Origin of the sequence: Sphingomonas sp. CBMAI 2297 (assembly GCF_029870595.1) — a bacterium.
GTDB lineage: Bacteria > Pseudomonadota > Alphaproteobacteria > Sphingomonadales > Sphingomonadaceae > Sphingomonas.
The window spans coordinates 283,303-339,447 of record NZ_JAPDIR010000002.1 but is presented as its reverse complement, the minus strand read 5'-3'; the positions used below and the strand labels follow the sequence as shown (position 1 = coordinate 339,447).

General features: G+C 68.0%; 52 protein-coding genes and 2 tRNA genes (2 of these 54 cut by a window edge). 23 read left to right on the top strand and 31 right to left on the bottom strand.

Annotated features, from left to right (window positions below; all coding sequences use genetic code 11):
* From OMP43_RS04355 to OMP43_RS04340, 4 genes are all read right to left on the bottom strand, one after another.
* Nucleotides 1-2,305 carry the 5' portion of a TonB-dependent receptor gene (locus OMP43_RS04355; RefSeq protein WP_280278506.1) on the bottom strand. 446 nt of this gene lie to the left of the window's left edge, so 2,305 of the gene's 2,751 nt are visible here — the first part of the coding sequence; its start codon is at nt 2,303-2,305; the stop codon falls past the left edge of the window.
* 86 nt (nt 2,306-2,391) lie between these two features.
* A complete protein-coding gene (locus tag OMP43_RS04350; RefSeq protein WP_280278505.1) occupies nt 2,392-3,990 on the bottom strand; it encodes a hypothetical protein in 1,599 nt (532 codons plus the stop codon).
* 267 nt (nt 3,991-4,257) lie between these two features.
* Entirely contained in the window at nt 4,258-5,523 is a 1,266-nt protein-coding gene (locus tag OMP43_RS04345; protein WP_280278504.1) for an amidohydrolase family protein, read from the bottom strand.
* A gap of 65 nt (nt 5,524-5,588) precedes the next feature.
* Complete coding sequence (locus OMP43_RS04340; RefSeq protein ID WP_280278503.1) at nt 5,589-6,473, bottom strand: DMT family transporter; 885 nt, start codon at nt 6,471-6,473, stop codon at nt 5,589-5,591.
* 221 nt (nt 6,474-6,694) lie between these two features.
* Between OMP43_RS04340 and OMP43_RS04335 the strand changes: the two genes are divergently transcribed.
* Entirely contained in the window at nt 6,695-6,922 is a 228-nt protein-coding gene (locus OMP43_RS04335) for a hypothetical protein (protein ID WP_280278502.1), read from the top strand.
* A gap of 89 nt (nt 6,923-7,011) precedes the next feature.
* Entirely contained in the window at nt 7,012-7,911 is a 900-nt protein-coding gene (gene bla, locus OMP43_RS04330) for a subclass B3 metallo-beta-lactamase (protein ID WP_280278501.1), read from the top strand.
* 73 nt (nt 7,912-7,984) lie between these two features.
* Here the strand turns inward: bla and OMP43_RS04325 are convergent, their stop codons facing one another.
* The 5 genes from OMP43_RS04325 to lon form a co-directional block, all read right to left on the bottom strand.
* Nucleotides 7,985-10,054: a M13-type metalloendopeptidase gene (locus OMP43_RS04325; protein WP_280278500.1), complete on the bottom strand. Its 2,070-nt coding sequence runs from the start codon at nt 10,052-10,054 to the stop codon at nt 7,985-7,987.
* Nucleotides 10,055-10,146: 92 nt separating this feature from the next.
* Nucleotides 10,147-10,539 carry a hypothetical protein gene (locus OMP43_RS04320; protein ID WP_280278499.1) on the bottom strand — a complete coding sequence of 131 codons (393 nt, stop codon included), beginning with the start codon at nt 10,537-10,539 and terminating at the stop codon, nt 10,147-10,149.
* Nucleotides 10,540-10,668: 129 nt separating this feature from the next.
* Nucleotides 10,669-10,743: transfer RNA gene (locus OMP43_RS04315), tRNA-Val, on the bottom strand.
* Between the two features lie 100 nt (nt 10,744-10,843).
* Nucleotides 10,844-11,116 (bottom strand): HU family DNA-binding protein, encoded by a 273-nt coding sequence (locus tag OMP43_RS04310; RefSeq protein WP_086129015.1) that lies wholly within the window; start codon nt 11,114-11,116, stop codon nt 10,844-10,846.
* 169 nt (nt 11,117-11,285) lie between these two features.
* Nucleotides 11,286-13,682 carry an endopeptidase La gene (gene lon / locus OMP43_RS04305; protein WP_280278498.1) on the bottom strand — a complete coding sequence of 799 codons (2,397 nt, stop codon included), beginning with the start codon at nt 13,680-13,682 and terminating at the stop codon, nt 11,286-11,288.
* Between the two features lie 267 nt (nt 13,683-13,949).
* Here lon and OMP43_RS04300 point away from each other — a divergent pair, with 267 nt between their 5' ends.
* From OMP43_RS04300 to OMP43_RS04290, 3 genes are read left to right on the top strand one after another with little or no spacing between them, the layout of a single operon-like run.
* Entirely contained in the window at nt 13,950-15,635 is a 1,686-nt protein-coding gene (locus OMP43_RS04300; protein WP_280278644.1) for a M1 family metallopeptidase, read from the top strand.
* A gap of 10 nt (nt 15,636-15,645) precedes the next feature.
* Nucleotides 15,646-17,361 (top strand): M1 family metallopeptidase, encoded by a 1,716-nt coding sequence (locus tag OMP43_RS04295; protein ID WP_280278497.1) that lies wholly within the window; start codon nt 15,646-15,648, stop codon nt 17,359-17,361.
* A gap of 2 nt (nt 17,362-17,363) precedes the next feature.
* A complete protein-coding gene (locus OMP43_RS04290) occupies nt 17,364-17,969 on the top strand; it encodes an isoprenylcysteine carboxylmethyltransferase family protein (RefSeq protein WP_280278496.1) in 606 nt (201 codons plus the stop codon).
* 198 nt (nt 17,970-18,167) lie between these two features.
* On the opposite strand, the gene OMP43_RS04285 is transcribed toward OMP43_RS04290, so the two are convergent.
* Nucleotides 18,168-18,788 carry a hypothetical protein gene (locus OMP43_RS04285; protein WP_280278495.1) on the bottom strand — a complete coding sequence of 207 codons (621 nt, stop codon included), beginning with the start codon at nt 18,786-18,788 and terminating at the stop codon, nt 18,168-18,170.
* A 145-nt stretch (nt 18,789-18,933) separates the two neighbouring features.
* On the opposite strand from OMP43_RS04285, the gene OMP43_RS04280 reads away from it, so the two are divergent.
* Nucleotides 18,934-20,391 carry an NCS1 family nucleobase:cation symporter-1 gene (locus tag OMP43_RS04280; RefSeq protein ID WP_280278494.1) on the top strand — a complete coding sequence of 486 codons (1,458 nt, stop codon included), beginning with the start codon at nt 18,934-18,936 and terminating at the stop codon, nt 20,389-20,391.
* On the opposite strand, the gene OMP43_RS04275 is transcribed toward OMP43_RS04280, so the two are convergent.
* The 3 genes from OMP43_RS04275 to OMP43_RS04265 form a co-directional block, all read right to left on the bottom strand.
* Nucleotides 20,360-21,016: a hypothetical protein gene (locus OMP43_RS04275; RefSeq protein WP_280278493.1), complete on the bottom strand. Its 657-nt coding sequence runs from the start codon at nt 21,014-21,016 to the stop codon at nt 20,360-20,362. The two genes, OMP43_RS04280 and OMP43_RS04275, sit on opposite strands and share 32 nt — an antisense overlap.
* Before the next feature lie 225 nt (nt 21,017-21,241).
* The gene (gene clpX, locus OMP43_RS04270; RefSeq protein ID WP_137864312.1) at nt 21,242-22,498 is read right to left on the bottom strand and encodes an ATP-dependent Clp protease ATP-binding subunit ClpX; all 1,257 of its coding nucleotides are present in this window, start codon (nt 22,496-22,498) and stop codon (nt 21,242-21,244) included.
* 120 nt (nt 22,499-22,618) lie between these two features.
* Nucleotides 22,619-23,254: an ATP-dependent Clp protease proteolytic subunit gene (locus OMP43_RS04265; protein ID WP_280278492.1), complete on the bottom strand. Its 636-nt coding sequence runs from the start codon at nt 23,252-23,254 to the stop codon at nt 22,619-22,621.
* A gap of 221 nt (nt 23,255-23,475) precedes the next feature.
* Here OMP43_RS04265 and OMP43_RS04260 point away from each other — a divergent pair, with 221 nt between their 5' ends.
* The 3 genes from OMP43_RS04260 to OMP43_RS04250 all read left to right on the top strand — a co-directional run bounded on the left by OMP43_RS04260 (nt 23,476) and on the right by OMP43_RS04250 (nt 26,740).
* On the top strand, nt 23,476-24,513 hold the full coding sequence (locus OMP43_RS04260; protein ID WP_280278491.1) for an aldehyde reductase: 1,038 nt from the start codon (nt 23,476-23,478) through the stop codon (nt 24,511-24,513).
* A gap of 181 nt (nt 24,514-24,694) precedes the next feature.
* Nucleotides 24,695-25,399, top strand: coding sequence for a response regulator transcription factor (locus OMP43_RS04255; RefSeq protein ID WP_348538589.1), 705 nt, complete (start codon nt 24,695-24,697; stop codon nt 25,397-25,399).
* A gap of 3 nt (nt 25,400-25,402) precedes the next feature.
* Nucleotides 25,403-26,740, top strand: a complete 1,338-nt coding sequence (locus tag OMP43_RS04250; RefSeq protein WP_280278490.1) for an ATP-binding protein — start codon at nt 25,403-25,405, stop codon at nt 26,738-26,740.
* 77 nt (nt 26,741-26,817) lie between these two features.
* Here OMP43_RS04250 and OMP43_RS04245 read toward each other — a convergent pair whose 3' ends face one another.
* A complete protein-coding gene (locus OMP43_RS04245) occupies nt 26,818-29,418 on the bottom strand; it encodes a TonB-dependent receptor (RefSeq protein WP_280278489.1) in 2,601 nt (866 codons plus the stop codon).
* Between the two features lie 321 nt (nt 29,419-29,739).
* Entirely contained in the window at nt 29,740-30,666 is a 927-nt protein-coding gene (locus OMP43_RS04240) for a glycosyltransferase family 2 protein (RefSeq protein ID WP_280278488.1), read from the bottom strand.
* Between the two features lie 95 nt (nt 30,667-30,761).
* Here OMP43_RS04240 and OMP43_RS04235 point away from each other — a divergent pair, with 95 nt between their 5' ends.
* Nucleotides 30,762-31,349 carry a DUF4328 domain-containing protein gene (locus tag OMP43_RS04235; protein ID WP_280278487.1) on the top strand — a complete coding sequence of 196 codons (588 nt, stop codon included), beginning with the start codon at nt 30,762-30,764 and terminating at the stop codon, nt 31,347-31,349.
* A 186-nt stretch (nt 31,350-31,535) separates the two neighbouring features.
* Here OMP43_RS04235 and tig read toward each other — a convergent pair whose 3' ends face one another.
* Complete coding sequence (gene tig, locus OMP43_RS04230; protein WP_280278486.1) at nt 31,536-33,128, bottom strand: trigger factor; 1,593 nt, start codon at nt 33,126-33,128, stop codon at nt 31,536-31,538.
* Between the two features lie 70 nt (nt 33,129-33,198).
* Nucleotides 33,199-33,283, bottom strand: a tRNA-Leu gene (locus OMP43_RS04225).
* Nucleotides 33,284-33,395: 112 nt separating this feature from the next.
* Here OMP43_RS04225 and OMP43_RS04220 point away from each other — a divergent pair.
* From OMP43_RS04220 to OMP43_RS04210, 3 genes are read left to right on the top strand one after another with little or no spacing between them, the layout of a single operon-like run.
* Nucleotides 33,396-33,593 carry a hypothetical protein gene (locus tag OMP43_RS04220; RefSeq protein ID WP_280278485.1) on the top strand — a complete coding sequence of 66 codons (198 nt, stop codon included), beginning with the start codon at nt 33,396-33,398 and terminating at the stop codon, nt 33,591-33,593.
* On the top strand, nt 33,590-33,757 hold the full coding sequence (locus tag OMP43_RS04215) for a hypothetical protein (protein WP_280278484.1): 168 nt from the start codon (nt 33,590-33,592) through the stop codon (nt 33,755-33,757). Before OMP43_RS04220 ends, OMP43_RS04215 begins: the two co-directional genes overlap by 4 nt.
* A 12-nt stretch (nt 33,758-33,769) precedes the next feature.
* On the top strand, nt 33,770-34,489 hold the full coding sequence (locus OMP43_RS04210; RefSeq protein WP_280278483.1) for a Crp/Fnr family transcriptional regulator: 720 nt from the start codon (nt 33,770-33,772) through the stop codon (nt 34,487-34,489).
* On the opposite strand, the gene OMP43_RS04205 is transcribed toward OMP43_RS04210, so the two are convergent.
* On the bottom strand, nt 34,486-34,812 hold the full coding sequence (locus OMP43_RS04205) for a metalloregulator ArsR/SmtB family transcription factor (protein WP_280278482.1): 327 nt from the start codon (nt 34,810-34,812) through the stop codon (nt 34,486-34,488). The genes OMP43_RS04210 and OMP43_RS04205 overlap by 4 nt on opposite strands.
* Before the next feature lie 89 nt (nt 34,813-34,901).
* Between OMP43_RS04205 and OMP43_RS04200 the strand changes: the two genes are divergently transcribed.
* On the top strand, nt 34,902-35,831 hold the full coding sequence (locus OMP43_RS04200; RefSeq protein ID WP_280278481.1) for an acyl-CoA desaturase: 930 nt from the start codon (nt 34,902-34,904) through the stop codon (nt 35,829-35,831).
* The gene (locus tag OMP43_RS04195) at nt 35,828-36,238 is read left to right on the top strand and encodes a hypothetical protein (RefSeq protein ID WP_280278480.1); all 411 of its coding nucleotides are present in this window, start codon (nt 35,828-35,830) and stop codon (nt 36,236-36,238) included. The genes OMP43_RS04200 and OMP43_RS04195 overlap by 4 nt, the downstream gene beginning before the upstream one ends.
* Here OMP43_RS04195 and OMP43_RS04190 read toward each other — a convergent pair.
* The 7 genes from OMP43_RS04190 to OMP43_RS04160 all read right to left on the bottom strand — a co-directional run bounded on the left by OMP43_RS04190 (nt 36,177) and on the right by OMP43_RS04160 (nt 43,614).
* Nucleotides 36,177-36,803, bottom strand: coding sequence for a peptidylprolyl isomerase (locus OMP43_RS04190; protein ID WP_280278479.1), 627 nt, complete (start codon nt 36,801-36,803; stop codon nt 36,177-36,179). The two genes, OMP43_RS04195 and OMP43_RS04190, sit on opposite strands and share 62 nt — an antisense overlap.
* Before the next feature lie 13 nt (nt 36,804-36,816).
* On the bottom strand, nt 36,817-37,722 hold the full coding sequence (locus OMP43_RS04185) for a hypothetical protein (RefSeq protein ID WP_280278478.1): 906 nt from the start codon (nt 37,720-37,722) through the stop codon (nt 36,817-36,819).
* The gene (locus OMP43_RS04180; protein WP_280278477.1) at nt 37,722-38,282 is read right to left on the bottom strand and encodes a hypothetical protein; all 561 of its coding nucleotides are present in this window, start codon (nt 38,280-38,282) and stop codon (nt 37,722-37,724) included. The genes OMP43_RS04185 and OMP43_RS04180 overlap by 1 nt, the downstream gene beginning before the upstream one ends.
* Nucleotides 38,283-38,338: 56 nt before the next feature.
* Nucleotides 38,339-39,844 (bottom strand): Asp-tRNA(Asn)/Glu-tRNA(Gln) amidotransferase subunit GatB, encoded by a 1,506-nt coding sequence (gene gatB / locus OMP43_RS04175; RefSeq protein ID WP_280278476.1) that lies wholly within the window; start codon nt 39,842-39,844, stop codon nt 38,339-38,341.
* A 174-nt stretch (nt 39,845-40,018) separates the two neighbouring features.
* The gene (gatA, locus tag OMP43_RS04170; RefSeq protein WP_280278475.1) at nt 40,019-41,503 is read right to left on the bottom strand and encodes an Asp-tRNA(Asn)/Glu-tRNA(Gln) amidotransferase subunit GatA; all 1,485 of its coding nucleotides are present in this window, start codon (nt 41,501-41,503) and stop codon (nt 40,019-40,021) included.
* Nucleotides 41,503-41,790, bottom strand: coding sequence for an Asp-tRNA(Asn)/Glu-tRNA(Gln) amidotransferase subunit GatC (gene gatC, locus OMP43_RS04165; protein ID WP_280278474.1), 288 nt, complete (start codon nt 41,788-41,790; stop codon nt 41,503-41,505). Before gatC ends, gatA begins: the two co-directional genes overlap by 1 nt.
* 42 nt (nt 41,791-41,832) lie before the next feature.
* Nucleotides 41,833-43,614: a DUF4153 domain-containing protein gene (locus OMP43_RS04160; RefSeq protein ID WP_280278473.1), complete on the bottom strand. Its 1,782-nt coding sequence runs from the start codon at nt 43,612-43,614 to the stop codon at nt 41,833-41,835.
* Between the two features lie 173 nt (nt 43,615-43,787).
* Here OMP43_RS04160 and OMP43_RS04155 point away from each other — a divergent pair, with 173 nt between their 5' ends.
* A complete protein-coding gene (locus OMP43_RS04155) occupies nt 43,788-44,897 on the top strand; it encodes a DUF3089 domain-containing protein (protein ID WP_280278472.1) in 1,110 nt (369 codons plus the stop codon).
* Nucleotides 44,898-45,018: 121 nt separating this feature from the next.
* Nucleotides 45,019-45,480 carry a Holliday junction resolvase RuvX gene (gene ruvX / locus OMP43_RS04150; protein ID WP_280278471.1) on the top strand — a complete coding sequence of 154 codons (462 nt, stop codon included), beginning with the start codon at nt 45,019-45,021 and terminating at the stop codon, nt 45,478-45,480.
* Nucleotides 45,481-45,510: 30 nt separating this feature from the next.
* Here ruvX and OMP43_RS04145 read toward each other — a convergent pair whose 3' ends face one another.
* A complete protein-coding gene (locus tag OMP43_RS04145; protein ID WP_280278470.1) occupies nt 45,511-46,299 on the bottom strand; it encodes a hypothetical protein in 789 nt (262 codons plus the stop codon).
* A gap of 152 nt (nt 46,300-46,451) precedes the next feature.
* On the opposite strand from OMP43_RS04145, the gene OMP43_RS04140 reads away from it, so the two are divergent.
* On the top strand, nt 46,452-47,441 hold the full coding sequence (locus tag OMP43_RS04140) for an aspartate carbamoyltransferase catalytic subunit (RefSeq protein WP_280278469.1): 990 nt from the start codon (nt 46,452-46,454) through the stop codon (nt 47,439-47,441).
* 169 nt (nt 47,442-47,610) lie between these two features.
* Nucleotides 47,611-48,777 carry a dihydroorotase gene (locus tag OMP43_RS04135; protein WP_280278642.1) on the top strand — a complete coding sequence of 389 codons (1,167 nt, stop codon included), beginning with the start codon at nt 47,611-47,613 and terminating at the stop codon, nt 48,775-48,777.
* A gap of 234 nt (nt 48,778-49,011) precedes the next feature.
* Here the strand turns inward: OMP43_RS04135 and OMP43_RS04130 are convergent, their stop codons facing one another.
* The 5 genes from OMP43_RS04130 to OMP43_RS04110 form a co-directional block, all read right to left on the bottom strand.
* Nucleotides 49,012-49,404: a DUF1801 domain-containing protein gene (locus tag OMP43_RS04130; RefSeq protein WP_280278468.1), complete on the bottom strand. Its 393-nt coding sequence runs from the start codon at nt 49,402-49,404 to the stop codon at nt 49,012-49,014.
* The gene (locus OMP43_RS04125; RefSeq protein WP_280278467.1) at nt 49,401-49,586 is read right to left on the bottom strand and encodes a hypothetical protein; all 186 of its coding nucleotides are present in this window, start codon (nt 49,584-49,586) and stop codon (nt 49,401-49,403) included. The genes OMP43_RS04130 and OMP43_RS04125 overlap by 4 nt, the downstream gene beginning before the upstream one ends.
* A gap of 139 nt (nt 49,587-49,725) precedes the next feature.
* Complete coding sequence (locus tag OMP43_RS04120) at nt 49,726-51,096, bottom strand: SPOR domain-containing protein (RefSeq protein ID WP_280278466.1); 1,371 nt, start codon at nt 51,094-51,096, stop codon at nt 49,726-49,728.
* An 11-nt stretch (nt 51,097-51,107) separates the two neighbouring features.
* Nucleotides 51,108-51,689: a hypothetical protein gene (locus OMP43_RS04115; RefSeq protein WP_280278465.1), complete on the bottom strand. Its 582-nt coding sequence runs from the start codon at nt 51,687-51,689 to the stop codon at nt 51,108-51,110.
* The gene (locus tag OMP43_RS04110) at nt 51,689-52,402 is read right to left on the bottom strand and encodes a ParA family protein (RefSeq protein ID WP_280278464.1); all 714 of its coding nucleotides are present in this window, start codon (nt 52,400-52,402) and stop codon (nt 51,689-51,691) included. The genes OMP43_RS04115 and OMP43_RS04110 overlap by 1 nt, the downstream gene beginning before the upstream one ends.
* Nucleotides 52,403-52,579: 177 nt before the next feature.
* Between OMP43_RS04110 and OMP43_RS04105 the strand changes: the two genes are divergently transcribed.
* From OMP43_RS04105 to OMP43_RS04090, 4 genes are all read left to right on the top strand, one after another.
* Nucleotides 52,580-53,530, top strand: coding sequence for an SPOR domain-containing protein (locus OMP43_RS04105; RefSeq protein WP_280278463.1), 951 nt, complete (start codon nt 52,580-52,582; stop codon nt 53,528-53,530).
* Nucleotides 53,531-53,574: 44 nt separating this feature from the next.
* Entirely contained in the window at nt 53,575-54,369 is a 795-nt protein-coding gene (locus OMP43_RS04100) for a MipA/OmpV family protein (protein ID WP_280278462.1), read from the top strand.
* Nucleotides 54,370-54,389: 20 nt separating this feature from the next.
* A complete protein-coding gene (locus tag OMP43_RS04095; protein ID WP_280278461.1) occupies nt 54,390-55,088 on the top strand; it encodes a hypothetical protein in 699 nt (232 codons plus the stop codon).
* Between the two features lie 87 nt (nt 55,089-55,175).
* Nucleotides 55,176-56,145, top strand: partial view of a glycosyl hydrolase family 28-related protein gene (locus OMP43_RS04090; protein WP_280278460.1) — the 5' portion only. The gene runs 461 nt beyond the window's last position; only the first 970 of its 1,431 coding nucleotides appear in the window; its start codon is at nt 55,176-55,178; the stop codon falls past the right edge of the window.

Sequence of the window (56,145 nt, the reverse complement as noted above, 5' to 3'; positions counted from 1 at the left end):
CGCAGCTGCTGTCGGCCGTGATCGACGAATGGGTATAGGTATAGTTCGCGATCACCAGCGCGCGGCGGGTGCTGAAGAAGCCGCCCAGCGTGTCGAGCGGGAAATATTTCTGCACTTCGACTTCGGCGCCGTAGAGCTTCGCCTTGGGCAGATTGGTGAAGCCGGTCTGCAGGCGATCGTCGGCGCCGGTATAGAAGCCCACCTGCTCGATCGGATTCTTGATCCGCTTGTAGAAGCCCGCCAGCGTGAAGCGCTGGTCGCGCGCGAAGAACCACTCGAAGCGCGTCTCGAGATTGTAGAGTTCCGAATCGCGCAGCAGCGGATTGCCGAAGAACAGGCGATCCGAGTCCGGATCGCGGAACTGCTGCGGCGCCAGCTCGCGGAACTGCGGGCGCGAGACGGTCTTCGAGAAGCTGTTGCGCAGCTGCATGTTCTCCGCGAAGTTCCAGGTGACCGTGATCGCCGGCAGGAAATAGTCGTTCTTCAGGCGCGTGCCGGTGGTGCCCACCGGGGTGACGCTCTGCTCGGCCTTTTCGTAGCGGACGCCCGCCACTGCCCGCAGCCCGTCCAGCGCCTCGGTCTCGGCCTGGAAATAGCCGGCGTTGATGCGCAGCTTCGCATCATAGGCATAGGCGCCGAGCGGCGTGTTGAACTGCATCTCGATGGTGCAGGCGCCGCGGCCGACCTGCGGGCAGGCATTGTTCACCACATCGGGGCTGAGCAGATAATCCGGACGCAGCAGATTGTACGGATAACCCGGCGCGGTGCCGCCACCGGCGCTGGTCTGGTAGTTGAACTGCAGGCGCCGCGAGAAGCGATCGGTATCCGAATAATAATAGCCGGCCGACAGCGTGAGCGGGATCGGATTGAGCTTGTAGACCAGGTCCGCCTGGCCCGTCCAAAGATTCTCGTTCAGGTCCGAGAAGATGATCGAGGCGAAGGGCGAGAAGCGCTGGGTGACCTGGTACACGCCGTTGCACTGGAAGCCGCCGACGCCGTTGCCGCCGTCATAATTGGCCGGCACGCCGGTCGTGGTGGTCGGCGAGCAGAGATAGTCGAACTGGCGCTCATAGGGCGCGTTGCGCTTCGAATTGGCATAGGCGCCGCGCAGGTCGAGCCGCAGCGCGGGCGAGAAGCGGAACTCGCCGACCAGCTGGCTCTCGAACAGCTGGCGCTCGAACCAGTTGGTGTTCTGCTGGAAGCGCAGCCCGCTGGCATTGTTGTAGACCACCGCCGCCGAGCCGCGCCCCTGCTTGAGCACGTCGCGGATATAGACGTTGGTCCAGCGGATCGTGCTCTCGCCGAACGAGTAGCCGAGGCCGAGCAGCGCGTTGCCGACGATGCGGTTGTCGGTGAGCAGCGTGTGGAAGTCGTTCCGGATCGCGCCATTCTCGGTGACGCTGTCCTGCTGGCGGATCGAGCGGGTCCGGAAGGTATTGCTGTAGCCGACCGAGGTGATCAGGCCGAGCCGGTCCGAACCCAGGTCGAACGCCATGCCCGTGCTGATCTCTCCCGACCAGTTGGCCGGAAGATGATCGTTGCGCTGGAGCAGCGTGGTCGAGGCGTTGGAAAGCTGCAGCACCTGCCCGGCGGGGATCAGGCCCGAGCCGGCCGGCGCATTGCGGATGAAATCGGGCACGCTGCGCGTACCCTTGTCGAAGCCGAGCCAGTCGGTCTTGCTGCCGAAATAGGTATAGCCAAGTTCGCTCGTCGTCGCCGTATCGGCCGAGATCGACCCGCCGATCGTCACGAAGTCCTTGTCGGGAATCGCCTTGGTGGTGAGGTTGATGACGCCGCCGCCGAATTCGCCCGGATAGTTGACCGAATAGGTCTTCTGGACGAGCGCCGACCCGACGATCGAGGTCGGGAAGATGTCGAGCGGCACCGAGCGGCGCAGCGGCTCGGGGCTCGGCAGGGGCGACCCGTTGAGCAGCGACGAGGAATAGCGATCGCCGAGACCACGGACATAGACGAAGCCGCCGCCCACGACGCTGAGGCCGGTGACGCGGGTCAGCGCGCCGGCGATGTCGCCCTCGCCCGTGCGGGCGATGTCCTCGCTCGACAGCACCGACACCACTTGCGGTGTGGCGCGCACGACGTTCGGGATATGGCGGCCGACCACGACGATGTCGGTCAGGTCCATGTCCACGCCCGGCGCGGAGACCTCGGGGGTCTTCTGCTCTTCCTGCGCATCGGCGGCGGACGGAGCAGGCGCGGCTTGCCCCGTCGTCTGGGCGAGCGCGGCCGGAGAGACGAGTTGGGACGTCAGGAGAAGAAGCGTGGCGTAAGCAAGGCGTCGCTGCATGGCCGTGTCACCCAGTAGAATTTATGAGCAATGTCGGGGCAGCGGATCTCGCCGCCCCGACAGTTTCCGCACGAGCTGCAGGGGCCTCAGCGGCCGTTGCAGCTGAAATAGACCGAGTTGAACACCGGCGGGCCCTGATCCTGGAGCGCCGGGTTGGCCGGCCGGATCGTCGAGCGGTCGCTGGCGCTGGTCTCGCCCGCGACCATGTTGACGCAGGCCACATTGGCCGGAGTCTTCACGATGCCGTTGACGAAGTTGAAGTCGGCACCGCCGCGGATGCGGATGGCAGCCGGCGCCAGCGCGGTCTGGATGAAGGTGAAGTTGGCGTAGCGGCCCCAGGTGCGGGGCAGCAGGTCCTCGGCGCCGTTCGAGTCGATCTCGGTCGAGAAGGAGTCGGCGGTCGCGCCCGACACCTTCTGCGCGGCGATGATGAACTGCATGAAGCCGCGCCAGCCATTGTCGACGTCGAAGCCGTCGTCGTCGGCGCCGGTCACCGCGAAATACTTCAGGTTGGTGGTGCCGCCGAAGATCTCGACACCGTCATCCGCCGAGTTGTGGCTCTGGACATGGTCGATGATCGTGCCCGAGCCGGTGGCGCCCAGCGTCAGGCCCTGGAGCTCGTTGCCGTCGGAGATGGCGATGCCGGTGTAGCGGATCTGGACGAACGACATCTGGCCGCTGCTGTCGGCTTCGTTGCTGCCGCCGTAGAAGCGGCCGGTCACGCCCTCGATCGCCTGCTGGCAGGGAGTGCCGGTGCTGCCGCCGGTGCCCGAGGCGCAGACCGCGGTGGTCGAGCGGCCGAGCAGGATGATGCCGCCCCACTGGCCCTGGGTCACGTCGCTGACGCCGTTGTTGGCGAGATTCTGCTGCGAGGTGAAGATGATCGGCTGGGTGACCGTGCCCACCGCCTGGATCTTCGAGCCGCGATTGACGAGCAGCAGGTCGTTGGTCGGCTCGGTCGAATCGGCCGCGATGACGACGCCGGCCGCGATGGTGAGCGTCACGCCGGCACCGCCGGTCGCGCCCTGATCGGTGCCGACCTCGGTCTGGCCGCGCAGACGATAGACCACGCCCGAGATCTTCGGCAGCGACAGGTCGGCGGTGATCGCCTGGGGCAGGCGGCACAGGCGGAAGGTCTGGGTCAGGCCGTCATCGGTGGTGCCGGCCGGGCAGGCCGCGGTCGAGCCGCCGCTGCCGATCGCGGGAACCGCCGTGCAGTTGGCGCTGGTCGCGCCGAAATTGGCCGTGGTCGAGTTGCAGGTCCAGCCGTCGAACGCCGTGTCGGTCGGGCCGTTGAGCGCGCCGACATAGTTGGTGCTGACGAAGAAGGGATTGAGCGTCGCCGGGTTGAAGGCCGGAGTCAGCGAAGTCGCGCTGACCGGGAAGATGCCGTTCAGCTGATTGGTGCCGTTGACGTTGTTGTTCGAGCCCGCATTGACGATGTCGAGCTGCTCCTGCGCCGTGATGCTGAGGCCGTTCTGCGTGGTGACCGCCGCGAACTGAGCCGCGGTGATCGCCGACGGCGGCGTCGGAGTCGGCGTGGCCGGCGGAGTCGGCGTCGGCGTCACGATGACGACGCTGCCGGCGCCCGGGGATGCCACATTGCCCGCGCCGTTACACGCGGAGAGTGCCGCAGAGGCGGCTGTCGTCATGAGAATGAGGCCGAAGCGCTTGAAGCTCGCCATCGCGCAAAAACTCCCGGTCGTATCGTTGCTGATCCGGGCGCGCGGCGATCGAAACGATTGCCCCCTTTGCGCCCGGGCCGGGGTTAGGCCGGGATAATGACACGTACATGAGTTGTGAGAGTCGTTACGATGACAGAAAAATGACGATAATATTACAGCCAATCAGGCGATCGCTCAGGCAATCTCCCAAGCAATGGGCCAAATAACGCGCCCGCGATGAAGCATCCGCGCGGATCCGCTTCATGAATCGCCGATGAAAGCATCATGTCATTCGCCGGGCATCCGGACAAGATGGCCGTGCTGCATCACCATGGTCACCGTATCGAGCGCACCGATGTTCGCGGCGGGATCGCCGGCAACGGCGACCAGATCGGCGATTCGCCCGGGCGCGATGGTGCCGATCTCGTCGCCCAGCCCGAGCAGCTTCGCGTTCCCGGCCGTCGCCGTCCAGAGCGCGTCGAGCGGCTTCATCCCCCAGGCGACCATCAGCCCGATCTCCCGCGCGTTGGCGCCGTGCGCGAACACGCCGGTATCGCCGCCCACGCACATCGTCACGCCCGCCGCGAGCGCGGCGGCATAGCTGGCGCGCTTGGCGCGGATCGCCTCGGGCTCGGGCGCCGTCCCGTTCCAGCCGCCATAGCGGGCGATCGCATCGGTGGCCGCGAGCGTGGGACAGAATGCCACGCCGCGCGCCTTCATCAGCGCGAACACCGCCGGCGTGGCGTCGTTGCCATGCTCGATCGTGTCGGCCCCGGCCAGGATCGCGCGGCGCATCCCCTCGGGCGTGCTGGCATGCACCGCGACCTTGCGCCCGGCATCATGCGCGGCGGCGATGCCCGCCTCCAGCTCGCCAAGGCTGAAGGTCGCGCGGCTGGGCTCGCCCGGCCCCCAGCGATAATCGGCATAGAATTTCACCCAGTCGGCCCCGTGCGCGATCTGCCGGCGCACCGCGGGGACGATCCCCTCCCCGCTCACCTCCTCGGCCCCCTGCGGCACGTCATAGGCATAGCCCTTGGGGCCATAGGCGCCGGTGGCGACCAGGGCGCGGCCGGCGATGAGCAGGCGCGGGCCGGGCACGATGCCCTGCTGGATCGCCTGCTTGAGCCCGGCATCCGCCTCCCCCGCGCCCTCGGTGCCGAGGTCGCGGACCGTCGTGAATCCCGCCATCAGCGTCGCGCGGGCATGCGCGACCGCCCGGGCGGTGCGGAGCGCCAGCGGCTCCTTCATCACCTGGTCGTTCCAGCTCGTCTCGTCATAGGGATGGAGGAAGAGATGGACGTGGAGGTCGATCAGCCCAGGCAGCAGCGTGGTGCCGGGCAGCGCCCGCGTCTCCGCGCCGGGCGGTGCGGCGACGTCCGGACCGACCGCCACGATCCTGCCATCGGCGACGAGGACCTTCCAGCCGGCATGCATCGCGCGGTCGCTCGCCGTGAAGACGCGATCGGGAACGAGCAGCACCGGCACTTTCTGGGCGAAGGCGCTGCCAGGGAGCAGCAGGAAGGCGATGGCGAGCAGGCGGCGGAGCTTGGTCATGCCCGGGAGACTGGCAAAGGCGGAGGGGCCGCGCCAGCCCCTTCCCGCTGCCCGGCGCGCGCGGGTCAATACATCGCCGTCATCGCCACGCCGGCAGTGATCAGGATCACGCCAAGGGCCTGGCGCAGGCTCAGCGCCTCGCGGAACAGACGGTGGCCGGCGGCCGCGGCGATGGGCATCTCGATCACGCCGAGCGCGCGCACCGCGGCGGCCGGCGCCAGGTTGAGCGCCAGGAACCAGCCCGAGGAGGCAAGCGCGCCGAACAGGCCGGCGCCCAGCGACTGGCGCCAGCCGGCGATCACCGCGACGAGCGCGGCCCGGTCGCGCATGCCGAGATAGAGCCCCAGCCCCGCCGCCTGCACCGCCTGGACGATCGCGACACAGGCCATGGCCGAGAAGAAGGGGTGATGCGGCTCGAGCCGCAGCCCGGCATGGCGGAACGCATTGAGCGCGAAACCGAACAACAGGCCCGAGGCGACGCCGAACGCGATGCCGAGCGCCGGGTGCCCGGTGCCCTCGACCCTTTTCGGCCAGACCAGCATGGCGAGCCCCAGCGTCGTCACCGCCACGCCCGCCCAGCCGAGCGCCGAGAGATTGTCGCCGAACACGAGCAGGCCGACAGTGGCGGCGAGCGGGACCGAGCTCTGCTGGAGCGCGGTGCCGACCGCGAAGCCGGCATGGTGCATCGCGAGCAGCAGCGCGGCGGTGGCGATCACCTGCGCCAGCGCCCCGGCGAGCGCCGGCCACCAGAACGCCCAGCCGAACTGCGGCTGGACATGCGGCGTGACCGCGACGGCGATCGCGGTGAAGACGAGCGAGAAGGGCAAGCCGAACAGGAAACGCACCAGCGTCGCGCCCCAGGGGCCGGTGTTCGACATCATGCCGCGCTGAAGCGCGTTGCGGCCCACTTGAAATGCCGCCGCCGCCACCGTCGCCACCGCCCAGAGCACGCGCCTACTCCACCCGATCCTCTCGATTCGCGCGGCCTTACCCGCTTCCCGCATCCTCGCGAACCGCATTCTCGCCAAGGCCGGGAGGGCGATGGCCGGCAAGCGGCTTCATGCCTTCCTTCGGCCATCAATCCAGCCAATGGTTCCGCAAAAGAAATGATGGGTTGCACGCACGTCGCCCGGCGGATCACGCCGCCGGGCATCGAACCAAGGAGCCCAGGATGAAGCCGATCCATCTCGCCGCGCTCGCCCTGCTCGCCGCCGCGCCCGCGCCCGCGCAGCAGCTGCAGCTGCAGAATCCCACCGCCGCCGCCACTGTCGCCACGGCCCAAGGCAAGCGCCCGTCCCGCCCGATCCGCACGATGCGCACCGCCTCGCCTTCCCCTCTCGTCCTCGCCAGGGCCGGGATGGCAATGGTTGGGAAATGGCTACGAGCTTTCATCCATTAATCCAGCTAATGGCTCTTCCGAGAAATGCTGGTTTGCGCGCGCGCCGTCGCATGGATCATCTCGCCGGGCAGCAAATCAAGGAGCCCAGGATGAAGTCGATCCACCTCGCCGCGCTCGCCCTGCTCGCCGCCGCGCCCGCGCCGCAGCAGCAGGACGATCCGCTCACTCGCCCGATCGCCCCCGAGGCGGCCGCCAAGTGGATCGGTCCGCAGGCGCCGATCCGGGTCCATGGCAACAGCTATCTGGTCGGCTTCCAGGGCATGAACGTCGGCCTGATCGACACCGGCAAGGGGCTGATCCTGATCGACGGCGCCGTGCCGCAATCGGTCCACGCGATCGAGGCGAACCTCAAGAAGCTCGGCTATCGCATCGAGGACGTGAAGCTCATCCTCAGCACCGAGCCGCATTTCGACCATGCCGGCGGGCTCGCCGCCCTCGCCCGCGACAGCGGCGCCACGGTGCTGGCGAGCGACTGGGCCGCGGCATCGCTCAGGCGCGGCATGAGCAGCGCGGACGACCCGCAGGTGGCATGGCTGGTGCCCTTCCCCGCCGTCTCCCGGGTGCGGGTGGTGAAGGACGGCGAGGCGATCCGGCTGGGCAACGTCACCGTCACCGCCCGCGCCACGCCGGGCCATACGCCGGGAAGCATGAGCTGGACCTGGCGAAGCTGCGAGGGCCGCGCGTGCAGGACGATGGTCTTCGCCGCGAGCCTCAACCCGGTCGCCGCCGACGGCTATCGCTTCACCAGGCATCCCGAAGTGGTCGCGAGCTTCCGCGCTTCTCAAGCCAGGTTCCGCGCGATGCCCTGCGACATCATGTTCAGCGCGCATCCCGACAATTCGGGCGGCGTCGAGAAATATGCGCGTTTCGCCAAGGGCGTGCGACCGAACCCCTATCTCGATCCCACCGCCTGTCGCGCCTATGCGACCCGATCCGCGACGGCGCTGGCCAAGCGGCTGGCCGACGAAGAGGCGGGGAAGGCGCGCTAGCCGCCCCGCACCCAGGAAAAGGCCCGCCGGTCAGGCGATCGGCGGGCCCTCTTCATGCTCGTCGGCAATCACCTCACCAGATGCGCACCCGGTCCGCCGGCGCGACATATTGCTTCTGGTCCGGCCCGATCTTCCACGCCGCATACCAGGCGTCGACGTTGCGCAGCGGATTCACCGCGCGGATCTGGCCGGGCGAGTGCGGATCGCTGACCAGCTGCTGGCGCAGCGCCTCGGTGCGGAACAGCGTGCGCCACACCTGGCCCCAGCCCAGGAAGAAGCGCTGGTCGCCGGTATAGCCGTCGATCAGCTTCGCCTTCTTGCCGCCCAGCGACTGGTGATAGGCATCGAGCGCGATCAGCACGCCGCCCAGGTCGCCGATATTCTCGCCCATCGACGCGCGGCCGTTGATGTGGACGCCGGGCAGCCCGTCGAAGCTATAGGCCTCGTACTGGGCGCCGAGCCGCGAAGCCTGGGCCTCGAACTTGGCGGCATCCTCCGCCGTCCACCAGTCGCGCAGCACGCCATTGCCGTCGGACTTGCGGCCCTGATCGTCGAAGCCATGGCTGATCTCGTGGCCGATCACGCCGCCGATGCCGCCATAGTTCACCGCGTCGTCCGCCTGCGGATCGAAGAAGGGCGCCTGCAGGATCGCGGCCGGGAAGACGATCTCGTTCTTCACCGGGTTGTAATAGGCGTTCACCGTCTGCGGGGTCATGCCCCATTCGGCCTTGTCCACCGGCCCGCCCAGGCGGTTGCGGCGATAGTCCCATTCGAAGCGGCCGGAGCGCTCGGCATTGCCGACCACGTCGCCCGGCTTCACTTCGAGCGCGGAATAATCGCGCCACTTGTCGGGATAGCCGATCTTGACGGTGAAGCCCTTGAGCTTGGCCTGGGCCTGGGCCCTGGTGGCCGGGCTCATCCAGGCGAGCTTGTCGATCCGGCCGGCCAGCGCGACGCGCAGGTTCGCCACCAGCGTGTCCATCTTCGCCTTGGAGGCCGGCGGGAAATAGAGCGCGACATAGTCGCGGCCCACGCCCTCGCCGATACCGCGCTCGGTGAACGCCACCGCGCGCTTCCAGCGCTCGCGCTGCTGCGGCTGGCCGTTCAGGAACTTGGAGCGGAACTCGAACTGCGCATCGACGAAGCGCTTCGACAGCAGCGGCGCGATGTCGTCGGTGGTGCGGAAGGCCTGCCAGGCCTTGAGCGTGTCGAGATCGGCATCGGCGAAGATCTTGGCGATCACCGGAATCGCGCTGTTCTGCGCGACGATCACGCGATCGGCCTTGCCAAGGCCGGCGGCCGCCCAGAAGGCGTCCCAGCCAAAGCCCGGCGCCTGCGCCTTCAGCTCGGCGATGCCGGTGGGGTTGTAGGTCTTGTCGCGATCGCGGCTCTGCGCGCGCGTCCAGTGCGCCTTGGCGATCCGGGTCTCCATCGCGACGACCTTGGCCGCCGCCGCATCGGCATCCGCCCAGCCGGCCATGCCGAGCATCTGCGCGACATATTGCTGGTAGCGCGCCAGCTGCGGCGCGAACTTGGCGTCGAGATACAGGTCGCGATCGCCGAGGCCGAGACCCGACTGGCGCAGATACAGGGCATAGACGTCCGGGTTCTTGGCGTCGTCGTTCACGCCCACGCCGAAGAAGCTGGCGCCGAAGCCGCCGACCGAGGCGCCCATCAGCCTGGCCAGGTCGTCCTTGCCGGCCGCCGCCTTCACCGGCGCCAGGCGCTCGACCAGCGGCTGGGCGTCGAGCTTCTCGGCCAGCGCCTCGTCCATGAAGCCCGAATAGAGGATCGCCGCCTTCATCCGGTCGGGGTGCGCGGCATCGGTGGCGCTATAGCCCGAGATGAGGCTGCGCATCCGCACTTCCGAGAGATCGCGCAGCACGGCGAAGGCGCCATAGGAGGAACGATCGGCCGGGATCGCCGTACGATCCGTCCAGGCGCCGTTGACGAAGCGATACCAGTCGTCGCCCGGCTTCACGCTCTTGTCCATGCCGGTAAGGTCGAAGCCCCAGGCGCCGTAGCGCGCAGCGCCCGCATCGGCGGCGCCGGCGGCGACGGGCGCGGCGGATTGCTGGCTGAACCCGATCGCCGGCACGGCGAGCACGGCCACGGCCGATGCGAGCAGCAGATATTTCTTCAATGGAGATCCCCCGATATTGAGACGTTAGGCGCGTCCGGGAGATGGTGTGTCACGACCTCGGCAGCCGCGCAATATCCTTGCGCAAGTGCATATCATTCGTTCGCCGGCCGATAGCTGATCCGCACGCCAGGCACCGTTTCGCGCTTCAGGAAGATGCGCGATCCGGGCGCGTATCGGACTTCGAGATGGCCGGCGCCCAGCCACCGGGCCTGGGCCCATGGCCCACCCCAGCCACTCCGCCGCGGCGTGCCATGACCGGAGTCCGCGATGAAGACATTGCCCCTTCCCGCCGGCGCCTCGCCCCCGGGCAGGATCGAGACCTGGGTGGAGAGGCCGGTGGTCGCGCCGCAATCGCGCCGGAACAGCACCGCACTCAGGGCTCCGCCCGGCGCATCGGCCCTGGCGACGATCTCGTTACGGCAGCCATCGGAGCAGGCCTCCAGCGGGGCGAGCAGCACCGTCGTCATGACGAAACGGTGAAACACGAACTTCTCCCTTCGCCGATCGGCAAGGGAATGGCGCGCGCGGATGCAGCGGCGATGCAGGCCTCGTCCTAGTTCGGCCGAGGCGAACCAAAAGGCCCGCCGGTCTCCGGGACCGACGGGCCTTTGAAATGGTGGGCGCGGTAGGGATTGAACCTACGACCCCACCCGTGTGAAGGGTGTGCTCTACCACTGAGCTACGCGCCCATTGGCCAGGTCCTGAAACCCTTGGCGGCCGAAATGGGAAGCGGGCCTTTAGGCGGCACAGCCCCTGCTGTCCAGCCCCAAAGACCCTTTTAAATGCGGCTTAGTTGACCGCGTCCTTCAGGCCCTTGCCGGCCTTGAACTTGGGCTGGTTCGACGCCTTGATGGTCATCGGCTCGCGGGTGCGCGGGTTGCGGCCGGTCGAGGCCTTGCGCTTGCTGACCGAGAAGGTGCCGAAACCGACCAGGCGAACTTCGTCGCCCTTCTTGAGCGCGGCCTGGATCGCGTCGAACACGGCCTCCACGGCCTTGCTCGCATCACCCTTGCCGAGCCCGGAGGTGTCGGCAACCTGGCCGATCAGCTCTTGCTTGTTCATTTCGTGATTTTCCCCCTCATGAATACGCAGAAATGCGCGAGTCGCGGCGGCGGGCCGAGCGATCACGTCAGCACGCCCCCGCCCGCGCTGTCAAAACGTTTCAGCCCGCTTTTCCCTCGAAATGACGAAAAGGTTACGGTGACTCGACCATTAAGGACGGTGCCGCCCATCAATGATGGACGGCGTCTCCCCTGCCCGCGCTGCCGGCGGGAGGCTGGGTCGCCAGCTCGTCGGCCTCGCTCCAGTCGATCGGCGTGAGCGCCTCGGTCAGCGCCAGGCGCAGCACTTCGTCGACATGCTTGACCGGCACGATCTCCAGCCCGTCGCGGATGTTCTGGGGGATCTCGGCAAGGTCCTTCTGGTTCTCCTCCGGGATCAGCACCGTCTTGATGCCGCCGCGCAGCGCCGCGAGCAGCTTCTCCTTCAGCCCGCCGATCGGCAGCACCCGTCCGCGGAGCGTGACTTCGCCGGTCATGGCGATGTCGCGCCGCACCGGCACGCCGGTCATCGTCGAGACGATCGCCGTCACCAGGCCGATGCCCGCCGACGGACCGTCCTTGGGCACCGCGCCCTCGGGCAGATGGACATGGATGTCCTTGCGCCCGAACAGGCTCGGCTTGATCCCATAGGCGGGGCTGCGCGCCCGGACGAAGCTGAACGCAGCCTCGACCGATTCCTTCATCACGTCGCCCAGCTTGCCGGTCGTCTTGATCATGCCCTTGCCGGGCACGGTGACGCTCTCGATGGTCAGCAGTTCGCCGCCCACCTCGGTCCAGGCCAGGCCGGTGACCGCGCCGATCTGGTTCTCCTCCTCGCCCAGCTCATGGCGATATCGGGGCACGCCGGCGAACTCCGAGAGATTGTCCGGCGTGATCGTCACGCGCTCGGCCTTGCCCTCCAGGATCTTGCGCAGCGCCTTGCGGGCGAGCTTGGCGATCTCGCGCTCGAGCGTGCGCACGCCCGCCTCGCGCGTGTATTTCTGGATCAGCGCGCGCAGGCCATCGGGCGCGAGGGTGAACTCGCCTTCCTTCAGGCCATGCGCCTCGATCTGCTTCTCGATCAGGTGGCGCTCGGCGATCTCGACCTTCTCGTCCTCGGTATAGCCTTCGAGCCGGATGATCTCCATGCGGTCGAGCAGCGGCTGCGGCAGGTTCAGCGAGTTCGCCGTGCACACGAACATCACGTCCGAGAGATCGATGTCGATCTCCAGATAATGGTCGTTGAACTTGTTGTTCTGCTCCGGATCGAGCACCTCGAGCAGCGCGCTCGCGGGATCGCCGCGGAAATCCTGGCCGAGCTTGTCGATCTCGTCGAGCAGGAACAGCGGGTTCGAGGTTCCGGCCTTTTTCAGGTTGGACACGATCTTGCCCGGCAGCGAGCCGATATAAGTGCGGCGATGGCCGCGAATCTCGGCCTCGTCGCGCACGCCGCCCAGCGACTGGCGGATGAACTCGCGCCCGGTCGCCTTGGCGATGCTCTTGCCCAGCGAGGTCTTGCCCACGCCCGGCGGCCCGACGAGGCACAGGATCGGCCCCTTCAGCTTGTTGGTGCGGGCCTGGACCGCGAGATATTCGACGATCCGGTCCTTGACCTTCTCGAGTGCGTAATGGTCCTCGTCGAGCACGTTCTGCGCCTCGGCGATGTCCTTCTTGAGCTTCGACTTCTTGCCCCAGGGCAGGCCCAGCAGCACGTCGAGATAGTTGCGCACCACCGTCGCCTCGGCGCTCATCGGCGCCATGGTCTTGAGCTTCTTGAGCTCGCCCTGGGCCTTGGCGCGCGCTTCCTTGCTGAGCTTCAGCGTGGCGATCTTCTGGGTCAGCTCGGCGACTTCGTCGCCATCGCCTTCCTCGCCCTCATTGCCCAGCTCGCGCTGGATCGCCTTGAGCTGCTCGTTGAGATAATATTCGCGCTGCGTCTTCTCCATCTGGCGCTTCACGCGGCTGCGGATCTTCTTCTCGACCTGCAGCACGCCCAGCTCGCCCTCCATGAAGGCGAACACCATCTCGAGGCGCTTCATCGGATTGGTCTCGACGAGCAGCGACTGCTTCTCGGCGACCTTCACCGCGATATTGGCGGCAACGGCATCGGCCAGGCGCGAGGCGTCCTCCAGCTCGGCGAGCTGCACCGCGGTCTCGGCCGGCAGCTTGCGGTTGAGCTTGGCGTAATTCTCGAACTGGTCGACCACCGAGCGCATCAGCGCCTGGATCTCGGCGCCTTCGGCCGCATCGTCCTCGACCGGCGCGACGTTCGCCGTCAGATAGGCGCCGCCCTCCTCCATCGCGACGAGCACGCCGCGCTCCTTGCCGGCGACGAGCACGCGCACGGTGCCGTCGGGCAGCTTGAGCAGCTGGAGGACCTCGGCCGAGACGCCGGTATCGTACAGATCCTCGCGGCCGGGATCGTCCTCGGCCGGATCGAGCTGGGCGACGAGGAATATCTCCTTGTCATCGGCCATCGCCGCCTCGAGCGCGGCGACCGACTTGTCGCGGCCAACGAACAGCGGCACGATCATGTGCGGGAAGACGACGATGTCCCGGAGGGGAAGAACGGGGTAGGAATGCTTCATGAATACTCCTGAGCCCGCACAGGGCTCCTCAGCACCATTATATGGGGGCCGGGCTGCCTGCATCAATCGCCGAACGCGGTTAGGTTGTGGAGTGTTGCTTCCCAATGCGGCACGGACAAGGATTTTTGCGACCGCATCGGCCCGCCGCGCCACGGATTTCCCTTGCCGGCGCGCCGCAAGGCCAGTTCAATTCCGCATCGCGCCCGGCGCGCTCACCGCCTGAAGGAGGCCCGCATCCGCACGTCCCCGTTCCTCGCCGTCTCGGCCCTGGCGCTCGCCGCCGCTCCCGCCGCCGCGCAGACGATCAAGCCGGGCGAGCCGCCGCTCACCGCGCAGACGAGCAGCTCGGGCGGCCCGCTCGATCCGGTGCAGAAGCTGGTGCGCTTCCAGAGCGCCGACCTCCGGATCGAAGTGCTGCCCGACAGCCAGTCGATCCGCGGCGTGGGCACGCTGCGCTTCGTCGCGACCGCGCCGATCCGCACGCTGGTGATCGACCTCGACCGGAACCTGCCGGTTTCCGCGATCGCCATCGACGGCAAGCCGCTCCGGCCCGGGGCCTGGAGCAACCCCGAGGGCCGCATGACCGTCCAGCTCGGCAAGACGGTGCGCGCGGGCGGCACGGTGACCGCGGCGATCACCTATGGCGGCACGCCGCACACCGCCGTGCGCGCTCCCTGGGACGGCGGCTTCGTCTGGGCGAAGACGCCGCAGGGCCAGCCCTGGGTGGCGACGGCGGTGCAGATGGAGGGCTGCGACCTGTTCTGGCCGTGCATCGACTATCCCACCTACGAGCCCGATCACCTCGATCTGCACATCACCGTGCCCAAGGGGCTGAAGGCGATTTCGAACGGCGTGCTCAAGGGCACCGACACGCTGGCCGACGGCCGCTCGACCTGGAACTGGCACGTCACCGATCCGACGCTCTACGGCATCGCGCTCAATGTCGGTCCCTATGAAGTGATCTCGGGCGACTATAAGAGCCGCTTCGGCAACACGATCCCGATGTTCTACTGGTATCTGCCCGGCGAGGAGGCGCAGGCCAGGGGCCTGTTCGCGGAATTCGCCCCGACGCTCGACTTCTTCGAGACCATGATCGGCCCCTATCCGTTCGGCGACCAGAAGCTCGGCGTGGTCGAGACGCCGCACAAGGGCATGGAGCACATGACGGTCAATGCCTATGGCAACAAATACGCCAAGACCCCCTGGGGCTATGACGACCTGTTCCAGCACGAATTCGCCCATGAATGGTTCGCCAACCAGCTGACCGCGAGCAACTGGGACGATTTCTGGCTGCACGAAGGCACCGGCACCTATATGCAGCCGCTCTACGCCGAATGGCGCGGCGGCAAGGGCGACTATACCGCGATGCTGCTCCAGGAGCGCATCGGCATCCGCGCCAAATCGGCCATCGTCACCGGCAAGCCGCAATCGGCCGAGGAGGTGTACGAGGACAAGAACGGCCGCGGCGGCGACATCTACACCAAGGGCAGCTGGACGCTGCACACGCTGCGCAACCTGATCGGCGACAAGGCCTTTTTCGACGGGCTGCGGCTGGCAATCTACGGCCGCACCGATCCCCGGCCGGGCAACTTCAAGCCGCTCTACCGGAGCACGCCCGAGTTCATCGCCTTCATGGAGCAGACCTCGGGCCGCAAGCTGCAATGGTTCTTCGACGTCTATCTGTACCAGGCCGCGCTGCCCGAGCTGCTGGCCGAGCGGAAGGGCGACCGGCTGACGCTGGCCTGGAAGACGCCGGGCGACCGGCCCTTCCCCATGCCGGTGGAGGTGCAGGTAGGCGACAGGCTGGTCACGCTGGCGATGGCTGGCGGCAGCGACGCGATCGACCTGCCGGCGGGCGCGCATTACGTCGTCGATCCCTGGTCGAAGATCCTGAAGCGCTCCGCCGATATCGACGCGTTCCAGGCGTGGCGCGCGGCGCAGACATCGCGCTAAGGAGGTTCCGATGCATCCGTCTCTCCTCGCCGCCTCGGCACTCGCTCTCGCCGCCACGTCCGCTCAGGCCCAGACCGTCAAGCCCGGCGAGCCGCCGCTGACCGCGACCACCAAGGAATCGGGCGGCCCGATCAGCCCCGAGCGCGCCGCGCTGCACCTCGACCATGCCGATCTCGCGATCGAGGTCTTCCCGGCGACGCAGCGCATCGCCGGCGTCGCGACGCTGACCATCACCAGCACGATCGCGCAAAAGGCGCTCCAGATCGATCTCGACCGCAACCTGCCCGTCACCGCGATCAGCGTCGACGGCACGGCGCTCGCGCCCGCGGACTGGTCGAACCCCGAGGGCCGGCTGACGGTCACCCTGCCCCGCCCGCTCAAGGCCGGCGGCAAGGCGGAAGTGAAGATCAGCTATGGCGGCACGCCGCACGTGGCGGTCCGCCCGCCCTGGGACGACGGCATGGTCTGGGCCAGGACGCCGGGGCCCGATCGCCAGCCCTGGATCGCCAGCACCGCCGAGGGCTATGGCTGCGACCTGTTCTGGCCCTGCCTCGACTTTCCCAGGGGCGAGCCCGACATGGTCGACCTGCGCGTCACCGTGCCCAAGAACCTGAAGGTCGCGGGCAACGGCAAGCTGATCGGCACCGACATGCTGCCCGACGGCCGCTCCACCTGGCATTGGCGCGCGCGCAGCCCCAATCCCTATTCGGTGACGCTGCAGATCGCGCCCTACAAGCTGATCCAGGCCGATTTCAAGAGCCGCTTCGGCAACGTGATCCCGATGGAATATTGGTATCTTCCGGGACGCGACGAGAAAGCGAGGAAGCTGTTCGCCGAATTTGCGCCCGCGCTCGATTTCTACGAGCGCGTGATCGGGCCCTATCCCTGGGGCGACGAGAAGATGGGCGTCGCCGAGACCCCGCATCTCGGCATGGAGCACCAGACGATCAACGCGTACGGCAACGACTATAAGCAATATCCCTCGGGCTTCGACGAGATCTTCCAGCATGAGCTGGGCCATGAATGGTTCGGCAACCAGATGTCCGCCGGCAACTGGGACGATTACTGGCTGCACGAAGGCTTCGCGCAGTATATGCAGCCGCTCTACGGCCGCTGGCGCGAGGGCGAGGCGCGCTATGCAGTGATGATGGACGAGTTCCGCCTCCAGATCACCAACCATGCCCCGATCGTCTCCGGCCAGATCCGCACCGAGGAGCAGGTGTACGAGGAAGCGAATGGCGGGCCGGGCCAGGACATCTACGTCAAGGGCGCCTGGATCCTCCACACGCTGCGCAACCTGATCGGCGACGACAGGTTCTTCGATGCGACGCGCCGGCTCGTCTATGGCCGCCCCGATCCCAGGCCGGGCAATTTCACCCCGCGCTTCGCCTCCACGCCGGACTTCATCAAGATCGTGAACGACGTGACCGGCCGCGACATGCAGTGGTTCTTCGACGTCTATCTCTACCAGGCGCCGCTGCCCGAATTGGTCGAAGCGCGCCAGGGCGACACGCTGACGCTGCGCTGGAAGGTGGCGAACGACAAGCCATTCCCGCTGCCGGTCGAAATCTCGGTCGACGGCAAGCTGCGCACGGTCGAGATGCCGCGCGGCACCGCGACGCTGAGCGTGCCGGCCGATGCCCATGTCGTCGTCGATCCGGACTCCCGGATCCTGAAATATTCGGCGGCCGTCGAGGCCTATCGGGCCGATGCCTATCGGAGGTGACCATGATCGCGCTCGTCCATCCCGAACCTACCAGCATCTACGCGGTCGCCGCGCTTTTCGGCAGCATGTTCGTCTGGGTCGCGGCGCTGCTCGCCGCCAAGGGCAGGCGCGGCGCGGCGGGCACCGAAGTGACGAGCAAACGCGATTCGGGCTCGATGGTCGGCGTCGCGGTGCAGGCGCTCGGGTTTCTCGCGGTGGGATTCGGCCCGCTCGAGCTGGTCCTGGGCACGCCGGACCTGCCCGCGATCGCGCAGTTTGCCGCAGTCCTGGTGCTGATGGCCGGGGTGATCGGGCTGTTCATCGCCTCTTCGCGCGCCATGGGGCGCAACTGGGCGATCGTCGCACGCACGCGCGAAGACCATCAGCTCGTCACCTGGGGTCCCTTCGCGGTGGTCCGCAATCCGATCTATGTCGCGCTGTTCGTCTGGATCCTCGTGATGGCGCTCGCGCTCGGCCATTGGCGCGGGCTGATCCTGGGGATCCCGCTCTACTGGATCGGCACCTGGATGCGCGTCCGCCGCGAGGAGAAGCTCCTCCGCGCGCAGTTCGGCACCGCCTATGACGCCTATGCCGCGCGCGTGAAGCGCTTCGTGCCCGGGCTGATCTAGGGGCGGCGCCCTTCAGGCCAAGGCTGTGGCTGGCGGGCCGGATCACCTTGAACCAGCCCCCTTGGTCACCCTGAAAACAAGGTCGGCAGGACGGAAGACATTCAGCTTACTTCCCTCGCCACCGGGAATGGAAACGGCGGGGCTGAATGTCGATCCGTCCTGGACGTGCCGGGGGGGACTGCCCCCCGGCACGCAACCCTATTCCTCGATCACCGCGCCATCCGGCCGCAGCACCTTGGCGAGCACGAAGCCGAACCCGATCTGCCAGGGCGTGTAGATCTTGAGCAGCTGGATCCAGTTGCTCGGAAAGGCTTCGTTCGTCGAGCCGGTGGTCATGTAGAGATAGACGACCAGCGCGCCGAGACCCGCCAGCATCGCCGTGCCGAACACCGCGAAGATCACCGGCGCGACACCGCGCCGGCCGAGGCCGCTGCCCAGCACGAACAGCAGGGCAAGACCCGCCCCCACGCCACCGCCGATCAGGCCGAACCGCATCGGATCGGTGGACGCGTTGACCTGGTTCGCCAGCTGGGCGCCCGCCCAGTGCGCGAAGGTGAGGCCGACGATCAGCACGACGACCTTCATCGCCAGCTTGTGGCCTCGCCCGGCCCAGACCAGGGGCAAGGTGAGCAGGGGTGTAAGCCACACGGCCGCGTTGGCGACATTCGCCAGGGTTAGCACGCACAACCCCGCGATGAAGAACAGGTGGCCGAGGATCAGCCACTTGAATGCCGTGCCCGCGGCGGAATCGAGGGCAAGATTGAACGACGAATGATACTCGCGGGGATCTTCATCCGCGAGGATTGCAGCATCAGACATAGGAACACTCCTCTATCCGGCCAATACACCTAGGGTGCGCCTCATCTTGAGTCGCGTCAACCGTCAACGAAGACCGATCTTGCAGTGCAGCGGGCTTCGCGCGACATTCCGATCCGTTGCGCCGACATACTGGGGGGCGGGAAGCATGGCGGACGAAACGCTCTGGAACACCGACCTCGCGCCGACCGGGCCCGAGCAGCGCAGCTGGGCATGGTATCACTATGCCGCGCTGTGGATCGGCATGATCGTCGCCGTGCCCGCCTGGATGCTCGCCGCCGGGCTGGTCGAGCAGGGCATGTCCGCCGGCCAGGCCGCCTTCACCGTGCTGCTGGGCAACGTCATCGTGCTCGTGCCGATGCTGCTGATCGGCCATGCCGGCGCCCGGCACGGCATCCCCTATGCGGTGCTCGTCCGCGCCGCGTTCGGCACGGCCGGGGCGCGGCTGCCCGCCCTGGCCCGCGCGCTGGTCGCCTGTGGCTGGTACGGCATCCAGACCTGGATCGGCGGCGAGGCGCTGCTCACCCTGCTCGGCGTGCTGGTCGGCGCCGATCTGCGCGGCGCCCCGCTCCCCGTGCTCGGCATCGGGATCGGGCAGCTGATCGCCTTCCTCCTCTTCTGGTCGCTCCAGCTCTTCTTCGTGCGCAAGGGGCTGCTCACCATCCGCCGGCTGGAGACCTGGACCGCGCCGGCCAAGATCCTGGTCTGCGTCGCGCTGGTCTGGTGGGCGGTGCAGGCGGCGGGCGGGCTCGGCCCCATCTTCCACGCCCCTTCCGCCTTCGTGCAGGGCGGCGCGAAGGCGGGGCAGTTCTGGGCGGTGTTCTGGCCCGCGCTCACCGCGATGATCGGCTATTGGGCAACGCTCGCGCTCAACATCCCCGATTTCACGCGCTTCGCCCGCTCGCAGCGCGACCAGCTGATCGGCCAGTCGCTCGGCCTGCCGCCGATGATGGGACTGATCGCCCTCGCCAGCGTGATCACCACCAGCGCGACCGTGGTGATCTATGGCGAGGCGATCTGGGACCCGGTCGCGCTCTCCGGCCGGTTCGAGGGGCCGCTGGTGCTGCTCGGGCTGATCGTGATCAGCGTCGACACCATCTCGTGCAACATCGCCGCGAACCTCGTCTCCGCTTCCTATGACTTCTCCTCGCTCTGGCCGGCCCGGATCAGCTACCGCGCCGGCGGCATGATCACCGCGGCGATCGCGATCCTGATGATGCCGTGGAAGCTGCTCGCGTCCACCGGCGGCTATATCTTCGTCTGGCTCGCCGGCTATTCGGCGCTGCTGGGCCCGATCGCCGGCATCCTGATCGCCGATTACTGGCTGATCCGCCGGACCGAACTGCGGGTGGACGATCTCTATCGCGCGGACGGCGCCTACGCCTATCGCCGCGGCTGGAACCCGGCGGCGCTGATCGCCTTCGCGGCCGGGGTGCTGCCCAACCTGCCCGGCTTCCTCGCCACCGCCGCGCCCGGGGCCTTCGCCGTCGGGCCGGCATGGATGGCGATCTACACCTGGGCCTGGTTCGTCGGGCTGGCCATCGCGCTGCTCGCCTATCTCGCGCTGATGCGGCTCAGCCCGCGGGTCGCCGCCCCAGCCGCATGAGCCAGGCCAGGAAGAACGCCAGGCATGCCTGCCAGGGCAGATGCACGCACTCCAGCCAGAAGACGAAGCCCGCCGATTTGAGCTGATAGCCATGGGCGCCGGTGAGCAGCAGCCCCTGCGCCATGCCGAACGCGCCGAGCAGGGTGAGCGCGACGATGCCGAGCAGGATGATCGCGCGGCTGCCGGCATGGAAAGGCGCCAGGCGCAGCGGCAGGAGCAGCATCAGCGCCAGCGTGCCGCCGGCGAACCCGCCCACCGCCCCGGTGCCGAGATCCTCGACATAGGCCCGGGGATCGGGCTCGAGCGCGAAGCTGATCGAGGCGTGCCGCCAGGCGAGATAATTGGCCGCGACATGCGCGAAGGTGAGCACCGCGGTGAAATAGAGCAGCCGGCGCGCCCAGCCGCGCTGCCGCGCGCTCGCGAAGAGATAGGGCATGCCGAACAGCGGCGTGAGATACAGGCTGGGACCGATCACCGGCGCCAGCACCACCTTCGGATCGGGATAGAGCAGGATCGCAAGCGCCAGCGCCACCGCATAGACGACCGCGCCGACCAGCAGCCAGGTAAAGGCATGATGGAAACGGACATTGCGCCGCCGCGCCTGCGCCGCGGCGAGTCTGTCCATCCTGCTCGCCCCCCGGCCCATGGGGCCATCCTGCCAGAGCTCCCCTTGCTCGTCATCCCCGCGAAGGCGGGGATCCAGAGTCGCGAAGGACAGCGTTCCGTCATTCTGGATCCCCGCCTTCGCGGGGATGATGATTATTGGCTTGAGGGCATCGCAAAGCGAAAGGCCCTCCCCGCTCTCGCGGAAAGGGCCTCCTGAACTCCAGCCGGAGCTGGCGCGCTATGTTCAGCCCGCCTTTTCCTTCTTGGCATAGACGCGCACCGGCTCCTTGGTGCCGCCGACCACGTCCTTGTCGACCACGACCTCGTCCACCCCGTCCATCGACGGCAGGTCGAACATCGTGTCGAGCAGGATGCCCTCCAGGATCGAGCGGAGGCCGCGCGCGCCGGTCTTGCGCTCGATCGCCTTCTTCGAGACCGCGGTGAGCGCATCGTCGTTGAAGCCGAGCTTCACGCCCTCCATGTCGAACAGCTTCTGATACTGCTTGACCAGCGCGTTCTTCGGCTCGGTTAGGATCTTGATCAGCGCCTCGACGTCGAGGTCCTCGAGCGTCGCGATCACCGGCAGGCGGCCGACGAACTCGGGGATCAGGCCGAACTTGAGCAGATCCTCCGGCTCGACCTGCTTCAGCATCTCGCCGGTGCGGCGCTCGTCCGGTGCCGCGACATGCGCGCCGAAGCCGATCGACTTGCCCTGCAGGCGATCGCCGATGATCTTCTCGAGGCCCGAGAAGGCGCCGCCGCAGATGAACAGGATGTTGGTCGTGTCCACCTGCAGGAATTCCTGCTGCGGATGCTTGCGGCCGCCCTGCGGCGGAACCGAAGCCGTGGTGCCTTCCATCAGCTTGAGCAGCGCCTGCTGCACGCCCTCGCCCGAGACGTCGCGGGTGATCGACGGGTTCTCGGCCTTGCGGCTGATCTTGTCGATCTCGTCGATATAGACGATGCCGCGCTGCGCCCGCTCGACATTATAGTCCGAGGCCTGGAGCAGCTTGAGGATGATGTTCTCCACGTCCTCGCCGACATAGCCGGCTTCGGTGAGCGTGGTGGCGTCCGCCATGGTGAACGGCACGTCGAGGATGCGCGCCAGCGTCTGCGCCAGCAGCGTCTTGCCGCAGCCCGTGGGGCCGACGAGCAGGATGTTCGACTTGGAAAGCTCGACGTCGGCGCCCTTGGCGCCGTGGTTCAGCCGCTTGTAGTGGTTGTGCACCGCCACCGACAGCACGCGCTTGGCGCGCTTCTGGCCGATCACATAATCGTCGAGGACGTCGCAGATCTCCTGCGGCGTCGGAACCCCGCCGTCCTTCTTGCTGACAAGCGCGGACTTGGTCTCTTCGCGAATGATGTCGTTGCAGAGCTCCACGCACTCGTCGCAGATGAACACGGTCGGGCCCGCGATGAGCTTGCGCACCTCGTGCTGCGACTTGCCGCAGAACGAGCAGTAGAGCGTGCTCTTCGAGTCACCGCCGCTGAGCTTGGTCATTCAATCCATCCTTGGTGCGCCGCGCGCACGTTACGCCACCCGCCATCCTACACGCGGGAGATTATCCGGCAAACCCGGAATCTGGCTATTACACCAGACTCCTTAAACAGCTCCTGACGATCAGGCCGCCGCGGCTTCGCCATCGGTCGGGACCGGCCGCTTCTCGTACACTTCGTCGACCAGGCCGAATTCCTTCGCCTCATTCGCCTCCAGGAAAGTGTCGCGGTCCATCGCGCGCTCGATCCTGTCGAGCGGCTGGCCGGTATATTTCACATAGAGATCGTTCATCCGCGCGCGGATCCGCAGGATCTCCTTGGCCTGGATCTCGATGTCCGAGGCCATGCCCTGGGCTCCGCCCGAGGGCTGGTGGATCATGATGCGGGCATTGGTGAGCGCCACGCGCAGGCCCGGCTCGCCCGAGGCGAGCAGGAAGCTGCCCATCGAGGCGGCCTGGCCGATGCAGACCGTGCCGACGCGCGGACGGATATACTGCATGGTGTCGTGGATCGCCATGCCGGCGGTCACCACGCCGCCCGGCGAGTTGATGTACATCCAGATGTCCTTCTTCGGGTTCTCGGACTCGAGGAAGAGCAGCTGGGCGGTGATCAGCGAGGCCATATGGTCCTCGACAGGGCCGGTCACGAAAACGATTCGCTCGCGCAGCAGGCGCGAATAGATGTCGAAGCTGCGCTCGCCGCGGCTCGACTGCTCGATGACGATGGGAACGAGACCGCCGGTGACGGGGTCAATGGTCATCTGACCGGAAAGCGGATGCATGGGTGAAAATCTCGTTATGTCTGTTTGCCCGGCCCAACATCGGCGCTTGGCGAGCGGAGTTCAAGCCTTGGTTATGGTTAGTCGCGACAAGGGCCTTCACGGAGGGGCCGCCACCGGGAAACGGGCGATGCCCCGCCAGGGATACGGCCCCCGGCCCACGCTGCCTTGAAGGCGCAACGCTGCCGTCCCATGATGGCATCATGACGACGCACAAGGTCCTGGTCACCGGCGGCTCCGGCTTCGTGGGCAGCCATGTCATCCTCCAGCTGCTGGCGGCGGGACACGATGTCCGCACCACCGTCCGCAGCCTCGCCCGCGAGCCGCAGGTCCGCGCGACGCTCGAGCGGGCCGGCGCCGATACGCGCCGCCTGACTTTCGCCGCCGCCGATCTGGAGCGGGACGAAGGCTGGGCGGAAGCCGTGGCCGGCTGCGACTATGTGCAGCACGTCGCCTCCCCCTTCCCGCAGAGCCAGCCCGCGGACGAGCAGGAGCTGATCCGCCCGGCGGTGGACGGCACGCTCCGGGTGCTGCGGGCGGCGCGCGACGCCGGCGTGAGGCGCGTCGTGCTCACCTCCAGCTTCGCCGCGATCGGCTATGGCCATGGCCAGCGCCACAGCGACTATACCGAAGCCGACTGGACCGATGTGAACGGCCCGGCCGTCCAGCCCTATATGAAGTCCAAGACGCTCGCCGAGCGCGCGGCGTGGGACTTCGTCGCGGCCGAGGGCAACGGGCTCGAGCTGGCGGTGGTCAATCCCGTCGGCATCTTCGGCCCCGCGCTCAACGACGACCTCTCCACGTCGATCTGGCTGGTGAAGTCGATGCTCGAGGGCAGGATGCCCGGCCTGCCCGATTTGAGGTTCGGCGTCGTCGACGTGCGCGACGTGGCCGGCCTGCAGATCGAGGCGATGACGCATGCCGGCGCGGCGGGCGAGCGCTTCCTCGCCGTGGCGGGCAAGGCCGTCTCGATTCCCGAGATGGCGGACATCCTGCGCGCCGATCTGGGCGATGCGGCCCGCAACATCACGCGCCGCCGCATCCCGAGCTGGCTGGTGCGCATCCTCGCCCTGTTCAATCCGATGGCGCGCGAGGCTGCGCCGCGGCTCGGCATCCGGGCCAATGCCAGCAACGTCAAGGCGCGCAAGCTGCTCGACTGGCAGCCGCGCGGCAATGCGGAGGCGATCCTCGCCACCGCGCACAGCCTGATCGCGCTGGGCCTGGTGGAGGGCCGCCGCTGAACGCCTTGGGACCTGCCAGGACAAGCACCCTTCCGTCATTCCCGCCTGCGCGGGGATGACGGGTATTGGGCACTCCTTGCCTCGAGGTGACAGTCGCCGATCGCCTTCGGCCCCATCGTTTCGGATCGACCTTTGCCCGCCTTCCCCTTACAGGGGCACGAACCTTGCCTGGATGCGCGCCTTGGTCAGCCAATCGATGCCCGACGATCCCGTACGCCTCCTCCTCGTCGAAGATGACGAACCGCTGCGCCGGCTGCTGACGGACCAGCTGCGGGAACGCGGCTATGCGGTCCAATCGGTTGCCGATGGGCGCGCGGCGATCGCCGCGATCGGCGACGATCCGTTCGAGATCGTGATCCTCGACCGGATGCTCCCGTTCGTCGACGGAGTCGACGTGCTGCGCTGGCTGCGCGAGCAGGAAGTCATGACGCCGGTGATCCTGCTGACGGCGCTCGGCCGGCTTCCCGAACGGGTGGAGGGGCTGGAGGCGGGCGCCGACGATTATGTCGTGAAGCCGTTCGAGACCGACGAGCTCCATGCGCGCATCCGCGCCCTGCTCCGCCGCCGCCAGGCCAATGGCACCGACAGCGCGACGGTGACCGCGGGCGACGTCACGGTGAGCGTCGCCCGGCACCGGGTCACGCGCGCCGGCCAGCCGATCGAGCTGCACAAGACCGAGATCAAGCTGCTCGCCGAGCTCGTCCGCGAGGCGGGCACGGTGCTCACCCGGCCGCTGCTGCTCGAGCGCGTCTGGGGCTATGACTTCGTCCCCACCACCAACATCGTCGACGCCTATATCCGGCGCCTGCGCCAGCGGCTCGAGCTGCCCGGCCTGCCCGATCCGATCGTGACCGTGCGCGGAGTCGGCTACATGTTCCGCGCCTGAGCCATGGCGCCGCCTCGCTCGCTCCGGGCGATCGCGCTCGCCTTCCTCACCGCCATAGCGCTCGCGACGGTGCTGACCTGCGCCGGAGTCTATCTGGCGCTCGTCGGCGCGATCGATCGGCAGGTGGACAAGCGGCTGAACGGGCAAGCCGCTGAGCTGCTCGCCGACAATCCCGATCAAACGCTGCTCATGCACCGGATCGCGCAGGAAACCCGGCGGCGCGACAGCGGCGACATCGGCTTCCTGCTGACCGACGCGAGCGGCAGGCACCTGGCCGGCAACATGGCGCCCGCGCACGGCTTCCCCCAGGGCCTCTCGACGATCGACCGGACCGCCGGCATCCATGGCCTCACCCGCGGACGGGCACTGGTGCATGCGCTGCCGAATGGCCTGACCCTGGCATTGGCGGCGGAGAGCGAGCCGATCGATCACCATGATTCGCACCGCATGCTGATCCTATCGTCGGGTTTCGGCACGATCCTGCTGCTCGTGGCGCTGGGCACGCTCGCGCTCGGCCTCGCGATCCGGCGCAATATCGAAGCGGTGCGCAAGGCAGCGGAAGCGATCGTCGATGGCGACCTGCGCGCGCGCGTGCCGGTCGAGCGGGCGGGCTCGGCGTTCGGGCGCCAGGCCGAGGCGTTCAACCACATGCTCGATCGGATCGAGGCGCTGATGACCAGCCTCTCCCAGATTTCCAACGACGTCGCGCACGATCTGCGCACGCCGCTGGCCCGGCTCCACGGCCAGCTTGCCGGGCTCGCCGCCCAGCCCGGCGCCGATGCGCTCCGCCCCCAAATCGAGGAAGCGATGGCGCAGAGCGCGGAGATACTGGCGATGTTCGCCGCGATCCTGCGCATCACCGAAGTCGAGGGCGGCGATCGCCGGTCGATGTTCCGCCGGCTCGACCTGGCGGAGATCGCCGCGGGCGCGGCCGAGGCACTCGAGGTCCTGGCGGACGAGAGGGGCCAGACGCTTCGCCTCGGGGACTGGGACAGCGCGCCGGTCGAGGGGGACGCGCGGCTGCTCACCCAGCTCGTCGTCAACCTGATCGAGAACGCGGTCAACCACACGCCGCCTGGCTCGATGCTCGCGGTGTCGGTGGCGCGGGATACCGATGCCGCCATCCTCACCGTCGCCGACAACGGCCCCGGCATCGCGCCGGACGAGCATGCGCGCGCGCTGCGCCGCTTCGGCCGGCTCGAGCATAGCCGGAACCGCCCCGGGCACGGGCTCGGCCTGCCGCTGGTGCAGGCGATCGCCGCGCTCCATCGCGGCACGCTCGAGCTGGCGGACAACCGGCCCGGCCTGCGCGTCCGCGTCCGCCTGCCGCTCGCCCCATGAGAAACGGCCCGGACGGATAACCGCCCGGGCCGCCTTTCGCGCAATCCGCTCCCCGGCTCGTCGCCGGGGACCGGGGATCAGAACTTGACGCTCGCTTCCGCGCCGAAGGTACGCGGCGGGTTGAAATTGGCATAGTCGCCCAGGATGCCGCCATAGTTGGTCGAGACCAGGTTGACGCCATTATAGTTGTACACCGGCGACGAGTTCGCATTCGACCGGCGATAGATATAGGTGTTGTCGAGCAGGTTGCGGGCCCACAGCGACAGAGTCACCTGCGCGCTGTCGTTCATCTTGATGTCCGCCAGCGCGATGCGGCCGTTCATGACGAAGCTGGGATCGGTCTTGGTCGACTCGAGCTGGAAGCTGTACTGGCTGCTGGCATAGTTGGCATCGAGGTGCAGGCGCAGATTGGCACCGCCCGCGATGGTGAGCGGCATCACATAGTCGATCGCGCCCGACGCCGCGTTCTTCGGCGTATAGACGATGTAGAGCTGCTGCGGCAGGCCGCCGGTGAACGGGTTCACCGCCGAAGGCGCCTTCCAATAGGTATAGGCATAGGAAGCCGACAGCGTCAGCCCGGCGGTCGGCTTCACCGTCAGATCGGCTTCGATGCCGCGGATCTTGGTGTTGCCGGCATTCTGGGTCTGCTCGATGTGCGCGCCGTTGGTCGGGTTGGGGACCGCGGTGCCGTTGGGCAGCGTGATCGTCGCCGCCGTATCGAACAGGTCGAAGTCGAACTGCGTGTTGCTGCGGTCCATGATGTAGCCGGCGAGGTTCAGGCGGGCATGATGGTCGAAGAAGTCCATCTTCGCCCCGACCTCGTACGACTTCACCGATTCCGGACCGAAGGCGTTGAAGCTCTGCGACCGGTCGTTGGCGCCGCCGGCACGGAAGCCGGTCGAATATTTGGCGTAGAAGTGGACGTCGCGAGTCGCATCGTACGAGATGTTGAACATCGGATCGAAGCGGCTGATGCTGTTCTCGAAGGTAAAGCCCTGCACCGCGTTGTTCACCACATAGAGCGCGCCATGGCGCTTGTCCTTGGTGAAGCGGCCGCCGGCGGTGAAGTGCAGCCCGGTGCCTTCCGGCGAGAAGGTCAGGTTGCCGAACGCCGAATAGTTATGATCCCAGGCCTTGCTGGCGCGAGTGATGAACTGGCAGCTGTTCGTGAACTGCGGGACGGTCGCGGCCAGGGTGTTGTTGCACGACGGCGCATAGGGCTGATAGCCCGAATTGGCCGAGCTGATGTTCCCGGTCACCGAGCTGTCGATGATCGGGCTGCGGATGGTGTAGGCCGTGCCGGCGGCGTTCCACTGGTTGCTGAGCGGCGTCGCGGCATATTCGGTCGCGTGCTCGGTGAAATAATAGGCGCCGAGGACGAAATCGAACTGGTCGAAGGTACCGACCGCCTGGAATTCCTGGCTGAACTGGTGCTGCTTCAGGAACGACAGGCTGTAGCGGCTGAAGTTCGCGTTCGGCGCATAGGTGCTGCGCTCCGGACCGCCCGAATTGTCCCACTGGTCGGTGCTGACGCCGCGCCACGCGGTGATCGAGCGCAGCTCGAGGCCCGGGGCGACCTTGTACTTCAGGTTCGAGGTGAAGCCGTGCGTGATGTCGACGCTCGGCTGCTGCGGCACGCCGACATCGGCGACCTTCTGGCGCTCCGGATGCACCCCGACCGCGGGCGCGAGCGGCGCGACGCAGGGAAGACGGCCGGCCGCGGCCTGGGCCGCCGTGATGGTGCCGCCGCAAGCGGTGGCGGTGCCCGGCAGATACAGGGTGGTGCCGAGCGCGCCGCCCGCCGGGGTATAGCTGCCGACGGTGTAGTTGTTCGGATTATAGTTGATCAGCTGGCTGAACTGCGGCGTGTTCTCGTCCTTCGCATAGTCATAGGAGAAGTCCGCGGTCAGGCCCTCGAGCGGCGTCCAGCGCGCGGCGGCGCGGCCGCCCTTGCGATCATAATAGTTCCAGCCGACCGAGCCCGCGAGCGGGTCCTTCACCGTCGGATCCTGGTGCTGGTACACGCCGTCGAACTTCAGCGCGATGTTGAAGAACGCCGGCAGGTCGAGATGGATGTCCGCGTTGCGGCTGCCATAATTGCCGACGCCGGCGGTCATGCGCGCGCCGAACTCGCCGGTGGGCGCCTTGGTGACCATCGACAGCGCGCCGCCTTCGGTGTTGCGGCCGAACAGCGTGCCCTGCGGGCCCTTCAGCACTTCGATGCGCTCGATGTCGAACAGCGCGGCATTGAGGCCCTGGGTCTTACCGAGCGCGACGCCGTCGATATAGACGCTGACGCCGCCGTCGCGGGCCGTCTGGTTCTGGTCATAGGGAACGATGCCGCGGATGCCGATGGTCAGCGCCGACTGGCGCGCCTCGAACGTCGCGACGCGCAGCGACGGCACCGTGCCGTCGGCCAGGTTGAACAGGCTCTGGACGTGGCGATCCTGGAGCGCCTCGGTGCTCAGCACCGAAATCGAGATCGGCGTCTGCTGGAGGTTGGTCTCGCGACGCTGCGCCGTGACGATGATCTCGCCCAGACCGCCCTGGTCGTTGTTGTCGGCCTGAACGGCGGCGGTCGCCGCCGTCTGGTCCTGCGCCAGCGCCGGCGCCGCGGACAGCGCGAGCAGCGTCGCGCCCGCGAGCAGCGACAGACGGAAGCGGGAAACGTTCTGCATATGGGTAACCCCCCTCAGGTTCATTCCTGATCGGGGCGCCCCTACGCATTGCAGTTGGCATTATTGTTACAATGACAGCAGCCGTAAAGTAATGATCTTTTCATTTTCGTTTCATTTAACGAAAATCAAACAATGAATTCAATAAAACTACCAACGGATTAAATAATCATCACCGATCAATTGGCGGTGGCCATCGAAGTTTCTTTTACAAACCGGCCACTCCCGAGAGGCATGCACCCATGGAGAAGCAATCCGGCGAGGCATGACCTCATCGGATCGGATGTTCCCAAGACCATGCGGATCGCGATTCGCGCGGAGCGCTTATTTGAGCGGCCCCGGCTGCGCCAGATAGGCGAGCCGCCGCACCTCGCGCCGCCCGCGCACCACCGTGTCCAGGATCAGTCCGGTGAACAGGTTGAGGAAGGAAAGGATCATCAATCCCGTCGCCAGGATCGCCGTGGGGAAGCGCGGCACCAGTCCGGTCTCGAACCAGGTGACGGCCAGCGGAATGCTGAGCCCCACCGCCAGCGCGGCGAACACCGTGGCGATCCAGCCGAAGAACAGCATCGGCCGTTCGATCCGGTAGAGTACCGCGATCGTCTTCAGGATGCGCCAACCGTCGCGATAGGTGCTGAGCTTGGACTCCGATCCCTCGGGCCGGGCGAAGTAGCGCGTCTCCACCTCGCCCACCGGCATCTTCAGCTCCAGGGCATGGACACTGATCTCGGTCTCGATCTCGAAGCCGGCGGACAGCACCGGGAAGCTCTTCACGAAACGGCGGGAGAAGACGCGATAGCCCGAGAAGATATCGGTGAAGCTGCGGCCGAACAAACTGGCGAGGATGCCGGTCATCATCCGGTTGCCGAGCACGTGCCCGCGACGATAGGCCTCGGCCGCCTCGTGCACGCGCGTGCCGACGATCATGTCGAGCCCCTCCTCGGCCACCCGCGCCACCATGGCGGGCGCCGCGGCCGGATCATAAGTCGCATCGCCGTCCGCCATCACATAGATGTCGGCCTCGACATCGGCGAACATCCGGCGGACGACATTGCCCTTGCCCTGCATCCGCTCGCCGCGGACCACCGCGCCGGCCGCCCGCGCGACTTCGATCGTCCGGTCGCGGCTGTTGTTGTCATAGACGTAGATGGCCGCATCCGGCAGCACCTTGCGGAACCCCTCGATCGTCTGCGCGATCGCGGCTTCTTCATTGTAGCAGGGCAGGATAACGGCGACGGTCGGCTTGCTCATGTGCCAGCCATAGGGCGGAAATGGTTACCGTTCGACACCAATTTCACCTTGGCAAGCCGCAAGGCCCCGCGCATCTTCCACGAAGGGGGTAACGCATGGAAATACGAAGCCTGGGGCTGTTGACGCCGGCCGTCATCGCGATGGTGACCATCGATGCGTTCTACAAGCCGTTGCTGTTCGGCGGCGCGCGGCTGTTCCCCGTCTTCTATTCCGCCGTGATCGCGCCCAACGCCGACGGCCTCAACGGGATCGCCGCGCTGATCAAGCTCGCGACTATCGTGCTGTTCTGCATGTGGATCCATCGCGCCGGCCGCAACCTGATCGCCTTCGGCTTCGACGCGCTCGAGTTCACCCCGGGCGCGCGCATCTGGTGGTTCGCGGTGCCGATCGCGAATCTGTTCGTGCCCTATCAGGGCATGCGCGAGTTGTGGAATGCCAGCCATGGCCGCCAGGACCTTGGCCATAACGAGCCGATCGTCGCCATCTGGTGGGGCCTGTGGCTCCTCCATGGCTTCGCGGCCGCGATCGCCATGATCTTCACGCGCGGCGACGATCAGGCCGGGTTCTGGGCGCAGGGCGTTGCCGACGTCGCCCTCGCACTGGTCGCCATCCAGATGCTGCGTGAGATCGTGGCCGCGCAAGCCCGCCTGCGTGGACCGGAACTCGCCCGGGTCTTCGCCTGAAGATCGGCGCGATCGGCGTGCGCATCCGGCCAACCCGGTCGCCGCTATAGCCACGATCCAGGGGATCGCCCGCGCCCCGCGCCGGTCGCCGTCCTCGGGCCTCGGGCAGTCCCTCCCCCCTAAAAGCAAAGGCCCCCGCTCCGCCAGGGAGCGAGGGCCTTGCATTTCCCTCGAAGGAGAAGGGCCTCAGTCGGCTTTCTTCTTCGCCGGCGCCTTCTTGGCGGGCTTGGCCTCGGCCTCGCCCTCGGCATCGTCCGCCTTCTTGGCCGGAGCCTTTTTGGCGGCCGGCTTCTTGGCCGCCTCGGCTTCGGCCGGCTCGGCGTCGGCCTTCTTCGCCTTGGCGGCGGGCTTCTTCTCGGCCTTGGCCTCGCCCTCGCCGGCTTCCGCCTTCTTCGACTTGCGCGGCTTGTGGTTGTCGTGATCGTGCGTGTGGGTGCCGGTGTCGAAGCCGTCATCGCTCTCGATCGCGGCTTCCAGCTCCTCGCGGGTCACTTCGCGGTCGCTGATCTCGGCCTTGTCGAACAGGAAGTCGACCACCTTGTCCTCGAACAGCGGCGCGCGCAGCTGGGCGGCGGCCATCGGCTCGTTGCGGACATATTGGTAGAAGCGCTCGCGATCGTTCGGGCTGTACTGGGCAGCGGCCTGCGCGATCAGCTGGTTCATCTCGTTCGGCGTGACCTCGACGCCGTTCGCGGTCCCGATCTCCGAGAGGAGCAGGCCCAGCCGCACGCGGCGCTCGGCGATCTTCACATAATCGGCGCGCTCGGCTTCCAGCTCCTCCTTCGCCGCGGCCGGATCGGCCTCGTGCTCGGCTTCGTGCTGGAGCTGGTGCCAGATCTGGTCGAACTCGGCATCGACCATCGAGGGCGGAACCTCGAAGTCATGGCCGGCGGCCAGCTGGTCGAGCAGCTTGCGCTTCATATAGGTGCGGGTCAGGCCGCCCAGCTGCTGCTCGAGCTGGCCCTTGAGCAGGCCGGTGAGCTGCTCCAGGCTCTGCAGGCCCAGCGTCTTGGCGAAATCGTCGTTGATCTCGGTCTCGCCGGCGGTCTTCACCGCGGTGATCTTGAGCGCGAACTGCGCCGGCTTGCCGGCCAGGTCGGGCACGCCGTAATCGGCCGGGAAGGCGACGTCGATCGTCTTCTCGTCGCCGGTCTTCACGCCGACGAGCTGGTCCTCGAAGCCCGGGATCAGGCGGCCGGTGCCGATCTCGACCGACATGTCGGTGCCGGTGCCGCCGTCAAAGGCGACGCCGTCGACGGTGCCGGCGAAGTCCATGGTCACCTGGTCGCCCTCGGCAGCCTTGTGCTTGGCGGGCGCGTCGGCCCAGGCCTTTTGCTGGCCGGCCAGCTGCTTGAGCTGGGTGTTCACCTCTTCCTCGCTGACCGGAACGGTCAGGCGCTCGAGCTTCAGGCCGTCGATCGCGGGAGTCGGGACGTCCGGCAAGACCTCCAGCTCGACCTTGATCTCGGCATCGCCGCCGGGCGCATATTCGCCTTCCAGGCTCACCGACGGCGACACGGCCGGGCGCAGCTTGTGGTCGGCGATCAGCTTCTGCACGCCTTCCTGGATCGAGCTGTTGAGCGCGTCCTGCGCGATCGCCTCGCCATGCATCTTGCGGATCAGGTTGGTCGGCACCTTGCCCGGGCGGAAGCCCGGCATGCGGACCTGCGGGGCAACCCGCTTGACCTCGGCATCGACCTTCGAATCGATGTCCTTGGCAGTGATCTTGAGCGTGTAGGCGCGCTTCAGGCCCTCGTTCAACGTCTCGACAGTCTGCATTTTTCTCAGGCTTCCAAACTTCAGAAAAGGTCTCGCGGCGTCCGGTGACGCGGGAAACGAGCGGCGATGCTGGTGCGGGCGAAGGGACTCGAACCCCCACACCTTTCGATACCAGAACCTAAATCTGGCGCGTCTACCAGTTCCGCCACGCCCGCATAGGGCACCGCCGGTCGGCGGGCTCTATAGCAGTCGGGGCCTTCATCGCAAGGGCGCAGGCAACTTCATCGCGACGCGAAGCGTTGGTCTACCGAAACAAGGAGACTGATCGTGCCTGTTGAGCCGCCCGTCCAGCCCACCGTGCCGCCCGCCGAGCAACCCCCGGCGCCGCGCCCGGGCGAGCCGACGAGCCCGCCTCCCGAACTCGATCCGCCGGCGCCGGACATCGACGTGCCAGCACCACAGCCGGCCACGCCCGCGGTGCCCGCGCCCGGCCAGCCGATTGCCCGACAGGAAGAGAGAGGATGAACGACAATGATCGTGAAGACCCGCCCTTCGATCTCGCGCAGATCACCGAAACCCGGGACGGCAGCGCCCCGGGGAGCCCCGCCGGCCGCCGTTCGCCGATGGAGCCCGTAGCGACATCGGGCCGCACCCGCGTCATGCGGCACCAGGATTCGGACCAGCAATAACTCCCGGCCATCATGATCGACAAGCATCTGAAGAAGCTCCGGCTGCGCTGCGAAATCAGCGTTCCGGAGGAGGAAGCGCTTCGCGCCGCGCTGCAGGGGCCGTTCGCCCATGCGGCCGAGCAGGTGATCGTGCGCCGCGGCGAGCGGCTGAACAGCTCGATCCTGCTGCTCGACGGGCTGCTGGCGCGCTACAAGGACCTCAGCAACGGCCAGCGCCAGATCACCCATCTGCACGTGCCGGGCGATTTCGCCGATCTGCACGGCTATACGCTCGGCTATCTCGATCACAATGTGATCACCCTAACGCCCTGCCGCATCGCCCGCGCGCCGCATGCCAGGGTGACGGAGATCACCAGCCGCTTCCCGGGGCTCACGCGTGCCTTCTGGTTCTCGACCAATCTCGACGCGAGCATCCACCGCGAATGGGAAGTCTCGCTCGGCCGGCGCAACGCGATCGAGCGCGCCGCGCATCTGCTCTGCGAGCTGCAGTCGCGGCTGCTCGCCGTCGGCGCGGCGGAAGGCAGCAGTTTCGCCCTGCCGATCACCCAGAACCAGTTCGCCGAGTGCCTGGGCCTTACCGGGGTCCATGTGAATCGCGTGTTGCGCGAATTGCGCGAGGCGGGCCTGGCCGATTTTCGCGGCGGCCGGGTCACGATCCATGATCGGCCGGGGCTGGAAGCAGTTGCCGAGTTCGATCCGCTCTACCTGTATATCGATCGGCCGGCGAACTAGGGTCCGCCGGCATCCTCGCCCCGCTTGCGCGCAATCTCGGCGCTCTCGCCCTTCAACGGCTTGGAGACCGGGCAGACTTCCTGCAGATAGGAATTGAGCGTGTTGGCCAGATTGTCCGCCACCAGCCGGTAATGGACGTACTGGCCGCGCTTCTCGCTCGCGACCAGGCCGGCATTCTCGAGCACTGCCAGATGCTGGGAAACCGCCGGCTTGGAGATGTCGAACCGCGCGGCGATCTCGCCCGCAGTCAGCTCGGCATGGCTGAGATAGGCGAGGATCTTGCGCCGCACGGTGGACGACAGGGCTTCGAAGACGCGTTGCATGCGGGATTATTTAAGTGATTCATTCATTGCCTTCCAGTGGAATCGCGATACTGATTAGGCAGTGACTTAATTACCTAAGGGGTGAGTCCATGCCATTTGCCGCGCCTGATGCAACGCGAAGCAATGCCCATGCCGTCAACAGCCTGATCGAAACTCCCGGCGCCAATCCCGTTCAGGGCCGCGTGGCCTGGGATCCGGTGCATTCGCTGTGGAACGGCGGGATGATGGCGGCGACCCTGGTGCTCGGCCCCCTCACCTTCACGCCCGCCGCCTTCCTGGTGTTCGTCGCTGCCACCGGCGTCACGCTCCTGCTCGGCCATTCGGTCGGCTTCCATCGCCGGCTGATCCATCGCAGCTTCGCCTGCCCGCTCTGGCTGGAGCGCGTCCTGGTCTGGTCCGGCACTGTCGTGGGGATGAGCGGACCGCACTGGATCATCCGCACACATGACCTGCGCGACTGGGCGCAGCGCCAGCCGCGATGCCACCCCTATCTCAGCCATGCGGGCGGCGTGGCGCGCGATGCGTGGTGGCAGCTCCATTGCCGGCTGGAGCTCGACAGCCCGCCCCGCTTCGACCTGGGCCGCGCCGGCCGGGATCGCTTCTATCGCTTCCTCGAAGCGAACTGGATGGCCCAGCAGCTGCCGATCGCGGCACTGCTCTTCTGGGCCGGGGGCTGGAGCTTCGTGGTCTGGGGGGTCTGCGCACGCGTATTCATCTGCGTCCATGGCCATTGGCTGGTCGGCCATCTCGCCCATACGCGCGGGCCGCAAAGCTGGATCGTGCAGGGCGCCGGCGTGCAGGCGCACGACGTGCCCTGGGCCGGCTTCATCACCATGGGCGAGGCCTGGCACAACAACCACCATGCCTTTCCCGGCTCGGCGCGGATCGGGCTCTACCCCGGCCAGAGCGACCCCGGCTTCGTCTTCATCCGCCTGCTGGAAGCGCTCGGCCTGGCCTGGGACATCCGCACTCCCGCCAGCCTGCCGCCCCGTGCCGAGCTGGTGGAGGCGCACATATGAAATCGCCCTTCCCGCTCGGTCGGGCCTGCGCCGGCATATTGATCGCCGCGCTGGCCGCGACGCTCGTCCTGTGCGTCGCGCTCGGCTTCCTCGGCTTCCTTGTCTTCCCGTTCGTCTATTTGCTGACCGTCATGGTCGGCGGGCTGGTGGCATTGCCGCTCTACCGGCTACTCCACCGCCTCGGCATCGCGCGCGGCTGGATGGCGCCGCTCGCGGGTCTTGTCGCCGCGATTGCCGGCATGTCGTGGCTCGACGAACCAGCCGGCGGCCACCCGCTTCTGCCGCCATTCTGCTATGCTTCGGCGGGAATTGCAGGCGGATTCGCCTTCTGGTGGCACCTGCGCGCTAGTTCGCCACCCGCCGCGCCGTCAGGATCTTCACCGGTGCCGCCGGAACCTCGCCCTTGAAATAGCCTCCCAGCGTGGCCGTGGCCGAATTGGGGGCGTCGAAGATCTTGAGCACCACATCCCTGCCGTCGACGACATGGGCGAAGGCCGCATAGCCGAGATTGTCGCCCGGCTTGCTCGGATCGGCGTCGAACGAAGGCTGGTCGCCCAGCAGGATGGTGAAGTCGCCCGCGGCGGTGCCGGGCGCGCGGCGCGGGGTCGAAAGCGTGAAATCGGTATGCTTGATGCCGGTAAGCGTGGTCGGCTCATGCTTGATCGGCGGCAGCACCTTGCCCCGCGCATTGTTCACGCCGAACTGCACGAAGCCGAAATGGTCCTGCACCTTCACGACCCGGTAGAAGGGTGCGCCGTCGAGACGCTTCTGGTCGACATAGCGCAGGAAGTTGTTCCCGCTGATCGGCGCATGGACATTGTCCACCTCCACCGTGATCGTGCCGGCACTGGTGACCAGCGCGACACGGGGCAAGGTGGGAACCGGGGCCGGCGCGGACGAGGGCGCCGGCGTCTGGGCCAGCGCCGGGACGGCGAGCAACAGGCTCATCAAGCCACATAGCAGGCGAAGCATGACCTCTCCTCGATCAGCGGAAGGGATAGGCGCCTGATGCTTCGCGCCCGGTCTTCACGTCAATCACCTTCCCGCCCTGATAGGCGAGCACGCCCGGCACGGGAACCAGCCGGTTGATCCCGCTGGCATTGGGATTGAAGAACTTGCCGACCGCCCGATACTCGACCGGCTTCACCGAGATATTGGCGGGCACGGGCGGCACCGGGCCGCCGGGCGCCACCGGCCGCACCGTGCCGGCGATCAGGTAACCCGGCGTGTCGCTGCTCGGCCCGAAGCCGGTTTCGGCGGCCAGCTCCGGGACTTCGGATTTGAACTTGGCCCGGTCGGCATAGAAGATGCCGAGGTCGAGCACCTCGCCGGGACGGGCGGTGAACCCCACCGTGCCCAGGCAGAAGCAGATGTGCAGCCCCGCCGGCCCCATCGCCCAGGACGCGCCATAGAGCACGAAATCGCCCGGCACGGTCTCGACCAGGAACAGGCTGTCCGGATCCCCGCGAACCAGCGGGCGCTTGTTGTCGACGGCGTTGACGTTGAGGATGCCGCCATAGCTGAAGTTGAAGGCATCGAGCGAAGGAACCGGCGGAATCTGGCCGGAGAATTTCTGGCCGGCGCCTTCCGCCGCGGCCTTTTTCGCCAAAGCCTTCTCGCGATCCTTCGCCAGCCCGGGCTCGGCCTTCGCAAAGGCTTCGGCCCTGGCGGCGCGATAGCCGTCCATCTCGCGCGCCGTCGGGACGCGCAGGAAGACCGGCTCGAACTTCGGCGCCCCCTTGGGCTTGTGGACGCGCAGGACCAGATAGGCCCGGTCCGGGCGGATGGTGATCGGCGCACCGGCCTCGATCTCCACCATCTCGTCGACGGGCGCCTGGGCGATGGCCGGCGTGGCGGAGAGCAGCGCGATCGCGGTGAACAGGCGCAGCATCAGCGATCCTCCGGAAGCGGCAGGCCATCGGGCGCCGGGCCCGACGCGGCCTTGGCCTGCATCGCGATCGATGCCGGCGAGAAATTGTCGGTGAGCTGCTCCCAGCGGCGCTCCTGCAAGGGATAGCGCTGATATCCGCGCGGCTCCATGCAGCGGCGCAGCCGCGACTGGTGGGCACGGCGGACCAGCGGGCCCGCCACGATCTCGCCGATCACCGCGCCGACCAGGCCATAGGGCTGGATGCCCCGCGTCACGATCTCGGTCGCCGGCTTGTCCTCCCACGGCGCGAACATCGGCACGCCCGGGCTGGAATTCGCCACCGGCATGAAGCGATAGCATTCGGAGAAATCCGCGAACGCCGCGGCAAAGCTGGTATCCGCCCGCCAGTAATAGAAATATTTCCAGCCATTGCTGACGACCGCCGGATCCCGCCCGCCCGACAGATCGGGAATCGGGATGGCGCCTGGATCGGGCAGGCCGCCCATGTCCTGCGCGCGGGCGGGCGCGGGCGCCTGCACCAGCAACGCCGCGAGCGACAAAGCCAACAAGGATGTCCGCATGATCCCCTCCCCCCTGGCGCCGACTATGATCCGCGCGCGGGGGGATGGCAACGGCCTCAGCCCGCCAGCGCCTTCTTCAGCAGTTCGTTGACCACGGCCGGATTGGCCTTGCCGCCCATCGCCTTCATCGTCTGGCCGACGAAGAAGCCGAACAGGGCTTCCTTGCCGCCGCGATACTGTTCGAGCTGACCGGGATTCTTGGCCAGCACCTCGGCGATCACCGCCTCGATCGCGCCGGTGTCGCTGGTCTGCTTGAGCCCGCGCTCTTCGACGATCCTGCCTGCCGGCTCGCCCGTCTCCAGCATGATCTCGAACACCTGCTTGGCGAGCGGGCCGGAAAGCGTGCCGTCCGCGGCGAGCGCCAGCAGCTCGGCGCCCTGTTCGGGACTGACCGGGCTCGCGTCCAGATCCTTGCCAAGCCGGTTGAGCGCGCCGTAAAGGTCCGAGAGCAGCCAGTTGGCCGCGGCGCGGGCAACTTCGTTCTCGCCCTTCCTCTGCACCCGCGCGCTCTCGGCCAGCAGTGCCTCGAACCAGCGCGCGGTGTCCGCGTCGGCGGTCAGCGTCGCGGCATTATAGGCGCTCAGCCCCAGCGCCTGCTCATAGCGGCGGCGCTTGGCGTCGGGCAGCTCGGGCAGGCTGGCGCGGCATTCCGCGAGAAAGGCGTCGTCCAGCTCAAGCGGCAGCAGGTCGGGATCGGGGAAATAGCGATAGTCGTGCGCGTCTTCCTTCGAGCGCATCGACCGGGTCTCGCCCTTGTCCGGATCGAACAGCCGGGTTTCCTGGACGATCTTGCCGCCGCTCTCCAGCACCTCGACCTGGCGGCGCGCCTCGATCTCCACCGTCTGCATGACGAAGCGGACCGAGTTGACGTTCTTGGTCTCGGTGCGCGTGCCGAACTCGGCGCCCGGCCTGCGGACGCTGACGTTCACATCGGCACGCATCGAGCCCTGGTCCATGTTGCCGTCGCAGCTGCCCACATAGCGCAGGATCGCGCGCAGCTTGCTCAGATATGCGCCGGCCTCCTGCGGCGAGCGCATGTCGGGCTTGGACACGATCTCCATCAGTGCCACGCCGGCGCGGTTGAGATCGACATAGGAGCGCGACGGGTGCTGGTCGTGCATCAGCTTGCCGGCGTCCTGCTCGACATGGATCCGCTCGATGCCGATCGTCTTGACGTTGGCCTCGGGGTCCTTGTCGTCCAGGCTGATCTCGATCTGCCCCTCGCCCACCAGCGGGTGGAAGAGCTGGCTGATCTGATAGCCCTGCGGCAGATCGGCGTAGAAATAATTCTTGCGGTCGAAGCGCGACCATTTGTTGATCACCGCGCCGATCGCCATGCCGGTGCGCACCGCCTGGCGGATGCACTCGCGGTTCGGCGTGGGCAGCATGCCCGGCATTGCCGCGTCGATCAGGCTCACCTGGCTGTTCGGCTCCGCCCCGAAACTGGTGGCCGCGCCCGAGAAGAGCTTGGCGTTCGAGGTGACCTGCGCATGGACTTCGAGGCCGATCACGACCTCCCATTCGCCGGTTTCGCCCTGGATGCGGTAGGTGGATTCAGTCATTTTGGTCCACTCTCGGAACGTCTGAATAGTCGATGTCTGACCCTTGGCTCCGCTTGCGCAGCTTCGGGTCTGGTACGGCGTCGTGCGGGAAGATCATCGGATCGTTTCGGCGGCCTGGCATCGCTCAGAAGCGTGACCAGACCGTCCAGAAGGGCGACCCAATGGATCACTCCCCTACCACCATTGCTCCGGCCGCGCGACGAAGCCCGCGCGCTGCTCGATCGCCAGGCCGGCATTCAGCACGCCCTGCTCGTCGAGCGGACGGCCGATGATCTGCAGGCCGAGCGGCAGGCCGCCGGCGTCCAGCCCCGCGGGCACGCTCATCGCCGGCAGGCCGGCCAGGCTCGAAGGCACGGTGAACACGTCGTTGAGATACATGGCGATCGGATCGGCCGATTTCTCGCCCAGCGCGAACGCGGCGCTCGGCGCGGTCGGGGTCAGCAGCAGGTCGCACATCGAAAAGGCATTCTCGAAGTCGCGCGCGATCAGGCTGCGCACCTTCGATGCCTGCGTGAAATAGGCGTCGTAGAAGCCCGCCGACAGCACATAGGTGCCGATCAGGATGCGCCGCTTCACTTCGTCGCCGAACCCGGCCGCACGCGTCGCCGCGTACATTTCCTGCAGGTTCTGCCCCTCGGCCAGCTCGCGCAGGCCATAGCGCACGCCGTCATAGCGGGCGAGGTTCGACGAAGCCTCGGCCGGCGCGATGATGTAATAGGCCGGCAGCGCGTATTTGGTGTGGGGCAGCGACACCTCGACCACTTCGGCGCCGGCATCCTTCACCCAGGCGATGCCCGCTTCCCAAAGCTTGGCGATCTCGGTCGGGATGCCGTCGATCAGATATTCGGCGGGGATACCGATCTTCTTGCCGGTCAGGTCGCCCGAAAGCGCCTCTTCCCATTTCGGCACCGGCAGGTTGAGCGACGTCGAGTCCTTGGGATCGAAGCCCGCCATGTTCTCGAGCAGGATCGCGCAATCGCGCACGTCGCGCGCCATCGGCCCGGCCTGGTCGAGGCTGGAGGCGAAGGCGACCACGCCGTAGCGCGAGCAGCGGCCATAGGTCGGCTTGATGCCGGCGATGCCGGTGAACGCCGCGGGCTGGCGGATCGAGCCGCCGGTATCGGTGCCGGTCGCGCCCGGCACGAGCCGCGCCGAGATCGCCGCCGAGCTGCCGCCCGACGAGCCGCCCGGTGCCAGCGGGGCATTGTCGCCGCCGCCGCGCCGCCAGGGCGAGATGACATTGCCGAAATAGCTCGTCTCGTTCGACGAGCCCATGGCGAACTGGTCCATGTTGAGCTTGCCGAGCATGCCGGCGCCCGCGTCCCACAGCCGCTGCGAGACCGTCGATTCATAGACCGGCTCGAAGCCTTCGAGGATATGGCTGGCCGCCGTGGTCTGCACGCCCTTGGTGGCGAACAGGTCCTTCATGCCCAGCGGCACGCCCGAAAGCGGCTTGAGCGGCTCGCCCCTGGCGATCGCTTCATCGGCTGCCTTGGCGGCGGCGAGCGCGTGCTCGGGGGTTTCCACGATGAAGGCGTTGAGCGCCTTGCCCTTGCTCACCTTGACGATGAACGCGTCGGCGACTTCGCGCGCGGAGAACTTGCCGCCGCGAACGCCGTCGCGAAGGCTCGCGACGCCCAGATCGGTGATGTCGCTCATCATTCGACCACCTTCGGCACGGTGAAGAAGCCGTGCTCGCCCTGCGGCGCGTTCCGCAGAACGGCGTCGCGCTGGTTGCCCTCGGTCACCACGTCCTCGCGCAGGCGCAGCGTGTTGGGGATGACGGCGGTCATCGGCTCGACCGACGAGGTATCGACCTCGCCGAGCTGCTCGATCCAGCCCAGGATGTTGTTGAGCTCGGGCGCGAGGCGCTCGGCATCGGCATCGCTGATCGCGATGCGTGCGAGGCTCGCCACCTTCTTCACGGTTGCGGTATCGACGGACATGGGAGGCGCCTAACAGCCGCGCCTCCCGCCTTCAAGCGCCGCTTATTCGAAGGGCTCGCCCACAGGCACGCCCCCGACAAAGACCTGCCGCCGCGCGACGGGGCGAATCTCCACCTTCCCCGCCGGATAGCCGGCCGCGATCTGCGCGCGCTGCTCCGCGCTCGGCACGTAGCGATCGCCGGCATCCTTCCATGCGCCGTCCGCCAGCACGAAACGATCGCCGCCGCAATAGGTGACGATTCTCCCGGCCTTGCCGCCCTCGTCCAGCATTCCCGCATAGCAACTGTCCTCGAACACCACGGCCTCCGCCGGGTTCGCGAGGAATATCGTGCACAGATTGCCCTGGCGGCATTGATATTTGTCGGCGAGCAGATCGATCAGCCCCTTGGGCGCGCTCGCCCCCTCCGGCAGGACGCGGGCATTGTCCAGCACTCCGGATTTCGGGCCCGAACGCTGGGGAGTCTCCGCGGCGCCCGCGAGATCCCAGCGGCTCTCCGCCTTGGCGGCTTGCTCCGCCTTGCCCCGGATCGCGGCATTCCTCGACCGGCGCAGCCGTTCCACCGCATCGCGCCCCGGCTTGCCGAAGTCGAAGGCGAGCGCGGCCCAGTCGAACTTCGCGGCCGCGATCCTGCCCGATTCGAGCCGCCCGACCTGATCATCGGTCGAGATGCGATTGAAGTTTACCAGCGGGGTGGCGAGCAGGAGCCCGAGGCCGCAGAGCAGGAAGGCAAGCGCCAGGTTCGCCGGGCGCACACGCGCGGTCCAGGCGAGCCGCCCCAGCACCAGCGATCCCAGATAGGCCGCGCCATAGAGGATCGCGATCCCCACGAACACGATCGCCCAGAGCCGCTCGGGCGTATAGCCATATTGGCCCACGCGCAGTCCCGTCGCGATCGCCGCCAGCGCCGCGAGCGGCAGGATCACCGCCGCCAGCAGCATCGCGCCGTAGCGGAGCAGCGGGTTGCGCCGCTCCTCCTCCAGCCGGTTGCCGATCACCGCATTGGCCAGGATCAGCGCCCCCACCGCGCAGCTCAGCAGCAGCGGCGTGGTTGCCGAAGTCGCGTCCCACAGCGCCTGGAGGCCGGTGAACGGCAGCGCGAGCAGGAACAGCCCCAACCCGATCGCAAGGACCGGCGCCAGCACCGCCAGCACCGTGGCGACGACACGCTGGAGCAGCCGCACCACGGTGTCATGCTCGCGCAACAGCCCCAGCGCCGCTCCGAACGCCAGGCCGATCAGCGCGCGGACGAACCAGTTCTTCATCAGCAGCTCGTGGAGCAGCTCGATCTTGATCAGCTGGAACAGGCTGGCGAGCAGCCAGGCCATGATCCACACGATGAGCACGAACAGCCAGCAGGCGAACCACAGCACCACATTCTGCCAGGCATAGTCATGGACCGCGGCATAGGGGGTGCGCGGCGCGCCTTCGTCGCGCGCGGCCTGGAACAGCGGCGCGGCGATGGCCACGGCGAGCAACAGGCTCATCGTGCGCCAGCCCTCGCTTGCGCTCCACCCGCCCGGCGCGCCGTTCCACCAGGTGACGAACCCCGCCGCCACGCCGACCACCGCGCCGAACGCGATCGAGGCCCACCACAGCCGCCGCTCGATCGTGAAGCCGATCATCGCGGCGAACAGCGTCACGCCCATCAGCGAGGCGGCCTGCAACGCGCTCCATTCCATGCGATAGTTCACGCTGTCGCCCAGGATCAGCTGCGCCGCGATCCCGGTCGCCAGCCCCAGCCCGGCCAGCAGCAGCGGCCGAAGCGCCCAGCCCCCCGCCGCCACGGCAGCCTCGTCCGCCGCCTGCATCTCGATCTCGTCCATCCGCCCTCTCCCCTCGCGGGCGATGCTCTCGCATCCGTCCAGGGCGGTAAAGTGGATTTCCGGTGCAGAATGGCTGCATCGCGCATGTATGGTTGCATCCCCGGCAATCGTGCCCCACGGGAATGCGATTGCAACAAATCGGCTCTATGCTGCATTGCACAATGGAGATGGGCTTGGCCCGGAAATTTCTCTATCTCGTAGTAGGACTCATCGTGCTCGCACTGGCCGCCACCTTCGCCTATCGTTTCTGGGGCATCGAGCTGCTTCGCCAGGCAATGGTGCCGAGCGTGGAAGTGGCGCGGCTCTCCGCGCCCGGCGATTATGGCAAGGCCGATCTCTGGCTCGCCCGCCCGGACAAGCCCGGCAATCCGGCGCTATGGGCCCCGGAGGGTTTCCAGCCCGCGGAGAACCCGCCCGCCGCGGTGTTCTTCGTTCATCCGACCTCGTTCCTCGATCGCACCCAGTGGAACGCCCCGCTGAACGACGTTGCCGCCAATGCCCGGGCCGAGCTGTTCCTGCGCGGCCAGGCGAGCGCCTTCAATTCCTCCGGCCTGGTCTGGGCGCCGCGGTACCGCCAGGCGACTTTCGGCGCGTTCCTCACCAGCAAGACCCAGGCGCAGCAGGCGCTCGACTTCGCCTATCGCGACGTGCTGGCGGCGTTCGACCAGTTCCTCAAGGAAGCCGGCAACCGCCCGATCATCCTTGCCGGCCACAGCCAGGGCGCGCTCCACCTCAGCCGCCTGCTCGTCGACCGCGTCGCCGGCAAGCCGCTCGCGAAGCGAATCGTCGCGGCCTATGTGGTCGGCTGGCCGGTCTCGATCACCGCCGACCTGCCGAAGATGGGCCTTCCCGCCTGCTCGGGCCCCGACGAGGCCGGCTGCATCCTTTCCTGGCAGAGCTTCGCCGAGCCCGCCGATCCCTCGCTGATCGTCGACACCTTCGACCAGACGAACGGCTTCACCGGCCAGCCGCGCAAGGGCACGCCGATGGTCTGCACCAATCCGCTCACCGGCAAGCCCAATGACGGCGCGCCCGTGGAGGCCAATCTCGGCGGCCTGCTGCCGAGCAGGGACTTGAGCAGTGCCGTGCTTCAGAAGAACCTCGTCCCCGCGCGCTGCGACGGGCGCGGCTTCCTGATGATCGGCAACAGCCCGCCGGACCTCGGCCCCTATGTGCTGCCGGGCAACAATTATCACGTGTTCGACTACAGCCTGTTCTGGGCCAATGTCCGCGCCGATGCCGAGCGGCGATTGAAGGCCCGGCGCAAGTTCTGGCCGTTCTAGGGACCGCGCCGCCCATCCCGTCATCGCCGCGAAGGCGGGGGTCCGGAGCCAAGCAGGACATCGCTCCATTATCCCGGATCCCCGCCTTCGCGGGGATGACGATTTTGGTTAGAAACGCCCGATGATCACCACCGCCCCTGCCGACTTCCGCGCCGCCCTGCCCACCGGCGGCCGCCTGATCGGCCTCGACGTCGGCACCAAGACGATCGGCACCGCCCTGTGCGACGCCGGCTGGAGCTTCGCGAGCCCGGCCGAGCTGGTCCGCCGCACCAAATTCTCCAAGGACAAGGCCGCGCTTGAGGCGCTGATCGCCGCGCAGCAGGTGAAGGGCATCGTCATCGGCCTGCCCCTCAACCTCGACGGCACGGACAGTCCGCGCACCCAGTCCACCCGCGCCTTTGCCCGCAACATGGACGATCTGGGCTTCCCGATCCTGCTCTGGGACGAGCGCTGGTCCACCGTCGCGGTGGAACGCACGCTGATCGAGCAGGACTTCAGCCGCGCCCGCCGCGCCGGGATGATCGACAACATGGCCGCCGCCCATATCCTCCAGGCGGCGATCGACGCGCTGGTGAACGCCTGACCGGCACGCTCCGCCCGAAAGGGTGGAGGCTCAGCCCCGATCGAACCGCGCGATCAGCCCGTCCAGCGTGCGCCCGCCGCGCTCGCCGCGGTCGCGCGTCTTGTAGGTCGGGTCCCCGGCATCCGTCGCCTGCAGCTTCCCGCAGAACCGGCGCACATCGGCGCCCAGCATCGCCACGTCCGCGCCGACCCGGCCCAGCTCGTCCCGCGCCGCCCTGCGCGCCCGGCGCCCGAGCGCCGCTTCCGTACGCGCGCGATGCCCCGCCGCCGCATCGGCGAAGCCGTCCGCCAGCGCCTCCATCTCGGCGACATAGGAAAGCGAGACGAGCTGCGCGGGCGCATAGCCGAGCTGATCGTCGCCATGCACGGCATTGGCCCCTACCCGCACCATCGCCTGCCCGAGATAGAGCCGGGTGAGTCCCGCAAGCGTGCGCTCGGCCAGCTCGGTCAGCGCCGCGGTGTCGGCGAGCAGCGCGGCATGGCGCGCATCCACCGCCGGCGCATAGACGGAGACCAGCCGGGCGAAGCGCGCGCCGTCCGATTGCTGCCGCTCGATCGCCCGCCGCGCCCGGATCAGCCGCTCGAGCGGCGCGCCGGCATTCTCGCGGAAGAACTGGCGGGACAGCGCGACGACATTCTCGCCGCAATCGCGGTGCGCCTGCAACGCGGCCAGCGCCAGCATCCGCCGCAGCGGCCGCCAGCGCGCGCGCTCCACCCGGGCCAGCCACCAGGGCAGCAGCGCGAGGACCAGCCCCAGCCCCAGCGCGAAGAAGAACGCTCCGGCCTGGAACGCCGCCAGCCACGCGGGATCGCGCGTCATCCAACCAACAAAGACAGCCCACCAGCCCTGCACCAACGCTCCCCCCGAAACGCAACGCGGCGGACTTCCTATCCGGCATTTGCGGCAGATGCGAGACTCTCCCCGCCTCACGGCTTGCCTCGCCGGCCCGGCGGGTCTAGGCGACGGCTTTAATGCAAGCCTCCGATCATCGCCCCGCTGCCCAGATACAGGGCCGCGCCGTCTTCCCGCACCGGCACCTCACCGGGATCGCGGGCCTCCAGCCGCATGAGATCATGTTCCTGCTCGACGAGGCCGAGCAGTGGATCGAAGCGAACCGCACGCGCGCGCGCAGCGACCGGCGGCTCGAGGGCATCACCCAGATCAACGCCTTTTTCGAGAATTCGACCCGCACGCTCCTCTCCTTCGAGATCGCCGGCAAGCGGCTGGGAGCGGACGTGGTGAACATGCATGCCGCCCAGTCGAGCGTGAAGAAGGGCGAGACGCTGATCGACACCGCCGTCACTCTCAATGCCATGCGCGCCGACGTGATCGTGATCCGCCACATGGCCTCGGGCGCGGTGCAGCTGATCGCCGACAAGGTCGACTGCCCGGTGCTCAACGCCGGCGACGGCTGGCACGAGCATCCCACCCAGGCGCTGCTCGACGCGCTGACGATCCGCCGCCGCCGCGGCGCGGTGGCCGGCCAGCGCGTGGTGATCTGCGGCGACCTGCTCCACAGCCGCGTCGCCCGCTCGAACATGCTGGCGCTGACTGCGCTCGGCGCGGAGGTGCGCGTGGTCGCGCCCTCCACGCTGATGCCCCCGGCGATCGAGGGGCTCTACGTCACGCCCTTCACCGATTTCGATGCCGCGCTGGCAGGCGCCGATGTCGTGATGATGCTCCGCGTCCAGAACGAGCGCATGGCCGGCGGCTTCATCCCCTCCACGCGCGAATTCCACGCCCGCTACGGCCTCACGCCCGAGCGGCTGGCCCTTGCCGCGCCCGACGCGCTCGTCATGCACCCCGGCCCGATGAACCGTGGCGTCGAGATCGACAGCGCCATCGCCGACCATCCGGAGCGCAGCGCGATCACCGAGCAGGTCGAGATGGGCGTCGCCGTCCGCATGGCCTGCCTCGACGTCCTCACCAGGGCGGAGCGCGGCGTGGAGGGCTGGGCATGATGCGAAGCGCCCCCTCTCCCTATTCCGCCATCCCCGCAAGGGCGGGGATCCAGAGTCACGAAGGTCGCCGCCCTGTTGCCCTGGATCCCCGCCCTTGCGGGGATGACAAGGGTCGCTGGGATGCCGAAGGAATTGTCGCGTGAGCCGCGTAATTGAGAACGTCAAGGTCATCGGCGGCGCCACCAGCCTCGCCTTCGACGGCGAAACCATCATCGCCGGAACCGCCGCCGCGGAGGCCATCGACGGCAAGGGCCTCACCCTCGCCCCCGGCATCGTCGACCTGGGCGTCTTCGCGGTCGACCGCGCGGCCTGCCGCGCCGGCGGCATCACGCGCGTCGGCCTGATGCCCGATCAGTCGCCGATCCTCGACGATCCCGGCATCATCCGCCGCGCCGCGCTGATGGGAAAGCCCGACCTGTGGGTCCATCCCCTCGCCGCCGCCACGCGCGGCCTTCAGGGCACCGATCTTGCCGAAATGGCGATCAACGCCGGCGCCGGAGCAAAGGCAGTCGCAACGGGCCGCCGCTGGATCGCCGACGCGGGCGTGATGCGCAAGGTGCTCGCCTATGCCCGCGATTGCGGCCTCACCGTGATCGCCCATGCCGAGGATGGCGGGCTCGCGGGCGACGCGGTCGCGACCGAGGGTCTCACCGCGACGCTGCTCGGCCTCGCCGCCGCCCCCGCCATTGCCGAGGCCCTGGCGATCGCGCGCGACACGATGCTCGCCGAGGATACCGGCGCCCGCATCCATTTCCGCCAGGTCACTACCGCCGCCGGGCTCGACCTGATCCGCCAGGCCAAGCGCCGCGGCGTGCAGGTCACTTGCGGCGTTACCCCGGCGCACTGGCTGCTCTCGGACATCGACGTCAGCGACTATCGCACCTATGCCCGCCTCTCGCCGCCGCTGCGCAGCGACGCCGACCGCCAGGCCGTCCGCGCCGCGCTCGCCGACGGCACGATCGACGTGCTCGCCTCGGGCCATGATCCGCGCGGGCCCGAGGGCAAGCGCCTGCCCTTCGCCGATGCCGAGGAAGGCATGTCGGGCGCCGAGACGCTGCTCGCCCTGTCGCTCGGCCTGGTCCGTGACGAAGTGCTGACGTTGGAGCGCCTCTTCCAGCTGCTCGCCGCCAATCCGGCGCGCATCCTCGGCCTCGATGCCGGCACGCTGGAGCCCGGCAGGCCCGCCGACTTCATCCTGTTCGATCCCGACGCGCCCTGGGCGATCGATGGCGCGAAGATGAAGGCGCGCGCCGGCAACACGCCGTTCGACGGGTTGCCGGTGCAGGGCAAGGTCCACCGCGTCTTCAAGGGCGGGCGGGAGATCGATCGCGCATGATCCCGCGGCGGCTTCGCCACCGCGATCCTGCGGCACTTCGGCCGGGAAAGCGATCGCGCCTATGCCTTGATCGGCGCGCTCGGCCTCGTCAGTAGAGCGGCGGCCGGGCACAGCTGGTGGATCGAGCGGCCCGGCCGGGCCTGAACCGGAACGGAAACAGGCGGCTCCCGCCCCGCGCCGGCCCATCGCGTCATCCCGGCACAAGGCCGGGGGACGGTTCGGGAGAATCCTGCCCTACCTCTTCCCCCGCGCCGGCTTGGCCAGGTTCGCCGCCACTGCCGCGCGGATCAGCGCCTTCAGCGCCTCGGCATCGATTGCCTCGCCTTCATGAATGTCGATCGCCCGGCGGACATTCCCGTCCAGGCTCGAATTGAACAGCCCCTTGGGATCCGCCAGCGCCGCGCCCTTGGCAAAGGTCAGCTTCACCGCCGCCTTGTAGGTCTCGCCGGTGCAGAGGATGCCGGCATGTTCCCACACCGGCACGCCGCGCCACTTCCACGTCTCCTCCACCTCGGGGTCGGCTTCACGGATGATCTCGCGCACCCGGGCGAGCGTCGCGCCACGCCAGTCGTCCAGCGCGGCGATGCGGGCGTCGATCTGCTCGGCGGCGGTCTTGTCTGCGCTCATGCGTTCCTCGCCGGATAGGGCCGGGCGAACATGTAGAGCCCCGTCGGCAGCAACACCAGCAACGGGATCACCGCGACCAGCCCCAGCCACATCGCGTTGCTCCCGAGGATCACCGCGACGATGTTCACGATCGCCGCGATGCTGAAGACGATTCCGGTCCAACGATGAATCCGGCGGATCATGGCTGCCTCTCCCAAAATACATAACCCGATGGCTATGCATTTTCCATAACCAAGAGGTTATCGGTTCGTCAAGCGCAAGAAAAAGGCCGAGGCGTCGCCGCCCCGGCCTCTCTTTTCCCGATGGGAGAGGGAAACTTGTTCAGCGCGAAGCCAGGCGCACGCCGGGCTTGGCCCAGGCCGCCAGCGCGTCGCCCGCGCCGGTGCGCACGAAGCAGGTCTGGCCGCTGGCCTTCACCTGGCGGCACAGCGCATCGGCGTCGCCGCGGCCATAGCCGCCCACCGACAGGCGATAGAAGCTGCCCGCCCGGGTCGAGACCTTGGCGCCATGGGGAGTCTGGCCCGAAAGCGCCGGCACCCGGTGCCCGAAGCGGTTCCATGCATCCCGGGCCACCGCCGGGCTCGCATAGGCGCCGAGCTGGACATAGAAATTGCCGCGCGACGGCTTGGCCGCCGCGGCCTTCTCGATCGCCGGCACGCGTGCGCCCGGCGATGCAGTGGCGACGGACGCGCGGACCGCGGCGGCGGGCACCGCCTGCACCACTTCCTCGCGCGGGCCGAACACGACGCCGCCATTGGTGCCGGCGACGGGCGCGACCTCGACGGCGGCCGTCGCGGTGAGGGAAGCGGCGGCGGCGGCACCGCCGGTCTCGGCCGCGACTGCCTGGGCATTGGCCGGAACGCCCGGCATATAGCTGTCGACCGCGTCCTGCGCCGGCACGGTCTGCACCGGCTGGGTCGCGGCGGCGGCGAGCATCACGTTCTGCTGCGCCAGCGCGAGGCGGGCCGGCTGGCCGGCATCCTGCACCGGCGTCACGCCCAGCAGCGAGGCGACCTGATCATAGGCGTTGGTCGGGCGGGCAAAGTTCACCCACTGCATCATGCGCGCGCCGATCTGGTCGGGCGCCACGTCGACCGCGGCGACCTGCTTGGCCTCGGCCCAGCGCCCCGAGAGCGCGAGCGCGAGCGCGAGGTTCTGGCGAGTCTTGGCGGTGGCGTCCTCGGCCCGGGCGGCCGGCCCCAATATCTCCACCGCCTTCACCGGATCGCCGGCCAGCGCGAAGGCCAGGCCGCGATCGGCGGCGGGGATGGTGTCCTCATGCGCCTGCAGCATCGCCCGCGCGCCCGGCCAGTCGCCGCCGGCGATCTTGGCGAGGACGAGGTTGAGCGCAACGCGCCCGTCGCCCGGATTGAGCGTCAGCGCATCGCCCAGCGCCTGGTTGGCCGAAGCGAAGCGGCCGGCGAGCAGATAGGCCTGGCCCAGCAGCGCGCGATATTCGGCGTTCTGCGGATCATTGGCCACCGCCGCCTCGGCATGCGCGACCGCGTCGCCCGCCTTGCGCCGAGCGATTGCCTTGTGCGCCTGGCCGGCTTCCTGTGCCGCCTTCTTCGCATTGGGCGCATCGGTTGCGAAGGCCGAGAGCACGAAGCCCTGGGTCGCGATGCCGGCCGCCAGCGTGCCGCCGGCTGCGAGCGCCGAGAGGCCGATCACGAGCTTGCTACGGGTCTTCATCATCCGTTCCTTCAACGGTTCCCGGCCGGGCCGACCTGACGCGCGAGCGTCTCGACCTCGGTCAGCGATTCGAGAAAGGCGTCGAGCGCCTCGGTCACGAGCTGTTGCGCCGAACGATTGGTGACCGCCGATGCGAGGCGCAGGCGCAGATGCCGGTCATTGTCGAGACGGAGCGTGAACGCCGCCTTGGATTTCCTTGCCACTTCGCGGGCCAGCCGTTCGGCGGCGGCCGGGGCCAGGGCCGGACGCGGCGCGACCGGAGCGGCCGGCGGCGCGGTCACGGCCATGGGAGCCGGCGCTGGGGGGGCGGCGACCGGCTCGGGGGCGCTGAACCGCTCGTCGAGCTGCTCGATCTGGCGCAGCACCTGCGGCTTGGGCGCGGGTACCGGCACGGGCTCGGGCACGAACTGCTGGGCCTGGGGGTGGTGCGCATGGGCATGTTCATCGCCCATGTCGTTCCAGCCGAGATCTTCCTGGGCAGTCGCCGGATTGAGGCCGACAAAGCCCTGCGGACGCATCGCCGGGCGTGCCTGGCCCTTGCGGGCGAGCAGGCTCGAGGAGAGCGAGGCGGTGGGTTTGGGGGTGCCGAACATCAGCTCACCACCCTGCGGCCGAAGCCGCCAGCCGGGCGCGGCGCGCCGAATTGATTGACCGCGGCCGGCGCCGCGAACACGGTGCGGCGGAAGTTCTTCTCCAGCCGGTCGTTGATATAGGTCCACAGCGCCGCGACCTCGCCGGCCGAGCGGCCGTTCGGATCGACTTCCATCACGGTGCGGCCGTCGATCATCGAGGCGGCGAAATCGGTGCGGTGATGCAGCGTGATCGGCGCGACGGTGCCGTGCTGCGACAGCGCCACCGCGGCCTCGCTGGTGATCCGGGCCTTGGGCGTCGCGGCGTTGACGACGAAGATCAGCGGCTTGCCCGCCCGATCGCACAGATCGACCGTGGCGCCCACGGCGCGCAGGTCGTGCGGCGACGGACGCGTCGGGATCACGATCAGCTCGGCCACCGCGATCACGCTCTGGATCGCCATGGTTATGGCCGGCGGCGTGTCGATCACCGCGAGCTTGAAGCCCTGCTGGCGCAGGATCTCGAGATCGGAGGCCAGCCGCGCGACCGTGGTCTGCGCGAAGGCCGGCAGATCGGTCTCGCGCTCGTTCCACCAATCGGCAAGCGAGCCCTGCGGATCGATGTCGATCAGCACGACCGGGCCGCACCCGGCCCGCTCCGCCTGCACGGCGAGATGGCCCGACAAGGTCGTCTTGCCGGATCCGCCCTTCTGCGATGCCATCGCGAGAACGCGCATGAACCCCCTCGAAATACCAGTTACCCGAGGGTGGGGATGCCATGGCGGCGTCTAAGAATGCGTTAACGGCGTTCCGCCCCGGGATTCCCCGTACGTGAGACCGGGTAAGGATTTCTTTCACAAACGATGGTTAACTGGCATTTATCCAATCTTGCCGGGGCGGGAGTCGAAGGTCGCATGAAGCTTCTCGGGTTGATCGCTGTTGCCGGGATGGCCCTCGCCGCCCCGCTTGCGTTCGCGCAGGAGAATCCGGTCAAGGCCGGGGTCGAGGCCTGGGAGCGCGGCGACTATAAGGGCGCGGTCGATCGCTGGCGCAGCCCGGCGATGAAGGGCGATGCCGATGCGCAGTTCAACCTCGGCCAGGCCTATAAGCTCGGCCGCGGCGTTGCCGCCGATCTGAACCAGGCCGAGCTCTGGTACGCCAAGGCCGCCGCGCAGGGCCATGAGCAGGCCGAGGCGAGCTACGCGCTCGCCCTCTTCGCCAATGGCAAGCGCGACAAGGCGGCGCCCTGGCTCCAGCGGGCCGCCGGGCGCGGCGATCCGCGCGCGCAATACGTGCTCGGCACGATGTATTTCAACGGCGACGTGGTCCAGAAGGACTGGGTGCGCGCCTATGGGCTGGTCACCCGCGCCTCGCAATCGGGCCTGGCCGAGGCCTCGAGCGCTATCGCGCAGATGGACAAGTACATGACGGTGCAGGATCGCCAGGCGGGCCTCACCCTGGCCCGCAAATATGAGGAAGAGGCGAGCCGCGCCCCCCTGCCCGGCGCGGCACCGCCCCCGGTCGAAACCGCCGCCACGCCGCCGCCGCGCTCCACGCCCGTCCGCACCCCGCCGCGCACCGGCGCCAACCCGCCGCCCGCCCCGGTCAAGGTCGCCGCGAACCCGCCGGCGCCCGCCGCCGCGCCCATCCGCGACGGCGGCTGGCGCCTTCAGCTCGGCGCGTTCGGCGATCCCGCCAATGCCCGCAAGCTCTGGGGCCAGGTCGGCGCCCGCTTCCCGGGCCGGCAGGTCGCCTATGTCAAGGCGGGCAATCTCACCAAGGTGCTGGTCGGCCCCTATGCCAGCCGGGGCGAGGCCGCCGGCGCCTGCCGCGGCGTGAGCCCTTGCGTGCCGGTCGGCCAATAATCATATCGCACCTGCAACAGGGATGCGTGTAGGGGCGTTCGAGCATGATGATCCGTTTCCTCGCGCTCGCGCCGCTGCTCGCCATTGCCCTGCCCGCGCACGCACAGGATGAAGAACCCAAGCCGCCGCGCCGCTACCGCGTCTCGCTCGGCCCGCAGCTCTCGCCCAATTATCCCGGCGCGGACAAGCTGCAGCTCACGCCGATGCTCGATGTCGCCACGGCGCGCGGCGATGCGCCCTTTCCCTTCGTCGCGGCGGACGACAGCTTCGGCTTCGCGCTGCTCGACAAGGGCGGGTTCGAGTTCGGCCCCGCCGCGAACTTCCAGGGTTCCCGCCGCCGGAGTGAGGCCGGCGCCCCGATCGACGAGGTCAGCACCACGATCGAGCTGGGCGGCTATGCGCAATATTGGCTCGCCAAGCCGCTGCGCCTCCATGCCGAGCTGCGCAAGGGCATCAACGGCCATGGCGGCGTGATCGGCGGCGTCGGGCTCGACTATGTTACCCGTGACGGCGACAAATGGCTGGTCTCGATCGGTCCGCGCATCACGCTGTCGGACGCGAAATATCGCCGCGCCTATTTCGAAGTCACGCCCGCCGTCGCCGCCCGCACCGGCCTGCCGGTCTACCGGGCCGATGGCGGCGCGGTCCATGCGCTGGGCGTGAGCAGCACCGCGACCTGGCAATTCTCCCGCCGCTGGGGCCTGTACGGCTATACCCGCTATGATCGGCTGGTGGGCGACGGCGCCGATTCGCCGCTTTCGCGCGGGCCGATCGGCAGCCGCAACCAGTTCTCCGGCGGGCTGGGCCTCAGCTTCACCTTCGGCAAGGGCGTGCGCTGACCGGCAGGGAGTCCGCGGCGATGGAAGGCACGCTACATCGCTTCGGCCCGGAGATCTGGCTGGCGGACGGCCCGGTCGTGGCGGTCGCGGGCTTTCGCTACCCCACACGGATGGCAGTGATGCGGCTGCGCGACGGCACGCTCTTCCTCTGGTCGCCGATCGCGCTGTCCGACGCGCTGCACGGCGCGATCACGGCGCTCGGCGAGGTGCGGCACCTCATCGCGCCCAACGGCCTGCACGATCGCTTCCTGGGCGAATGGCAGGGCGCGTTCCCGCACGCCGCGCTCCACGCCCCGCCCTGCCTCGCCGCGCGACACCCCGATCTGCGCTTCGCCCGCGATCTGGCGGACGGGCCCGGCTTCGCCTGGGACGGCGAAGTCGACCAGATCGCGATCCCAGGCAATCGGATAACGACCGAGCTGGCTTTCTTCCACCGGGCGAGCCGCACGCTGCTGTTCACCGACCTGATCCAGCATTTCCCGCGCGGATGGTTCGCCGGATGGCGCGCCATCGTCGCCCGGCTCGACGGGATGACCGCGCCCGAACCCCGGGTCCCCCGCAAGTTCCGCTATGCCTTTTCCGACCGCCCCGCCGCCCGGGCCGCGATGCGCCGCGTCCTCGACTGGCCGGCGGAGAAGCTCGTGATCGCGCATGGGGCGCCTGCCGAGCAGGATGCCCGCGCGGTCGTCGCCCGCGCCTTTCGCTGGCTGGGGGTTTAGCCGGCACGCTTGCAATGTTGGAGAATGAAATGTTCTTGTTTTGTTCGAAAGGCAATTCGGGCCTGTCGACAAGCGAGGACGATAATCATGACAGTCAATGTGAAGGACGCCCCCTATTCCGCCACCGGCGACGGGGCGACCGACGACACCGCCGCGATCCAGGCAGCACTGAACGACCACTGCCGGATCTTCATTCCTGCCGGCGTCTACCGGATCGATCCGTCGGTCGGCCTGGTGCTGCGGACGGGCAGCCAGATCGTCGGCGAAGGGCGCGGCGCCACTATCCTGCACGCGTTGCACGGCGGCGGCTCCATCGCGCAACTCGCTGCCTATGGCGGCGGATCGATCCTCCGCCGCGCCTTCAGTCCGAACGCCACGAACGACTATGTCACCGACGTGGTGCTCCGCGACTTCGGCGTGGTCCTGACGCATCCAGCCGGCAGCATCACCACCACCGAAATCCAGATCGGCATCGATCTGCGCAACATCACCCGCTCGATCGTCGAGCGCGTGCATGTCGGCAATCTCGCGCCCGAAAACGGCATTTTGAGCAAACTCAAGACGCCCGACTACAAATATGACGTCCAGGGCTATGGCATCGTGATCGGCAACATCAGCAGCGGCGTCACGCTGCCCGGGCCGGACAAGCTGAAGCCCTATGCCGGCGGAGAAGTGAACACGATCCGCAACTGCGCGGTCTGGGGGGCGTACAAGCTGATCACCCAGGACGACGGCGATCTCTGCCCGCTCTCCGCGGCGCATGCGACCACGATCGATACTTGCGACCTTCAGGCCGGGCACCACATCCTTGTCCAGGAAAGCCCCTATGCCACAGGCAATGCATGGCGCGGCAACACCCTGCAGGCCGTGGTCAAGCAGACCGGCAACGCCAACCCCAGCTTCCTGCTCCGGGTCGAGGGGTATAACAATCACATGGCCGACGGCTATATCGAGGGTCAGGACCGGACGGGTGGCGTGCCCCAGCTCGACTATTTCCTCTATCTCGGCAACAGCTCGCAGAACAACCGGATCGCGCTTCCCTATTTCGCCTATTCGT

Coding starts and splice junctions, on each gene's coding strand:
- OMP43_RS04205 (WP_280278482.1), bottom strand. CDS start 34,812: ATGCAACGCGTCTTCGAAGCCCTGTCGTCCACCGTGCGGCGCAAGATC.
- gatB (WP_280278476.1), bottom strand. CDS start 39,844: ATGACTGAATCCACCTACCGCATCCAGGGCGAAACCGGCGAATGGGAG.
- OMP43_RS04210 (WP_280278483.1), top strand. CDS start 33,770: ATGATCGACAAGCATCTGAAGAAGCTCCGGCTGCGCTGCGAAATCAGC.
- OMP43_RS04240 (WP_280278488.1), bottom strand. CDS start 30,666: ATGAGCAAGCCGACCGTCGCCGTTATCCTGCCCTGCTACAATGAAGAA.
- OMP43_RS04260 (WP_280278491.1), top strand. CDS start 23,476: ATGACGACGCACAAGGTCCTGGTCACCGGCGGCTCCGGCTTCGTGGGC.
- OMP43_RS04350 (WP_280278505.1), bottom strand. CDS start 3,990: ATGGCGAGCTTCAAGCGCTTCGGCCTCATTCTCATGACGACAGCCGCC.
- OMP43_RS04125 (WP_280278467.1), bottom strand. CDS start 49,586: ATGATCCGCCGGATTCATCGTTGGACCGGAATCGTCTTCAGCATCGCG.
- OMP43_RS04235 (WP_280278487.1), top strand. CDS start 30,762: ATGGAAATACGAAGCCTGGGGCTGTTGACGCCGGCCGTCATCGCGATG.
- gatA (WP_280278475.1), bottom strand. CDS start 41,503: ATGAGCGACATCACCGATCTGGGCGTCGCGAGCCTTCGCGACGGCGTT.
- OMP43_RS04105 (WP_280278463.1), top strand. CDS start 52,580: ATGAAGCTTCTCGGGTTGATCGCTGTTGCCGGGATGGCCCTCGCCGCC.
- OMP43_RS04250 (WP_280278490.1), top strand. CDS start 25,403: ATGGCGCCGCCTCGCTCGCTCCGGGCGATCGCGCTCGCCTTCCTCACC.
- OMP43_RS04140 (WP_280278469.1), top strand. CDS start 46,452: ATGCAAGCCTCCGATCATCGCCCCGCTGCCCAGATACAGGGCCGCGCC.
- OMP43_RS04185 (WP_280278478.1), bottom strand. CDS start 37,722: ATGCTGCGCCTGTTCACCGCGATCGCGCTGCTCTCCGCCACGCCGGCC.
- OMP43_RS04310 (WP_086129015.1), bottom strand. CDS start 11,116: ATGAACAAGCAAGAGCTGATCGGCCAGGTTGCCGACACCTCCGGGCTC.
- lon (WP_280278498.1), bottom strand. CDS start 13,682: ATGAAGCATTCCTACCCCGTTCTTCCCCTCCGGGACATCGTCGTCTTC.
- OMP43_RS04120 (WP_280278466.1), bottom strand. CDS start 51,096: ATGAAGACCCGTAGCAAGCTCGTGATCGGCCTCTCGGCGCTCGCAGCC.
- OMP43_RS04160 (WP_280278473.1), bottom strand. CDS start 43,614: ATGGACGAGATCGAGATGCAGGCGGCGGACGAGGCTGCCGTGGCGGCG.
- OMP43_RS04145 (WP_280278470.1), bottom strand. CDS start 46,299: ATGACGCGCGATCCCGCGTGGCTGGCGGCGTTCCAGGCCGGAGCGTTC.
- OMP43_RS04215 (WP_280278484.1), top strand. CDS start 33,590: ATGAACGACAATGATCGTGAAGACCCGCCCTTCGATCTCGCGCAGATC.
- OMP43_RS04100 (WP_280278462.1), top strand. CDS start 53,575: ATGATGATCCGTTTCCTCGCGCTCGCGCCGCTGCTCGCCATTGCCCTG.
- OMP43_RS04275 (WP_280278493.1), bottom strand. CDS start 21,016: ATGGACAGACTCGCCGCGGCGCAGGCGCGGCGGCGCAATGTCCGTTTC.
- OMP43_RS04265 (WP_280278492.1), bottom strand. CDS start 23,254: ATGACCATTGACCCCGTCACCGGCGGTCTCGTTCCCATCGTCATCGAG.
- OMP43_RS04110 (WP_280278464.1), bottom strand. CDS start 52,402: ATGCGCGTTCTCGCGATGGCATCGCAGAAGGGCGGATCCGGCAAGACG.
- OMP43_RS04180 (WP_280278477.1), bottom strand. CDS start 38,282: ATGCGGACATCCTTGTTGGCTTTGTCGCTCGCGGCGTTGCTGGTGCAG.
- bla (WP_280278501.1), top strand. CDS start 7,012: ATGAAGTCGATCCACCTCGCCGCGCTCGCCCTGCTCGCCGCCGCGCCC.
- clpX (WP_137864312.1), bottom strand. CDS start 22,498: ATGACCAAGCTCAGCGGCGGTGACTCGAAGAGCACGCTCTACTGCTCG.
- OMP43_RS04130 (WP_280278468.1), bottom strand. CDS start 49,404: ATGAGCGCAGACAAGACCGCCGCCGAGCAGATCGACGCCCGCATCGCC.
- ruvX (WP_280278471.1), top strand. CDS start 45,019: ATGATCACCACCGCCCCTGCCGACTTCCGCGCCGCCCTGCCCACCGGC.
- OMP43_RS04280 (WP_280278494.1), top strand. CDS start 18,934: ATGGCGGACGAAACGCTCTGGAACACCGACCTCGCGCCGACCGGGCCC.
- OMP43_RS04200 (WP_280278481.1), top strand. CDS start 34,902: ATGCCATTTGCCGCGCCTGATGCAACGCGAAGCAATGCCCATGCCGTC.
- gatC (WP_280278474.1), bottom strand. CDS start 41,790: ATGTCCGTCGATACCGCAACCGTGAAGAAGGTGGCGAGCCTCGCACGC.
- OMP43_RS04285 (WP_280278495.1), bottom strand. CDS start 18,788: ATGTCTGATGCTGCAATCCTCGCGGATGAAGATCCCCGCGAGTATCAT.
- OMP43_RS04195 (WP_280278480.1), top strand. CDS start 35,828: ATGAAATCGCCCTTCCCGCTCGGTCGGGCCTGCGCCGGCATATTGATC.
- OMP43_RS04245 (WP_280278489.1), bottom strand. CDS start 29,418: ATGCAGAACGTTTCCCGCTTCCGTCTGTCGCTGCTCGCGGGCGCGACG.
- tig (WP_280278486.1), bottom strand. CDS start 33,128: ATGCAGACTGTCGAGACGTTGAACGAGGGCCTGAAGCGCGCCTACACG.
- OMP43_RS04295 (WP_280278497.1), top strand. CDS start 15,646: ATGCATCCGTCTCTCCTCGCCGCCTCGGCACTCGCTCTCGCCGCCACG.
- OMP43_RS04335 (WP_280278502.1), top strand. CDS start 6,695: ATGAAGCCGATCCATCTCGCCGCGCTCGCCCTGCTCGCCGCCGCGCCC.
- OMP43_RS04190 (WP_280278479.1), bottom strand. CDS start 36,803: ATGCTTCGCCTGCTATGTGGCTTGATGAGCCTGTTGCTCGCCGTCCCG.
- OMP43_RS04115 (WP_280278465.1), bottom strand. CDS start 51,689: ATGTTCGGCACCCCCAAACCCACCGCCTCGCTCTCCTCGAGCCTGCTC.
- OMP43_RS04095 (WP_280278461.1), top strand. CDS start 54,390: ATGGAAGGCACGCTACATCGCTTCGGCCCGGAGATCTGGCTGGCGGAC.
- OMP43_RS04345 (WP_280278504.1), bottom strand. CDS start 5,523: ATGACCAAGCTCCGCCGCCTGCTCGCCATCGCCTTCCTGCTGCTCCCT.
- OMP43_RS04290 (WP_280278496.1), top strand. CDS start 17,364: ATGATCGCGCTCGTCCATCCCGAACCTACCAGCATCTACGCGGTCGCC.